68 protein-coding genes and 1 pseudogene (2 of these 69 only partly in view) are annotated in these 53148 nt (G+C 58.9%); 14 read left to right on the top strand and 55 right to left on the bottom strand.

All coding sequences use genetic code 11. From position 1 onward, the window contains the following. Positions 1-292: the beginning of an aldose epimerase family protein gene (locus Q5H89_RS07105; RefSeq protein ID WP_305018590.1), read on the bottom strand. The gene continues 929 nt to the left of window position 1, outside the view; the window shows 292 of its 1221 coding nt (coding positions 1-292); its start codon is at positions 290-292; the stop codon falls past the left edge of the window. Between the two features lie 253 nt (positions 293-545). Here Q5H89_RS07105 and Q5H89_RS07100 point away from each other — a divergent pair, with 253 nt between their 5' ends. The 3 genes from Q5H89_RS07100 to Q5H89_RS07090 all read left to right on the top strand — a co-directional run bounded on the left by Q5H89_RS07100 (position 546) and on the right by Q5H89_RS07090 (position 4023). Further along, positions 546-1580: a LacI family DNA-binding transcriptional regulator gene (locus Q5H89_RS07100; RefSeq protein ID WP_305018589.1), complete on the top strand. Its 1035-nt coding sequence runs from the start codon at positions 546-548 to the stop codon at positions 1578-1580. A 115-nt stretch (positions 1581-1695) separates the two neighbouring features. Continuing rightward, the gene (locus Q5H89_RS07095; RefSeq protein WP_305018588.1) at positions 1696-2871 is read left to right on the top strand and encodes a glycoside hydrolase family 43 protein; all 1176 of its coding nucleotides are present in this window, start codon (positions 1696-1698) and stop codon (positions 2869-2871) included. A gap of 45 nt (positions 2872-2916) precedes the next feature. Continuing rightward, positions 2917-4023, top strand: coding sequence for a 1,4-beta-xylanase (locus Q5H89_RS07090; RefSeq protein ID WP_305018587.1), 1107 nt, complete (start codon positions 2917-2919; stop codon positions 4021-4023). Positions 4024-4092: 69 nt separating this feature from the next. Here Q5H89_RS07090 and Q5H89_RS07085 read toward each other — a convergent pair whose 3' ends face one another. Continuing rightward, positions 4093-5055, bottom strand: coding sequence for a bestrophin family protein (locus Q5H89_RS07085; RefSeq protein WP_305018586.1), 963 nt, complete (start codon positions 5053-5055; stop codon positions 4093-4095). 173 nt (positions 5056-5228) lie between these two features. Here Q5H89_RS07085 and Q5H89_RS07080 point away from each other — a divergent pair, with 173 nt between their 5' ends. Beyond that, entirely contained in the window at positions 5229-6074 is an 846-nt protein-coding gene (locus tag Q5H89_RS07080; protein WP_305018585.1) for an energy transducer TonB, read from the top strand. A gap of 69 nt (positions 6075-6143) precedes the next feature. Further along, positions 6144-7685 carry a DNA integrity scanning protein DisA nucleotide-binding domain protein gene (locus tag Q5H89_RS07075; protein ID WP_305018584.1) on the top strand — a complete coding sequence of 514 codons (1542 nt, stop codon included), beginning with the start codon at positions 6144-6146 and terminating at the stop codon, positions 7683-7685. A gap of 151 nt (positions 7686-7836) precedes the next feature. On the opposite strand, the gene Q5H89_RS07070 is transcribed toward Q5H89_RS07075, so the two are convergent. The 21 genes from Q5H89_RS07070 to rpsH form a co-directional block, all read right to left on the bottom strand. After that, entirely contained in the window at positions 7837-8346 is a 510-nt protein-coding gene (locus Q5H89_RS07070; protein WP_305018583.1) for a DUF4442 domain-containing protein, read from the bottom strand. An 81-nt stretch (positions 8347-8427) separates the two neighbouring features. Further along, entirely contained in the window at positions 8428-8877 is a 450-nt protein-coding gene (locus Q5H89_RS07065) for a PPC domain-containing DNA-binding protein (RefSeq protein ID WP_305018582.1), read from the bottom strand. 203 nt (positions 8878-9080) lie between these two features. Further along, positions 9081-10304, bottom strand: a complete 1224-nt coding sequence (locus Q5H89_RS07060; protein WP_305018581.1) for a hypothetical protein — start codon at positions 10302-10304, stop codon at positions 9081-9083. Next, on the bottom strand, positions 10294-11073 hold the full coding sequence (locus Q5H89_RS07055; RefSeq protein ID WP_305018580.1) for a hypothetical protein: 780 nt from the start codon (positions 11071-11073) through the stop codon (positions 10294-10296). Before Q5H89_RS07055 ends, Q5H89_RS07060 begins: the two co-directional genes overlap by 11 nt. Positions 11074-11195: 122 nt before the next feature. Next, complete coding sequence (locus Q5H89_RS07050; RefSeq protein ID WP_305018579.1) at positions 11196-11771, bottom strand: RNA polymerase sigma factor; 576 nt, start codon at positions 11769-11771, stop codon at positions 11196-11198. Positions 11772-11868: 97 nt separating this feature from the next. After that, a complete protein-coding gene (locus Q5H89_RS07045; RefSeq protein ID WP_305018578.1) occupies positions 11869-14502 on the bottom strand; it encodes an MGH1-like glycoside hydrolase domain-containing protein in 2634 nt (877 codons plus the stop codon). A gap of 227 nt (positions 14503-14729) precedes the next feature. Continuing rightward, entirely contained in the window at positions 14730-15317 is a 588-nt protein-coding gene (gene rplQ / locus Q5H89_RS07040; RefSeq protein WP_305018577.1) for a 50S ribosomal protein L17, read from the bottom strand. Between the two features lie 200 nt (positions 15318-15517). Next, entirely contained in the window at positions 15518-16507 is a 990-nt protein-coding gene (locus Q5H89_RS07035) for a DNA-directed RNA polymerase subunit alpha (protein ID WP_208131288.1), read from the bottom strand. 186 nt (positions 16508-16693) lie between these two features. Then, a complete protein-coding gene (gene rpsD / locus Q5H89_RS07030; protein ID WP_305018576.1) occupies positions 16694-17299 on the bottom strand; it encodes a 30S ribosomal protein S4 in 606 nt (201 codons plus the stop codon). 26 nt (positions 17300-17325) lie between these two features. Next, positions 17326-17718 (bottom strand): 30S ribosomal protein S11, encoded by a 393-nt coding sequence (rpsK, locus tag Q5H89_RS07025; RefSeq protein WP_144846925.1) that lies wholly within the window; start codon positions 17716-17718, stop codon positions 17326-17328. Positions 17719-17862: 144 nt separating this feature from the next. Beyond that, the gene (gene rpsM / locus Q5H89_RS07020) at positions 17863-18240 is read right to left on the bottom strand and encodes a 30S ribosomal protein S13 (protein WP_305018575.1); all 378 of its coding nucleotides are present in this window, start codon (positions 18238-18240) and stop codon (positions 17863-17865) included. Positions 18241-18355: 115 nt separating this feature from the next. After that, positions 18356-18472 (bottom strand): 50S ribosomal protein L36, encoded by a 117-nt coding sequence (gene rpmJ / locus Q5H89_RS07015; RefSeq protein WP_068340511.1) that lies wholly within the window; start codon positions 18470-18472, stop codon positions 18356-18358. Positions 18473-18495: 23 nt separating this feature from the next. After that, positions 18496-18714, bottom strand: a complete 219-nt coding sequence (gene infA, locus Q5H89_RS07010; RefSeq protein ID WP_035567874.1) for a translation initiation factor IF-1 — start codon at positions 18712-18714, stop codon at positions 18496-18498. Positions 18715-18719: 5 nt separating this feature from the next. Further along, a complete protein-coding gene (map, locus tag Q5H89_RS07005; protein ID WP_305018574.1) occupies positions 18720-19502 on the bottom strand; it encodes a type I methionyl aminopeptidase in 783 nt (260 codons plus the stop codon). A 9-nt stretch (positions 19503-19511) separates the two neighbouring features. Beyond that, positions 19512-20828 (bottom strand): preprotein translocase subunit SecY, encoded by a 1317-nt coding sequence (secY, locus tag Q5H89_RS07000; RefSeq protein WP_305018573.1) that lies wholly within the window; start codon positions 20826-20828, stop codon positions 19512-19514. A 23-nt stretch (positions 20829-20851) separates the two neighbouring features. Beyond that, positions 20852-21298 carry a 50S ribosomal protein L15 gene (gene rplO, locus Q5H89_RS06995; RefSeq protein WP_305018572.1) on the bottom strand — a complete coding sequence of 149 codons (447 nt, stop codon included), beginning with the start codon at positions 21296-21298 and terminating at the stop codon, positions 20852-20854. A 15-nt stretch (positions 21299-21313) separates the two neighbouring features. Next, positions 21314-21493: a 50S ribosomal protein L30 gene (gene rpmD / locus Q5H89_RS06990; protein ID WP_173116012.1), complete on the bottom strand. Its 180-nt coding sequence runs from the start codon at positions 21491-21493 to the stop codon at positions 21314-21316. Positions 21494-21500: 7 nt separating this feature from the next. Next, positions 21501-22115, bottom strand: a complete 615-nt coding sequence (rpsE, locus tag Q5H89_RS06985) for a 30S ribosomal protein S5 (protein ID WP_133656913.1) — start codon at positions 22113-22115, stop codon at positions 21501-21503. Between the two features lie 5 nt (positions 22116-22120). Next, positions 22121-22471 carry a 50S ribosomal protein L18 gene (gene rplR / locus Q5H89_RS06980; RefSeq protein ID WP_133656912.1) on the bottom strand — a complete coding sequence of 117 codons (351 nt, stop codon included), beginning with the start codon at positions 22469-22471 and terminating at the stop codon, positions 22121-22123. A 9-nt stretch (positions 22472-22480) separates the two neighbouring features. Continuing rightward, positions 22481-23038, bottom strand: coding sequence for a 50S ribosomal protein L6 (gene rplF, locus Q5H89_RS06975; protein WP_305018571.1), 558 nt, complete (start codon positions 23036-23038; stop codon positions 22481-22483). A gap of 22 nt (positions 23039-23060) precedes the next feature. Further along, positions 23061-23459, bottom strand: a complete 399-nt coding sequence (gene rpsH, locus Q5H89_RS06970; protein WP_144846899.1) for a 30S ribosomal protein S8 — start codon at positions 23457-23459, stop codon at positions 23061-23063. 402 nt (positions 23460-23861) lie between these two features. Here rpsH and Q5H89_RS06965 point away from each other — a divergent pair, with 402 nt between their 5' ends. The 7 genes and pseudogenes from Q5H89_RS06965 to Q5H89_RS06935 all read left to right on the top strand — a co-directional run bounded on the left by Q5H89_RS06965 (position 23862) and on the right by Q5H89_RS06935 (position 26824). Then, positions 23862-24110 (top strand): response regulator transcription factor, encoded by a 249-nt coding sequence (locus tag Q5H89_RS06965; RefSeq protein ID WP_305018930.1) that lies wholly within the window; start codon positions 23862-23864, stop codon positions 24108-24110. A 39-nt stretch (positions 24111-24149) separates the two neighbouring features. Next, positions 24150-24275: pseudogene (locus Q5H89_RS06960) on the top strand (winged helix-turn-helix domain-containing protein); the annotation flags it as partial. A gap of 76 nt (positions 24276-24351) precedes the next feature. Then, on the top strand, positions 24352-24687 hold the full coding sequence (locus Q5H89_RS06955; protein ID WP_305018933.1) for a hypothetical protein: 336 nt from the start codon (positions 24352-24354) through the stop codon (positions 24685-24687). A gap of 18 nt (positions 24688-24705) precedes the next feature. Further along, entirely contained in the window at positions 24706-25392 is a 687-nt protein-coding gene (locus tag Q5H89_RS06950) for an efflux RND transporter permease subunit (protein ID WP_305018570.1), read from the top strand. After that, the gene (locus Q5H89_RS06945) at positions 25292-25669 is read left to right on the top strand and encodes an efflux RND transporter permease subunit (protein ID WP_369810645.1); all 378 of its coding nucleotides are present in this window, start codon (positions 25292-25294) and stop codon (positions 25667-25669) included. Before Q5H89_RS06950 ends, Q5H89_RS06945 begins: the two co-directional genes overlap by 101 nt. A 100-nt stretch (positions 25670-25769) precedes the next feature. Beyond that, complete coding sequence (locus Q5H89_RS06940; RefSeq protein ID WP_305018569.1) at positions 25770-25898, top strand: hypothetical protein; 129 nt, start codon at positions 25770-25772, stop codon at positions 25896-25898. 125 nt (positions 25899-26023) lie between these two features. Beyond that, positions 26024-26824: an efflux RND transporter periplasmic adaptor subunit gene (locus tag Q5H89_RS06935; protein WP_305018928.1), complete on the top strand. Its 801-nt coding sequence runs from the start codon at positions 26024-26026 to the stop codon at positions 26822-26824. A 123-nt stretch (positions 26825-26947) separates the two neighbouring features. On the opposite strand, the gene Q5H89_RS06930 is transcribed toward Q5H89_RS06935, so the two are convergent. From Q5H89_RS06930 to Q5H89_RS06855, 16 genes are all read right to left on the bottom strand, one after another. After that, a complete protein-coding gene (locus tag Q5H89_RS06930; RefSeq protein WP_305018568.1) occupies positions 26948-27319 on the bottom strand; it encodes an Imm51 family immunity protein in 372 nt (123 codons plus the stop codon). A 71-nt stretch (positions 27320-27390) separates the two neighbouring features. Continuing rightward, positions 27391-27660: a 30S ribosomal protein S14 gene (gene rpsN / locus Q5H89_RS06925; protein WP_144846881.1), complete on the bottom strand. Its 270-nt coding sequence runs from the start codon at positions 27658-27660 to the stop codon at positions 27391-27393. Continuing rightward, positions 27660-28217 carry a 50S ribosomal protein L5 gene (gene rplE / locus Q5H89_RS06920; protein WP_305018567.1) on the bottom strand — a complete coding sequence of 186 codons (558 nt, stop codon included), beginning with the start codon at positions 28215-28217 and terminating at the stop codon, positions 27660-27662. Before rplE ends, rpsN begins: the two co-directional genes overlap by 1 nt. A 14-nt stretch (positions 28218-28231) precedes the next feature. Then, positions 28232-28495, bottom strand: a complete 264-nt coding sequence (rplX, locus tag Q5H89_RS06915; protein ID WP_305018566.1) for a 50S ribosomal protein L24 — start codon at positions 28493-28495, stop codon at positions 28232-28234. A gap of 3 nt (positions 28496-28498) precedes the next feature. Then, the gene (gene rplN / locus Q5H89_RS06910) at positions 28499-28867 is read right to left on the bottom strand and encodes a 50S ribosomal protein L14 (protein ID WP_068340463.1); all 369 of its coding nucleotides are present in this window, start codon (positions 28865-28867) and stop codon (positions 28499-28501) included. A 9-nt stretch (positions 28868-28876) separates the two neighbouring features. Further along, positions 28877-29176: a 30S ribosomal protein S17 gene (gene rpsQ / locus Q5H89_RS06905; RefSeq protein WP_151086037.1), complete on the bottom strand. Its 300-nt coding sequence runs from the start codon at positions 29174-29176 to the stop codon at positions 28877-28879. Positions 29177-29178: 2 nt separating this feature from the next. Continuing rightward, positions 29179-29388 (bottom strand): 50S ribosomal protein L29, encoded by a 210-nt coding sequence (gene rpmC / locus Q5H89_RS06900; RefSeq protein WP_151086038.1) that lies wholly within the window; start codon positions 29386-29388, stop codon positions 29179-29181. A gap of 4 nt (positions 29389-29392) precedes the next feature. Further along, on the bottom strand, positions 29393-29821 hold the full coding sequence (gene rplP, locus Q5H89_RS06895; protein ID WP_068340453.1) for a 50S ribosomal protein L16: 429 nt from the start codon (positions 29819-29821) through the stop codon (positions 29393-29395). Between the two features lie 93 nt (positions 29822-29914). Next, positions 29915-30802 (bottom strand): 30S ribosomal protein S3, encoded by an 888-nt coding sequence (gene rpsC / locus Q5H89_RS06890; protein ID WP_173116022.1) that lies wholly within the window; start codon positions 30800-30802, stop codon positions 29915-29917. Between the two features lie 6 nt (positions 30803-30808). Beyond that, positions 30809-31234 (bottom strand): 50S ribosomal protein L22, encoded by a 426-nt coding sequence (rplV, locus tag Q5H89_RS06885; protein WP_305018565.1) that lies wholly within the window; start codon positions 31232-31234, stop codon positions 30809-30811. A 1-nt stretch (position 31235) separates the two neighbouring features. Continuing rightward, entirely contained in the window at positions 31236-31514 is a 279-nt protein-coding gene (gene rpsS / locus Q5H89_RS06880; protein WP_068340444.1) for a 30S ribosomal protein S19, read from the bottom strand. 3 nt (positions 31515-31517) lie between these two features. Beyond that, positions 31518-32345, bottom strand: coding sequence for a 50S ribosomal protein L2 (gene rplB / locus Q5H89_RS06875; RefSeq protein WP_133656901.1), 828 nt, complete (start codon positions 32343-32345; stop codon positions 31518-31520). 33 nt (positions 32346-32378) lie between these two features. Then, on the bottom strand, positions 32379-32666 hold the full coding sequence (rplW, locus tag Q5H89_RS06870; RefSeq protein WP_305018564.1) for a 50S ribosomal protein L23: 288 nt from the start codon (positions 32664-32666) through the stop codon (positions 32379-32381). Next, the gene (gene rplD / locus Q5H89_RS06865; protein WP_157564837.1) at positions 32666-33322 is read right to left on the bottom strand and encodes a 50S ribosomal protein L4; all 657 of its coding nucleotides are present in this window, start codon (positions 33320-33322) and stop codon (positions 32666-32668) included. The genes rplW and rplD overlap by 1 nt, the downstream gene beginning before the upstream one ends. Positions 33323-33341: 19 nt before the next feature. After that, on the bottom strand, positions 33342-33962 hold the full coding sequence (gene rplC, locus Q5H89_RS06860) for a 50S ribosomal protein L3 (RefSeq protein ID WP_305018563.1): 621 nt from the start codon (positions 33960-33962) through the stop codon (positions 33342-33344). A 126-nt stretch (positions 33963-34088) separates the two neighbouring features. After that, positions 34089-35120 (bottom strand): O-antigen ligase family protein, encoded by a 1032-nt coding sequence (locus tag Q5H89_RS06855; protein WP_305018562.1) that lies wholly within the window; start codon positions 35118-35120, stop codon positions 34089-34091. Positions 35121-35553: 433 nt separating this feature from the next. Here Q5H89_RS06855 and Q5H89_RS06850 point away from each other — a divergent pair, with 433 nt between their 5' ends. Continuing rightward, positions 35554-36390 carry a glycosyltransferase gene (locus tag Q5H89_RS06850; RefSeq protein WP_305018561.1) on the top strand — a complete coding sequence of 279 codons (837 nt, stop codon included), beginning with the start codon at positions 35554-35556 and terminating at the stop codon, positions 36388-36390. A 60-nt stretch (positions 36391-36450) separates the two neighbouring features. Here Q5H89_RS06850 and rpsJ read toward each other — a convergent pair whose 3' ends face one another. From rpsJ to Q5H89_RS06780, 14 genes are all read right to left on the bottom strand, one after another. After that, entirely contained in the window at positions 36451-36756 is a 306-nt protein-coding gene (gene rpsJ / locus Q5H89_RS06845) for a 30S ribosomal protein S10 (protein ID WP_068340426.1), read from the bottom strand. 44 nt (positions 36757-36800) lie between these two features. Further along, positions 36801-38939: an elongation factor G gene (gene fusA, locus Q5H89_RS06840; protein ID WP_305018560.1), complete on the bottom strand. Its 2139-nt coding sequence runs from the start codon at positions 38937-38939 to the stop codon at positions 36801-36803. Between the two features lie 110 nt (positions 38940-39049). Continuing rightward, a complete protein-coding gene (rpsG, locus tag Q5H89_RS06835; RefSeq protein WP_133656894.1) occupies positions 39050-39517 on the bottom strand; it encodes a 30S ribosomal protein S7 in 468 nt (155 codons plus the stop codon). A 99-nt stretch (positions 39518-39616) separates the two neighbouring features. Beyond that, positions 39617-40045, bottom strand: coding sequence for a 30S ribosomal protein S12 (rpsL, locus tag Q5H89_RS06830; RefSeq protein WP_173116037.1), 429 nt, complete (start codon positions 40043-40045; stop codon positions 39617-39619). Between the two features lie 120 nt (positions 40046-40165). Further along, positions 40166-40492, bottom strand: a complete 327-nt coding sequence (locus Q5H89_RS06825) for a DUF3467 domain-containing protein (RefSeq protein WP_305018559.1) — start codon at positions 40490-40492, stop codon at positions 40166-40168. Positions 40493-40606: 114 nt separating this feature from the next. Continuing rightward, the gene (locus tag Q5H89_RS06820) at positions 40607-41383 is read right to left on the bottom strand and encodes a 3-keto-disaccharide hydrolase (RefSeq protein ID WP_305018558.1); all 777 of its coding nucleotides are present in this window, start codon (positions 41381-41383) and stop codon (positions 40607-40609) included. A 51-nt stretch (positions 41384-41434) separates the two neighbouring features. Then, on the bottom strand, positions 41435-42325 hold the full coding sequence (locus Q5H89_RS06815; protein WP_305018557.1) for a hydroxypyruvate isomerase family protein: 891 nt from the start codon (positions 42323-42325) through the stop codon (positions 41435-41437). Positions 42326-42342: 17 nt separating this feature from the next. Beyond that, positions 42343-43599 (bottom strand): nucleoside permease, encoded by a 1257-nt coding sequence (locus Q5H89_RS06810; protein ID WP_305018556.1) that lies wholly within the window; start codon positions 43597-43599, stop codon positions 42343-42345. Positions 43600-43641: 42 nt separating this feature from the next. Continuing rightward, entirely contained in the window at positions 43642-44127 is a 486-nt protein-coding gene (locus Q5H89_RS06805; protein WP_305018555.1) for a c-type cytochrome, read from the bottom strand. Between the two features lie 18 nt (positions 44128-44145). Next, positions 44146-45198, bottom strand: coding sequence for a sugar phosphate isomerase/epimerase family protein (locus tag Q5H89_RS06800; protein ID WP_305018554.1), 1053 nt, complete (start codon positions 45196-45198; stop codon positions 44146-44148). A 6-nt stretch (positions 45199-45204) separates the two neighbouring features. Continuing rightward, on the bottom strand, positions 45205-46356 hold the full coding sequence (locus Q5H89_RS06795; protein WP_305018553.1) for a Gfo/Idh/MocA family protein: 1152 nt from the start codon (positions 46354-46356) through the stop codon (positions 45205-45207). A 23-nt stretch (positions 46357-46379) separates the two neighbouring features. Further along, positions 46380-46985 (bottom strand): gluconate 2-dehydrogenase subunit 3 family protein, encoded by a 606-nt coding sequence (locus tag Q5H89_RS06790; protein ID WP_305018552.1) that lies wholly within the window; start codon positions 46983-46985, stop codon positions 46380-46382. Positions 46986-47004: 19 nt separating this feature from the next. After that, positions 47005-48681: a GMC oxidoreductase gene (locus Q5H89_RS06785; protein WP_305018551.1), complete on the bottom strand. Its 1677-nt coding sequence runs from the start codon at positions 48679-48681 to the stop codon at positions 47005-47007. Between the two features lie 48 nt (positions 48682-48729). After that, a complete protein-coding gene (locus Q5H89_RS06780) occupies positions 48730-49614 on the bottom strand; it encodes a sugar phosphate isomerase/epimerase family protein (RefSeq protein ID WP_305018550.1) in 885 nt (294 codons plus the stop codon). A gap of 373 nt (positions 49615-49987) precedes the next feature. Here Q5H89_RS06780 and Q5H89_RS06775 point away from each other — a divergent pair, with 373 nt between their 5' ends. Next, complete coding sequence (locus Q5H89_RS06775) at positions 49988-51307, top strand: gluconate:H+ symporter (protein ID WP_305018549.1); 1320 nt, start codon at positions 49988-49990, stop codon at positions 51305-51307. Positions 51308-51336: 29 nt separating this feature from the next. On the opposite strand, the gene Q5H89_RS06770 is transcribed toward Q5H89_RS06775, so the two are convergent. Together Q5H89_RS06770 and rpoC are read right to left on the bottom strand one after the other, a co-directional pair. After that, positions 51337-51663: a hypothetical protein gene (locus Q5H89_RS06770; RefSeq protein ID WP_305018548.1), complete on the bottom strand. Its 327-nt coding sequence runs from the start codon at positions 51661-51663 to the stop codon at positions 51337-51339. A 262-nt stretch (positions 51664-51925) separates the two neighbouring features. Continuing rightward, positions 51926-53148 carry the end of a DNA-directed RNA polymerase subunit beta' gene (gene rpoC / locus Q5H89_RS06765; RefSeq protein ID WP_305018547.1) on the bottom strand. 3133 nt of this gene lie beyond the right edge of the window, so the window shows 1223 of its 4356 coding nt (coding positions 3134-4356); its start codon lies beyond the right edge, outside the window; it ends in the stop codon at positions 51926-51928.

Below are 53148 nucleotides of genomic sequence, written 5' to 3'. Positions count from 1 at the left end.
CCGCCTTATCGGGCACCAGCAGGCTCGTGAGCGTGCCGCCGTAGTTGGTAATGGTGGCCTTCAGGCCGTGAGCATTCTGGAGGGTGAAGAGCTGTACATTAGCGCCTTCCTTTGTTTTGCCAAACGGCACGGCCGTGGGCGGCGTGGCCGCCGGGGCCTGGGTAGCGTGGGGGGCCATAGCAGGCGCGGTAGTGGTTTCGGAGGCGGCAGGGTGCTGGCTACAGGCAGCGAGGGCTAGCGCCAGGCCGGCCAGGCTGCCCGCCAGCGGCCGCCGACGGAAGGGGTGGGACATGAAGAGAGGACTGAGAGGCGTACCTGGCCGGGCTTACCCGCAGTGTGCTGCGGGCGGCTACCGCCGCGGGGCCAGGGCCGCAAGGTAAGAAAATGGGGCGGATTTATGCAAACGTTTGCACGAACAATATTTTGGGTTCGCCCGTAGTTAAATAGGCTAATTCTGTGCAACCTTTGCGTAGCCCGTTGCGCAGTTTGTTGCAGCAAGCTGCGCGTTTTTCCTCAGCGACAGGGCCTATTCCCTCTTTCATTTCGTGGCCAAAAAACGCGCTTCCATCACGGACCTGGCTCGGCAGCTCAACATTTCCGCCTCCACCGTATCGCGTGCCCTGAGTGGGCACAGCGCCATCAGCGAAGCTACCATCAAGCGCGTGGCGGCCCTGGCCAAAGAGCTGGGCTATCAGCCCAATAGCCTGGCCTCGGGCCTGCGCAAGGGCCGTAGCAACATGCTGGGCGTGGTGGTGCCGCACATCGACGGCAACTTCTTTTCGCAGGTGGTGAAGGGCATTGAGGCGGCCGCCAGCAAGGCCGGCTACCACGTGCTCATCTGCCAGTCGAACGAAGACATGGCCCACGAGCGCGCCAACCTGGAAACGCTGATGAACGCCCAGGTCGAAGGTATTCTGGTGTCGCTTTCGCGCACCACCCGCGAGTTCAAGCACTTCGAGAAAGTGCGCAAGCGCGATATCCCGCTGGTGTTTTTCGACCGCATTCTGGAGGGCTACGACGTAAACGCGGTGGTGCTCGACGACCGCGCTGGCGGCTACCGCGCCACCAAGCACCTGCTGGAGCAGGGCTACCGGCGCATTGCGCACTTCAGCGGGCCGCAGCAGCTCAACATTTACAAGCACCGCCGCCAGGGCTACGAAGACGCGCTGCGCGAGTACCAACTGCCCGTGCGCGAGGAGTTTATCATCATCGGCGAGATGACGATGGAGGCGGGCAAATTGGGGATGCAGCAGCTGCTAGCCCTGCCCGAGCCGCCCGACGCCGTGTTTTCGGGCAGCGATTTTTCGGCGGCCGGCGCGTTGGAAGTCCTGGGGGCGCGCGGCCTGCGCGTGCCCCAGGATGTGGGCCTGGTGGGCTTCAGCAACGAGCTGTTTGCGCGCCTCACCGTGCCCCAGATTACGTCCTTCGACCAGCACTGCGAGCTGATGGGCCGCACCGCTACGCGCCTGCTGCTGCAAGTGATGGAGGAGCGCGAGCCGCATTTTGCCCCGCGCCACGTGGTGCTGCAGCCCGATTTATTTGTGCGGGCCTCATCGCTGCGCGCCGGGCCGGCCACCTAGCTAGTGGGTGCGCCGGGCTGGCCAGCGACGAGAAAACGGCAAAAAGATGCAAACGTTTGCACATGCTTTTGCTACCTTCGCCTCCCGCTTTTCCCACTCGCTCCTCTTCTCACGCATGAATTCCTTGCCCCGCGCTTGCTGGGGGCGGGCCGTAACGGACCTGCTCCGCCGCCCGGCGCCCGCCCAGCCTACTCAACTGCTCAGCCCCCTCGCTTATCGGCAGCTGGCCCCGGGCGCGGGCCGGCCGGCACCCGAACTGCGCGCCTGGCTGCAACGCGTGGTTTTCTGGCCGCTGCTGGCCAGCCTTCTGCTGGGTAGCGCGCCCGGTGCCTGGGCTCAGGCACCGGGCCGCACCTTCACTAACCCTTTGAAAGTGAATGGCCCCGACCCCTGGATTATCCGCCAGAACGGCTATTACTACTACACCAATACGACGGGGAAAAACATTACGCTCTGGAAGTCGAAAACCCTGGCCGGGGTGAAGGACGAGCCCGGCGCGGTGGTGTGGACGCCCCCGGCCGCCGGCCCCAACTCGACCCAAATTTGGGCGCCCGAGCTGCACTTGCTCGGCGGCAAGTGGTACCTCTACTACACGGCTACCGACCGGGCCAACGCGGGCGACAACACGCGCTACGTATTTGTGCTGGAGAACGGCAGCCCCGACCCCACCACTGGCACCTGGGTTGATAAAGGGCGCGTAAATACCAAGTACTCAGGGCTCGACGGCACGGTATTCGAGCACGGCGGGCGGCGCTACTTTGTGTATTCGGCCTACGTGGGGCCGCAGAGCGTGCTGGCTATTGCGCCGATGCAGAACCCCTGGACGCTGGACGCGGCCAGGGAGACGACCATCGCCACCCCTACCCTAGCCTGGGAAAAAGGCGGCGGCCGCCAGATTCTGGAAGGCCCCGAGTTTTTGGCCGGCCGCCAGGGCCAGCTGTTTTTGGTGTACTCGGCCAGCGCGTGCTGGGACGATAACTACTCGCTGGGGATGCTTACGGCCCGGCCCGGCGCCGACCCGCTGCTGGCCGCCTCGTGGGTGAAATCGGCGACGCCGGTTTTTCAGCCTTCGGCCGCAAACGGGGTGTGGGGCACCGGCCACAACGGCTTCACGACCTCGCCCGACGGGCGCGAAAACTGGCTCATCTACCACGCCAAGGCCGCTGCCGATGGCAAGTGCGAGGGCCGCAGCGCCCGCGCCCAGCGCTTTACCTGGCGCCCCGATGGCTCGCCCGACTTTGGCGTGCCGGCGGCCCTGGCCACGCCGCAGCCCGCGCCCTCGGGCGAGTAAGCGGCTCGTCTTCTGCTTTATTTTCCATCCTACTCTTCCCTTCCCATGAAGAAAATTTCGCTGCTCCTGCTGGGTCTGGCGCTGCTTGGCGCGCCGCTGGCCCAGGCCCAGAAAGTCAAGACCAAAGTAAAGGGCACTACCGCTAGCCTGCCCAGTGGCCAGGAACGCCGCTGGAGCGCCGACAAGGCCAATGCCTGGTACAAAGCCCGCCCCTGGATGACGGGCGCCAATTTCATTCCCAGCACCGCCATCAACCAGCTGGAGATGTGGCAAGCCAGCACTTTCGACCCCCAAACCATTGACCGCGAGCTGGGTTGGGCCGAGGACATCGGCTTCAATACCATGCGCGTATTCTTGCACAGCCTGGCCTGGAAGGAAGACCCGGCGGGCTTCAAGAAGCGGGTGAACGACTACCTGGCCCTGGCCGATAAGCACCGCATCGGCACCATTTTCGTGTTTTTCGACGACTGCTGGAACAAGGACCCCAAGGTGGGCACCCAGCCCGCGCCCAAGCTGGGCATCCATAACTCGGGCTGGGCCCAGGACCCCGGCGACCCGGCCTCGCGCGACTCGGCCACCTTTATGCAGCTGCGGCCTTATGTGACGGATGTGCTCACGAGCTTTGCCCACGATAAGCGCATCGTGCTCTGGGACTTATACAACGAGCCGGGCAACAGCAACAAGGGCCTGGCCTCGCTGCCGCTGCTGCGCAACACCTTTGCCTGGGCCGAGGCCGTGCGCCCCGACCAGCCCCTGAGCGCGGGCCTCTGGAACTGGGATTTCACGGCCCTGAATACCTTTCAGGCCACGCACTCCGACGTGATTACCTACCACGACTACGACGAGGCGGCCCCCCACCAACGCGTAATTGAGCTGCTTAAAACCCACGGCCGGCCGCTCATCTGCACCGAGTACATGGCCCGGCCGCGCAACTCGCGCTTTGTCAACATCCTGCCGCTGCTCAAGAAATACAACGTGGCGGCCATCAACTGGGGGCTAGTGGCTGGCAAAACCAACACCAAGTACGCCTGGGACACGCCCCTGGCCGACGGCTCGGAGCCTAGCGAGTGGTTCCACGAGGTGTTTCGCCCCGATGGCACGCCCTACCGCCCGGACGAGACGGATTTCATCAAGAAAACGAACGGCCGCTAGGCCTATTCTACGGCAAAAGCCCGGTTTAGCGCTGCTAAACCGGGCTTTTGCCGTAGAATAGGCCTAGCCTTAGTACAGGATGTCTCCTACCGGCTGCAAGGGCTTGGGCAGGTTGGTTTCGGCCAGCATCTGGCGCAGGTCAATTTCGATGCTGCGGCAGATGGATGACATCGACACGTCGTTTTCGGCGTTCTCGAAGGGATTTTCGCTGTTGTGGCCCACTTTCTCGATGGTGTGAAACACCCAGCTCACGAGCGTGGCAAAGGGCACCATCAGCCACACGTGGTAGGGCCCGAGGGCTACGCGGTGGTCAAATTCCTCGACCAGGCCCAGGGGCAGCAACAGGGCAAATATCATGACGAAGACGTAGCTAAAGAACGCGTACTGCCGCGGAAAAGGCGTGTTTTTGATGCGCTCGCAGGCCCCCTGGTGGTTGTTGAGTTCGCGCAGCGTTTCGGCCATCGACACTTCCCGAAATTCGGTCAGCATGCCATCGAAGCTGAGCTGGCGCAGGTCGTGGCCCTGGCGGATAACCAGCTGGGCGGGCGGGTTATTGGCCTGGCCCAGCGCGTGGTCGGCGGGGTCGAGCAGAAAAGGTACTACTTCGGCTTGCCACAGCTCGGCGGTTTGGCGGCGCAGGTGCAGGCGCAGGGCATTGGCCCAGGCAATGTGGCGGTACACCAGGCGGCGGTGGGCCGCCAGCTCCGCGCTGTCGTAGCCGTAGTTATCGTCGGGCGTGCGCACGAAGTCGAGTGCCCGCCCCGCCCAGGTGCGCGACGAATTAACCACAGCCCCCCAGAGCTGGCGCGCCTCCCAAAAGCGCGAGTACGAGGCGTTGCTCTTAAAGCCGATGTAGAAGGCTACGGCCGTACCCAGCATGGCCACCGGCTGCCACGGAATGTCGAGCCAGTGAATATCGAGCGGCCCGTAGAGCAGGCCCACAAATGCATCGTAGGACGCAAAAAGCAGCAGCGGGCGCCACCCGTACTTTTCCCAGATAAAAGACAGCTTTAAATTACGTTTGATATGCATAACAAGGGTTTTTGCGCAAATATCTGCCGCGCGCGGGCAGGCCCCGGCGTGGGCAAACTACCTGTACGGCAAAAAGGCCGTTGGTGCTGCCGGCCGGGCTAGCCAGCCGGCCCGGCCCTACTACCCCGGCACGGTTGTAGCTTCGCGGCTGGCTTTCTTTATGCACTATTCCTATGAAATCGCACGCGCTTGCCTTGCTCTTGCTGGCCGCCACGCCGGCCCTAGCCCAAAAACCCGCCAAGCTTAAGTACAAGGCCGACGACCCCAAAACGGTGTACGACGCCGTGGAGCAGCCCGCCGTGCCCAAGGGCGGCCCCCAGGCCTACGCCGAGTACCTGGCCAGCCACCAGAAATACCCCACCGCCGCCATGCAGGCCAAGCAAGAGGGCACAGTAATGGTCACTTTCGTAGTGGAGCGTAGCGGCAGCGTGGGCGAAGTGGAGGTAAAGCAGCCGGTAGCGCCGCTGCTCGATGCCGAGGCCATTCGGGTGGTGAAAGCCGGCCCCAAGTGGACGCCCGCCCACAACCACGGCCAGCTGGTGCGCCAGCGCGTGACCCTGCCCGTGAGCTTTGTGCTGGCCGAGGGCTCGGGCGAAACCGTGGAAGTGCCCGCCGCTGGCAGCACCAAGCCCGGCGCGCCGCTGCCGCCCGGCGCGGTGGCCGCCGCGCCCGGCACTACCTCGGTAGTCGGCACCACGGCTAGCGGCACCAACATTATCCGGCCCGAAAAATCGGCGCAGCCGGTGGGCGGCAACGCGGCCTTCTTCTCCTGGATTGCGGCCAACCAGAAATACCCCGACCTGGCCCGCAAGCGCCACATTCAGGCCAAGGTGCCGGTCGAGTTCACGGTGCAGCCCGACGGCTCGCTCACCGATGTGCGGGTGGTGCAAAAGCACGGCTCGGGCCTCGATGAGGAGGCCGTGCGCCTCATTAAGGCCGCGCCCAAGTGGGAGCCTGCCCTCTACCAAGGCAAACCAATAAAGCAAAAGATGGCGTTGCCGGTTATATTTCAGCTGTAGGGCTATGTGCGCGCCGGCACGCAGCCGCACTAGCCCCAGCTTTTACGGTCTATGTCCCTTTTCTGCGCTATGACGCCCACCCTAGCCTCCTCCCAGCCGGCTACGCCGGCTTTGCCTACTCATTACACCTGGCCGCACCAGGGCCGCTACCGCGAAAGCGCCCAGGCCATTGCCCAGGCGCTGTTCGACACCCTCGACGATGACCTGCACCCGCAGGTATCGGTGCTGTGCCTGCCCCTCGACCCGGTGGGTGGCCAGCCGGTGTGCCAGGAGCCGGCCGCCAGCGACCTACCCAACGAAGCCTTTGCCGAGGTAGTAGCCGATGGCCTGGTCTTGGAAGCGGTGGGCCTCGTCTCGCCCGTGATGAAACCAGCCGAGTGGATGAACGACGCGCAGGTGCGCCAGCGGCTCGAAAACCTGGCCATCCGCAAAACCCTGCTGCAGGTGCTGGAGCAGCTTGATGCGGGCGCCACCACCCAGCATTTTGCGGGCTACCCGGTGCGCATAAATGGCTACATCGTCTTCACGCTGCTGCGGGTGCAGCGCAAGCCCCTGCGCTCGTACCCGGCCCTCAAGCCCGACCGCTTTTACACCACCGGCAAGCCGGTGGCCAACTCGCTGCTGGCGGCGGCCATGTACCGCTTCAACGAGGAGTGCTACAAGTCGTTGAATGAGCCGGCCCCCGGAGCGGGATTCCTCTTTCGCCCGCGCGATACCGAGGAGCTGCTGCGCGCCGCCGGCCAGAGCCTGCTCGACACGCCGGCCCTGGCGCTGGGCATCGACCCCGGCCTGGCCCAGCTTTTCACTACCCTCAACACCATTTCGAGCCTGCGCTACGAGGGTGCCGAGGGTATTGGGCGCCTGCTGCTGGTGCCGCGCGGCCACCCCAACGTGGAGGAGGTATTTGCCCTCACCTGCCCTACCGAACTCAGCGACTACCGCGCCGTGCGCAAGCTGCTCGAAATGACGAGCCACGATGTGCACCTGCTGGCCGACGGCGAGAAGGTGTACGCGCTAGGCCGCCAGGTGGGCCACTACGACGCCACCCGCGAGGACTTGTTCGACATTCATTTCGTGACGCACTACGCCTGGGAGTTTGCCCATGCCGGGCAGGTGCTGCTGCGCTCGCGCTACGGCCTGCCCAACCTGCCGCGCCCGCGCCTCAACCGCACCCGCTTCAAGCGCGACCTCAAGCGCACCTTCGACCTGCACCGCACCGATAAGGTGGCCCGCCTCTGGGACGTGGTGCTCGAAGCCAGCAAGCAGCCCAAGGGCACGCTGCTCGTCATCACCACCGAGGCCCTGGCCGAGGCCGACCGCCTCAAGCTGCAATGCACGCTCATCGAGCCGGTGCCGCTTACGCCGCTCATCACCCAGCTTATCACCAGCATCGACGGCGCGGTGCTGCTCGACCCCGAGGGCTACTGCTACTCCATCGGCGTTATCCTCGATGGCAAGGCTAGCGGGCACGGCAACGGCACACGCGGCGCCCGCTTCAACTCGGCCGTGCGCTACGTCGAAAGCTCGCCCTATCCCTGCCTGGTAGTGGTAGTGAGCGAAGACGGCATGGTGGATGTGCTCACGAAGGAGAACCTGGCCGAGAGCCGGTAGTAGCTATTGCCGACCTAGCAAGAGCTACCTCTGAGATAGAAAAAGCTACTTCAGAAGCAGTAAAAGCTACCTCTGAGGTAGAAAAAGCCAGCCCGGCAGCAGCGTTTGCTACTGCCGGGCTGGCTTTTTCTGGGGTAAAGGAAGGTAGCGGCTACTTCCTGGCCCGAAACGACCATGTTATTTTGAAAACCGCCACCACGTCGCCGGCCTCATCCAGGCCAGTGCTGGTGCACAGCACGGTGCGGCCCTCGCCGGTGGCGCGGCTGTCGGCCACGGCCTGGGCGATGGCTAGCCCATCGGGGCAGGTGAAGGCAATGGTGCCCACGGCTTTCTTGCTGAACTCGGCGGTGAGGCCCACGACCAGCATCGACACGGGGCCGCCGCTCTGCACCTGCATCATGGCCTGAATGCCGCTGGCCAGCTCGGCGGCCATGCTCAGGCAGGCAAAGTAGATGCTGCGAAACGGGTTTTGGGTAAGGTACTTGTAGCGAATAGTGACCGTGGCCGCCTCCGGCGTGAGCGCCACCAGGCGCAGGCCGGCCAGCCAGGCCATCGGCAGCTTGCGCAGCATAAAGAGCCGCAGTTTGGCCGGGCTCAGCACCTGGCGGCGAAAGGCCTGGGCAGCCGGCGAATCGGGTGGAGAAGTTGCAGAAGGGCGCATGGGCTGAGGGCTAGGGCACCAAGATACTGGCTAGCCCCCAGCCGACACGCCAGGGTGGCTCCTCACCAGCTGCGCGGGCTGCTAGGGGCGCTTTTTTGGTTTAGGTACCACGGGGGCGGCTGGCTCTACAACCAGCTCTTTATAGCCGAAGGCAGGGTCCGTCTGGCGGGTAAAGCGCAGGGCGGGCAGCGCGCCCAGCACAATTTCGGCGGTGGTGTAGATGCGGCAGCCGTCGAGCAGGTGGCCGCCCAGGGTGCGGCCGGTGCTGTCGGCCACCGCCAGGTGCAGGTGCCCGCCGCCCGTGGCCGAGAGCGTGCCCACGAGCGACACAATCTCGAAGTGCCCGCGGTAGTGGGTGGCCTTTTCCTGGTTGGCCAGGCGCAGGCTTACCTCGGTGAGGCTGCCCACGCAGGTGAGCACGGCGCCCGCTTCGAGGTGGTGCGCCGCCACGAAGGCCATGAGCTGCTGGCGCAAATCGTCGCCGGGCTTCAGGCGCAGGGCATAGGCAGTGAGAGGCGACGAGGACGCCATAACAGTCGGAGTTTGGGCCCGGGCGGGGCTAGCCAGCAACCCCAGCCCAAGCAGGCATGAACTATATTTTATCACGTTGCCAAAGAAACAAACAGAACGTCAGGCTACGTTGGCCGAAGCCTCTTTACCGCACCACTCAGCGATGCAGTAAAGAGGCTTCGGCCAGCTCAGCCTGACGTTCTGTTTTGACTTATGGCTAGATGCTACTTGCTGAAGCGCACCGTGCCGTAGCGCACCTTGATGTTGACGTTGCCGGCCCCGCGCGCGGGCACCCGGCCGCCGTACACACCCATCACATCGGCAATGCCGTCGGCCTTGCCGCCTTCCGAGAGCACGCGCACCTGCTTTTTATCGACCAGCAGCTGGCCTTGCTCGGTGCTTACATCGAAGCGAAAGCTGGGAGTAGCCTCGGCAAAACCCAGCCGAATGGTGCTGTAGCCGCCATCCAGGGTTATCTGGCGAAAGTTGGCGCCCATGTCGCGCACCTCAAAATCGGGGCAGTAGCGCACGGCCATGTCGAGGCCTTCGCTGAGCTTGCCCACGCTGAAATGCGAGTAGCCCGATGAGCCGCGTAGCGTGCGCACCGTGCCGAGGGCCACGTCGCCGTATTTGCTGTGCACCGTCAGGTCGTGCACGGTGCCCATGTCCACATCCGAGTAGTTGGTGCGCAGCTCAATCTGCTCGCCGGCGTCGAGGCGCAGGCGGGCGTACTCGGCCTCCAGGCTGGCCTGCTTGGCAAAGGGCAGGGTGGCATCGCCATTGGCAATGTGCACCACGTTGCCAGCGGCGTTGAGGCGGCCGGTACGCAGGGTGCCGTAGTTCACGGTGAGCTGGGCCGGCCCCTGCCAGTCGCTAGCCACCAGCACCTCGGCAAAGGCGGTAGTCAGGCGCAGGGCCGTGGTACTGGGCAGCCACACCGTGTAGTTGACTTCGTAGCGGCAGCCGCCGCCGCTGCACCGCCCCTTCAGGGCAGGCCCAAATTGCGAACTGACGGCCACGCCGCCCGTGCGGGCATCATAGTCGAGCCACTGCACACCCAAGCCATCGAGCAGTTGCGCGGCGCCGGCCGGTGTTTCGGCGCGGGCAATAAACTCAGCTTCGATTTTCATTTCCGGCTTGTCCCAGGCGCTTACCCGCACGTGGCCGTAGCGGGTGTCGAGGGCAAACGCCTGGCCGGCCTTCGCCACCCGAAAGCTGTGGCTCACGCGCCGCCACTGCTCAATGGGCGGCGTGGTTTGCTCTTGGGTGGGCTGCGCCTGGGCCTGGCCGGCGGGCCCTTCCTGCCCGCCGGCGCCTTGCGGCGCCACGTAGTAGGTCACCTGCGCGCGCTCGGCAGCGTGCTCGGCGGCAGTTTGCGCCCGCGCCGGCTGGGCCAGCGCTGCCAGGCCCAGCCCGGCTGCCAGTAGCAGGCGGTGGCTAGCGTGCATTGCGGCGAACTAAGTTGTCAGCAATACTACGGCTATCGGCCAGCACGTATTCGCCATTGGTGCCACTGGTACCGGCTAGGGCCGGCTGGTCGCCGCCGTGCAGCTCCAGCTGGCGGTCGAGGATGTCGAGGCGAATTTGCAGGTTGCGGTTCATGGCCGTCAGCACCACTTCGGGCTGCGGGTGGCGGGGCAGCTCGCGCTTAAGCTGCTGGTAGCTCGAATCGAGGCCCACTAGCTCGCGGGCCCACTCGGCGGTGGCCGCCGGGGCTAGCTGACTGAGCTGGGTTTTGCGGTCGGTGAGCTGGGCAATGTAGTAGCGCTCCATGCCGTGCACGGCCGTATCGAGGCGGGCATCAACCTCGGCACCGCCCTGGCTGGCGGGCACCACGCTCGCCTCGGAACCCAGATAAAGGGCCGCGTCGGGGGTCGAAGGAAGCACGGTGGTTTCGGTAGCCACGGCCGGGCCGCGGGTGGTTTTCCAGGCTTCGCCCACCCCGGCGGCTACGAGCAGCAGCACGAGGGCCGCCGCCAGGCCATAGCGCTGCCAGCGGTCGCTTTTTTGCACCCGCAGCACGGGCGAGGCCAGCGGCAGCTCGGCCACTGACTGGGGAGCGATAGCCATGCGCGGTGCCTCGGTTTCGGCGGGGCTTTCGCCGTGCAGCTGCTTTTCGAGGGCGGCCCATAGCTCAGGCCTCGGCTCGTGCAGGTCGAAGTCGGCCCGGTGCCGCTCCACGTAATTTTCTAGTGAATGACGATTAATAGGTTCCATAATGAATAAGTACCGCCGCAAAGCGGAGTAGGACTATTACGAGGGACTAATACGAGTGCCCCGGCGCAATGGCCATTAACAAGGGTGGGAAAAGCAGAGGTTCGGTGGCCGGCGGCAGCGGGCTAGCTGAGGCCGCGCTCGCGGGCCAGTTCGCGCAGCCGGGTGCGCGCCCGGCTGTACTGCGACTTGGAGGTTGACTCCGTGATGCCCAGAATACCGGCAATTTCAAGGTGGTCGTAGCCCTCTAGCAGATACAGCGACAGCACCACGCGGTAGCCGTCGGGCAGCTCCTGAATGCAGCGGCGCAGCACGTCGGCGCGGTACTGCTGCTCCTCGGCATCCTCACCGGCGTGGGGCGGGCTAGCCTCGGCCGGGGCGGCTTCGTGATGAAAATCTTCGAGCGGCACCAGCTGCAATCGCCGCTGCCTGAGGCAGTTAATGCTTTTATTAACTACAATGCGCTTTAGCCAGGCGCCGAAAGAAGAGTCGCCCTTGTAGCCGCTCAACTCCCGAAACGCACTCAAAAATGACTCTTGCAGCACGTCCTCAGCCTCGGCATGGTCGCCGGTAATGCGCAGGGCGGCGTTGAACATGGCTTTCGAATAGCGCCGGTACAGCTCGGCTTGCGCCTGCCGGTCATTTACCCGGCACCGCTCTACCAGCGGGGCATTAATGTCGATATACGCAACGGCTTCCATAGGCAAACGCAGCTGGGGTGAGGCGCAAAGGTCGGAGTATCTTCGAACTTATGCGCCACAGACAATGAATGGGGTGGCTAGGTTGCATTTCAGCTTGTTAAGCTTCCGTTTTGGCGCGCTGTTGCAGCAAGCGCACCACCAGGCCCGTCCAGCCAGTTTGGTGGCTAGCCCCGAGGCCGTGCCCATCATCGCCGTGAAAAAACTCATGAAAGAGGAGGTAGTCGCGGAAGTGCGGGTCGTCTTGCAGCGGGCCGGCCGGGCCGAAGGCCGGGCGCTGGCCCTGCTCGTTGCGCAGCAGCAGCTTGGCAAGGCGCTCGGATAAGGCATCGGCCACTTGGCTCAGGTTGTGTAGCTTCCCCGAGCCGGTGGGGTACTCTACCGTAAAGGAGTCGCCGTAGTAGGTATGAAACCGTTGCAACGACTCAATAATGAGGTAATTAACCGGAAACCAGATAGGCCCGCGCCAGTTCGAGTTGCCGCCGAACATATCCGATTCGGCCTCGCCGGCCACGTAGCTCACCGCAAAGCTGTCCTCCTCGGTGTGGAATTCATACGGGTGCTCCAGGTGGTAGCGCGAAAGCGAGCGAATGCCGTAGTCGGAGAGAAACTCCGTCTCGTCGAGCATCCTTGTGAGCACGCTTTTGAGGCGGCTGCGGCGCATGAGGCTCAGCAGGTGGCGGGCGCCCTTGCCGGGCTCCTGCCAGCGGCTTACCAGCTCGGCCAGGTGCGGGCGGTTTTGCACCAGCCACCACGCCCGCGCCGTAAACTCGGGTACGGCTTCCAGCAGCTCATCCTCAATAACCTCCACCGCAAATAACGGAATCAGCCCCACCATCGAACGAATACGCAGGCGCTCGCGCGAGTCGTCGGGCATGTGCAGCACATCGTAGTAAAAGTGGTCCTGCTCGTCCCACAGGTTGAACTCGCCGCCGCCCCCTAGCGTCATGGCGTGGGCGATGTAGAGGAAGTGCTCAAAGAACTTGCTAGCCATTTCCTGGTACAGCGGGTTGGTTTTGGCCAGCTCCAGGGCCATGCGCATGAGGTTGAGGGCAAACATGGCCATCCAGCTGGTACCGTCGCTCTGCTCGATTTTGCCGCCCGTAGGCAGCGGCGCCGAGCGGTCGAACACCCCAATGTTGTCCATGCCCAGAAAGCCGCCCTCGAAAATGTTGCGCTCGTCGCGGTCCTTGCGGTTCACCCACCATGTGAAGGTGAGCACGAGCTTCTGAAACACAGCTTCCAGAAACTGTGTGTCGCCCTGGCCGCCGTTGAGCTTGCGGTCCATCTGGTACACGCGCCAGGTGGCCCAGGCGTGCACCGGGGCATTTACGTCCTCAAACTTCCACTCGTAGGCCGGCATCTGGCCGTTGGGGTGCAGGTAGCCGTTCTGGGTTAGCAGGCGCAGTTGCTCCTTAGCAAAGCTGGCATCAACCATAGCAAGGGGCAGGCAGTGGAAAGCCAGGTCCCAGGCCGCGTACCACGGGTACTCCCACTTGTCGGGCATCGAAATGATGTCGGCGTTGTGCAGGTGGCGCCACGCTGCGTTGCGTCCCTGTTGGCGCGGGCCCTTGGGCGCCGGCCACTTGGGGTCGCCGTCGAGCCACTGGCTCACGTCGTAGTAGTAATACTGCTTGCTCCAGAGCATGCCCGCAAAGGCCTGGCGCTGCACAGCCCGCGCGTCGGGGCTAGCCACGTCTTCCTGCACGCAGTCGTAAAACACATCCGCCTCCTGCTGCCGCTCGGCAAAAAGCTGGTCAAAATCGGCAAACGGCGCCTCGTGCGTCGGCTGGCTCAGGCGCAGGCGCACTTCCTGGCACTGGCCGGGCGCAAGGGTCAGGGTGTAGTGCGCAGCCACCTTGGTGCCCCGCCGCGCCGGGTTCACGGCCTTGCGGCGGCCCTCCACTACGTACTTGTTGATGCCGTCCTTCCAGTACCCTCCCCAGCCCGCGCGGCGCCCTAGCAGCTCGGGGTTGGTTTCATTTTCGCAAAACAGCAGTTCCGGCGCGCCCTCGCAGTATAGCTGATACTGCCCTAGCGCGTGGTGAGTGGCGGCTGCCACTCCGGGGCGCACCAGGCTTATTTCCGGCCGGCGGTCGTCGTAGCCCCAGGCCCAGGTATTGCGAAACCACAGCTGCGGCAGCACGTGCAGCGTCGCCTTCTCGGGCCCCCGGTTGTGCGCCGAAATACGCACCAGCACGTCATCGGGCCCAGCCTTGGCATATTCGATAAAGACATCGCAATAGCGGCTGTTCTCAAAAATACCGGTGTCCAGCAGCTCGTACTCGGGCTCCAGGCGAGTGCGCCGAGCATTCTCCGCTAGCAGGTCCTCATAAGGAAACGCCCGCTGCGGATACTTATACAGCATCTTCATGTACGAGTGCGTGGGCGTGCTATCGAGGTAATAGTACTGCTCCTTCACATCCTCGCCGTGGTTGCCCTGGCCATTGGTCAAGCCAAAAAGACGCTCTTTCAACTGGGTGTCTTCGCCATTCCACAGCCCTAGCCCAAAGCACAGCTGCTGCTGGTCGTCGCTGAGCCCTGCCAGGCCTTCCTCACCCCAGCGGTAAGCGTAAGCCCGCGCCATATCGTGAGAGATAAAATCCCAGGCATTGCCATCGGGGCTGTAATCTTCGCGCACCGTGCCCCACTGCCGCTCGGTGAGGTAAGGGCCAAATTTTTTCCAGGCTACCGTTTTGTTGTTGGCTTCTGCCAAGCGTCGCTGTTCCTGCATAGTACTCAAGTAATTTTCTCTCCGCTGCTTCGCCGGCTTTTCAACTGGCCTAGCGAAACTATATCTAGGCCGCCATCGGCTTCCTAGCTCTTACTGTTTCGCCCCTGCACAGTTGTGCAGGGCGCTGTTTTATCTTAAAAAGGCACTTTCAGCGAAACAGTATGTTATAAAAAAAGGAGGTACACCGCTAGGTGCACCTCCTTTTAGGTACTTGCAGCAAAGGCTAACTACTCAGCCTTCTCAGCTTCCTCACGGGTTTCGCCGTTAGCCAGCGTATCCGTAGCCGTATCAGCCGGAGCCGACTCAGTAGTGCTGGCGGCCGGAGCCTCAGCTACTACGGCAGCCGACGTACCAGCCTCGTTGCCAGCAGCTTCGCCCTTGCCACCACGACGACGCGAACGACGGGTAGTGGTGGTTTTAGCTTCGGCAGCATTCTTCGACTCCAGCAGGGTTTCATTGAAGTCAACCAGCTCAATAATGCACATATCAGCATTGTCACCGGCGCGGGTAGCGCTCAGCTTCAGAATGCGGGTATAGCCACCGGGGCGGGTAGCAATTTTCTCCGCTACCGAGCCAAATAGCTCCTTCATGCTCTCCTTGTTTTGCAGGGTAGCAAACACGGTACGGCGCGAGTGCGTCGTGTCGTCTTTGGCCTTGGTCAGCAGGGGCTCGATATATTGGCGCAAAGCTTTGGCTTTAGCAACCGTAGTAGTCACGCGCTTGTGCAGGATGAGCGACGTTGCCATGTTCGACAGCATCGCGTGGCGGTGGGCGGTAGTACGGCCCAGGTGGTTGATTTTTTTACCGTGTCGCATCGGACAATTTGGTTAAATGCTACGCTTGCGGACCAGGACCACGGCGGGTCGCTAGAACCTCATTAGAACCCCAATCCCTAGGGCGTAGCGGGTGAATAATTTATAAAAACGCCAGAAAAGTCTGACAACTTGTATACAAAAAATTGCTGGCTGCCAATTCCTCGTTGCAAGGATTCAGCAGCCAGCAAGGCAATCTACTTCTAGTCTTCGTCCAGGCGGTACTTGCTCAGGTCCATGCCGAAATGCAGGCCCTTCTCTTCCACCAGGTTTTCCAGCTCGGTGAGGCTCTTCTTACCGAAGTTGCGGAACTTCATCATATCGGCCATGTCGAGCTGCACCAGCTCGCCCAGGGTCTTGATATCAGCCGCCTTCAGGCAGTTGTAAGCCCGCACCGACAGGTCCATCTCGCCGAGCGAAGTCTTGAGGACTTTACGCATGGCGAGGGTTTCCTCGTCGATAGGCTCAGCTGCCACAGGGCGGTTGCCGCTCAGCTGCATCGTGCTGTCCGAGAACAGCATGAAGTGCTGAATGAGGATATTGGCCGCACCTTTCAGGGCCTCCTCGGGATGAATCGAACCGTCGGTCGAGATTTCAATCAGCAAACGCTCGTAGTCAGTTTTCTGCTCTACGCGAGTATTCTCGATGCTGTACTTCACGTTCTTGATAGGCGTGTAGATAGCATCGATGGCAATCTGACCAAAAACCTGGTCGGCGGGCTTATTCTCGTCGGCAGGCACGTAGCCACGGCCACGCGCTACCGTCAACTCAAACTCCAGTTCTTTGGCCGGGTCGAGGTTGCAGATAACCAGCTTAGGGTTCAGAATCTGGAAACCCACGGCAAATTTGCCGATGTCACCAGCCGTGAAGCTGTCTTGCCCGCTCACGCGCACCGTAATCTTGTCCTCAATGGCGTCGCTGATTTTCTTGAAGCGCACCTGCTTGAGGTTCAGGATGATTTCGGACATGTCCTCAATCACTCCCTCAATCGTCGAGAACTCGTGCAGCACCGAAGTCGTGCGCACCGACGTAATGGCGAAGCCCTCCAGCGACGACAGCAGAATGCGCCGCAGCGCGTTTCCAATCGTGACGCCGTAGCCCTTCTCCAGAGGCTTGAATTCAAACGTCCCGGTGAAGTCGTCGGATTTCTCCATTACCACCTTCTCCGGCATTTGAAAAGCTAAGATTGACATATGTGGGGCAGTTAATTAGTGTAATACAGGAAAAGCAAGCCGAAGCTTGCCTCAAATTTGGGTAGCCAACCAAAACCACAACGGGGTTGTTTTCGTGCCCTAGCGCGCTAATAAGCAGCAGCATAGCCGCACCGGCTTAGCACAAATGCGGCCCGAGCTATGCCCGGGCCGCACCAAGTGCCAGTATTACTTCGAATACAGTTCGACGATGAGCTGCTCCGTGATTTTCTCCGGAATCAGGTCACGCGACGGCATGTTGGTGAACTTGCCCACCATGTCTTTGCCGTCCCACTCCAGCCACGAGAACTGACGGGCGTTGCGCACGGTCAGCGAAGTCGTGATGGCTTCGAGCGACTTCGACTTCTCACGCACCCCAACGAGGTCGCCGGGGCGGAGCTTGTACGAAGGAATGTTCACTACCTCACCGTTTACCGTGATGTGCTTGTGCGACACCAACTGGCGAGCAGCACGACGGGTGCTGGCGATGCCAAGACGGTAAACCACGTTGTCGAGACGCGACTCTAGCAGGCCGAGCAGGTTCTCACCCGTGATGCCGGGGAGCACCGCTGCCTTGTGGAAGAGGTTTTCAAAGTATTTCTCCAGTACACCGTACAGGTACTTTACTTTCTGCTTCTCCATCAACTGCACAGCGTATTCCGACTGCTTCTTGCGACGGCCACGGCCGTGCTGGCCGGGGGGGTAGTTCTTTTTATTGAGCGCTTTGCTCGGGCCGAAAATCGGCTCCGAAAAGCGACGGGCGATTTTGGCGGTAGGGCCAGTATAACGTGCCATTTTAAGGAAATATCAGAAATGAAAAATCAAACGCGGCGACGCTTGGGCGGGCGGCAGCCGTTGTGCGGCAGCGGCGTCACGTCGCGGATGGTCGTCACTTCGATACCAATGTTGCCCAAAGCACGGATGGCCGACTCACGGCCAGCACCCGGACCTTTCACGAACACTTCGGCTTTGCGCATGCCCAGGTCGTGGGCTACTTTGCCACAGTCGCTAGCTGCCATCTGGGCAGCGTAAGGCGTGTTTTTCTTTGAGCCACGGAAACCCATTTTACCGGCCGAAGCCCAAGAAATTACTTGGCCGTTCGAGTTAGTTACCGAGATGATGATGTTGTTGAAGGAGGCGCGAATGTGGACTTGGCCCACCTGCTCCACCACGACAAGCCGCTTCTTGGCTTTGTCTTTTCTTTTTTGTGCCATTTGGTTATCGCTATAAACGCGGCAGGTGTTAGCGCCTTCGGCGAGTTATGAATTATGAATTATGAGTTCTGAATTGCCCGAGGACAACTCAGAACTCATAATTCATAATTCATAATTCTCTTTAGAGCTGATTGCCGCTACGGGTTATTTCGTTGCTTTCTTCTTGCCGGCCACGGTCTTACGCTTGCCCTTGCGGGTACGCGAGTTGTTCTTGGTACGCTGACCACGAACTGGCAGACCTTTACGGTGACGGAGGCCACGGTAGCAGCCAATGTCCATCAGACGCTTGATGTTGAGCTGAATCTCCGAGCGCAGTACGCCTTCAGTCTTGTGCTCAGCGGCGATGATGGCGCGAACCTCACCAGCTTCAGCTTCGGTCCAATCCTTCACTTTTTTATTGACATCAATGCCAGCTTTGGTGAGGATTTTAACCGAGTTGCTCCGGCCAATGCCGAAAATGTAAGTCAGGGCGATTTCGCCGCGCTTGTTGTCCGGGATGTCAACCCCTGCGATACGAGCCATATTGGTTGGTTAGATGTTTGCGGACCAGAAAGCCCGGCAGCGGCTTGGAAGGCGACCGGCCGAACAAAAGTTCAAACCAGCCAGTACCCAAGGCTCCGGGTTTCTGAAAATTGATTTAGCCCTGACGCTGCTTGAAGCGGGGGTTCTTCTTGTTGATAACGTAGAGCTTACCGTTGCGACGGATGATTTTGCAATCAACGCTACGTTTCTTCACCGAGGTTTTTACTTTCATGACCTTGAAAAGAACGAAAAAATTTACTTGTAACGATACTTAATGCGGCCCTTCGACAAGTCGTAGGGCGACATCTCTAACTTTACCTTGTCGCCGGGCAGAATCTTGATGTAGTGCATCCGCATCTTACCCGAGATGTGGGCAATCAGCTGGTGGCCATTTTCCAATTCCACGCGAAACATGGCGTTGGAAAGGGCTTCGAGGATGGTACCGTCCTGCTCGATGGAGGCTTGTTTTGCCATAAGGGCTATTGCAGTGCTTTTTCTATGTATTCAAAGGAGGTCAGAATCTCTGCCTTGTCCTTTCTAACAACAACCGTGTGCTCAAAGTGCGCAGCCGGCTTTTTATCGCGGGTCCGGATGGTCCAGCCATCCTTTTCCTGCACCACGTCCTTCTTGCCAAGGGTAATCATCGGCTCGATGGCGAGCGTCATGCCAACTTGCAGCAGCGGCCCCGAGCCCCGTTTGCCGTAGTTCGGCACCTCAGGCTTCTCATGGAGGCTAGCCCCTACCCCGTGGCCGACCAGCTCGCGCACCACGCCATAGCCCTTGGGCGAAACGTAGTTTTGAATGGCGTAGCTGATATCACCAACGCGGTTGCCAGCCACCGCCTGCTCAATACCTTTATACAATGATGCTTTCGTTTCCACCAGCAACTTCTGTACTTCCGGCGCCACTTCCCCGATTGGGTATGTGTAAGCACTGTCTGCGTGGTAGCCGTTGAGGAATACCCCAGCGTCTACTGTCAGAATGTCACCGCTCTTCAGCGGTTCGTCGGTAGCGAATCCGTGGACTACTACTGAGTTTGGGCTCAGGCAAAGGCTATGCGGAAAACCGTATAATCCTTTGAACGAAGGGGTAGCCCCGTGGTCGCGTATGAACTCCTCGGCGCGGTAGTCTAGCTGCCGCGTCGTGACTCCTTCGCGCACCAGCGAAGCTACCTCGCCGTGTGCGCGCGCCAACAGTTGCCCGGCGGCGCGCATTAACTCTATTTCTTCTTCTGTTTTTAACAGAATAACTCCAGTCGCCATTTTGCTACCTTACGAGGCAATGGCTATTGGCTGCGAAGGCCGACCACGCAATTTACCCGATTTCATCATGCCGTCGTAGTGGCGCATCAGCAAGTAGCTTTCTACCTGGTTGAGCGTATCCAGCACCACGCCTACCATGATGATAAGCGAAGTTCCGCCGTAGAACAGTGACAGCGGACGGGTAACCCCGAGCAACAAAGCCAACGTCGGGAAGATGGCAATGAGCGCCAGCGCCACGGCACCCGGCAGGGTTACGCGAGTCAGGATTTCATCGATGAACTCCGACGTGTCGCGGCCCGGTTTCACGCCCGGTACGAAACCACCACTCCGTTTCAGGTCATCCGCAATCTGGTTGGGGTTGACGCTGATGGCAGTGTAGAAGTATGTGAAGATGACAATCAGCAGTGCGAACACCGTATTGTATACCCAGTGCTCGGGCGAGAAATATGCCGCAATAGTAGCCGCCAGGTCACTGTTTTTATCCCAGGCCGAAGCAGCGATGCTCGGTACGAACATTAGCGATTGGGCGAAGATGATGGGCATAACGCCGGCAGCGTTAACCTTCAGCGGGATGAATTGACGCTGAGCGTCGAGTTGCGTAGCACCACCTACCTGCTTGGCATACTGCACCGGAATCCGGCGAACAGCCTGCGTGAGCACGATAACGGCCATTACAACCAAGAACAATACTACCAGTTCGAGCAGGAAAATCAGCGACTTGTTGACGCCCTTAGCAGCAGCTTCGCCGATAAGAGCACCAGGTAAACGCGACACGATACCAATCATGATAATCATGGAGATACCGTTGCCAATGCCTTTATCGGTGATTTTCTCACCTAGCCACATACAAAACAGCGTTCCGGCCGTGATGATGAGCATGGTCGAGATGGTGAAGAACGTGCCAGGGTTCATGATGGCCTCAGCATTAATCGTCGCCAGGAAGCCCACGGACTGCGCCATCACAATCGGGATGGTAAGCACGCGGGTGTATTGGTTTATTTTCTTCCGGCCCGACTCTCCTTCTTTCTGCAGCTTCTGGAAGTACGGCACGGCAATCGTGAGCAGTTGCAATACGATAGAAGCCGAGATATACGGCATGATGCCCAGAGCGAAGATAGAGGCATGGCTAAATGCGCCACCGAGCAACGTATCCAGAATACCGAATACGCCGCCAGTGCCTTGCTTCAGCTGTGTAGGGTCTACACCTGGCAGAACCACATAGCAGCCCAGCCGGTAGATAGCAATGAAAAATAGCGTATTGAGGATTCGCGTACGCAAATCCTCAATAGCGAAAATATTTTTTATCGTTTCGATAAACTTATTCATTGCCAATTGCTAACAATAGAAAGCTACAGCGTAACTACTTTGCCACCGGCTTTTTCGATAGCTTCAACAGCCGATTTCGAGAAAGCATGAGCGTGTACTTCCAGCGCGGCGGTGAGTTCACCACGACCTAGAATTTTGATTTTAGCATTCTTCGACACCAGACCTGCGTTTACGAAGTAAGCCTGGTCCATCGCAGTTACAGCGCCACCTTCGAGCAGGCCTTGGAGCACGTCCAAGTTAATGCCTTTAAACTCAACGCGGTTGATGTTCGTGAAACCGAACTTCGGCACACGACGCTGGAGGGGCATCTGGCCACCTTCGAAGCCCGACTTACGCGAGTAGCCCGAGCGTGACTTAGCACCTTTGTGACCACGGGTTGCGGTACCACCGCCGCCCGAGCCCTCACCACGGCCAAGGCGCTTGTTGTTGCGCGTCGAGCCAGCGGCGGGTTTTAGATTGGAAAGATTCATGACTGGGATAAACGCTTACAGTTCGGTTACTTCCAGCAGGTGCTGAATCGACTTCACCATACCCAGGATGCTGGGGTTGGCTTCGTGCGTAGCAACGCTGTTCATTTTATTGAGACCTAGGGCCTCTACGGTACGCTTCTGGCGCTCGGGGCGGTCAATTGCGCTGCGTACGAGCTTTACTTGAATCTGTGGCATGGTCGTACTAACCGTTAAATACGCGAGCGAGAGAAATGCCGCGCGCCTGAGCGATTTGCATCGGGTCACGCATCTTGGCTAGGGCAGCAAAGGTAGCCTTTACCACGTTGTGGGGGTTCGACGAGCCTTTCGACTTGGCCAGTACATCTTTGATACCAGCCGATTCGAACACAGCGCGCATGGCACCGCCAGCGATTACACCCGTACCAGCCGCAGCGGGCTGCACGAGTACGAAACCTCCACCGTAGCGGCCTTCCATTACGTGGGGAACGGTGTGCTTGTACAGCGGAACTTTCACCACGTTTTTGCGAGCATCGTCAATGCCTTTGGCAATGGCGTCAGTTACCTCGTTGGCTTTGCCCAGGCCATAGCCTACGTTGCCTTTGCCGTCGCCTACCACTACGATAGCCGAGAAGCTGAAGCGACGACCACCTTTCACCACTTTGGCTACGCGGTTGATGGCTACTACTTTCTCTTTGAAATCCGAATCGCCCTGCACCGAGCTATCGTTGCCGCGTCCACCGCGGTCGTTGCCGCGACGGTCGTTGCCACCCCGGTTGTTGCCACCGCGGTCGTTTCCACCAGGAGCACCACCACGGTTGTTGTTGTTATACTCTGCCATGATGCTTAGAAATTGAGGCCGCCTTCGCGGGCTCCTTCAGCTAATGATTTAATACGACCGTGATAGAGGTAGCCCGAACGGTCGAATACCACTTTCGTGATACCGGCCTCTTGCGCCTTAGCGGCGATTTCGCGGCCAACGGCAGCAGCCAGGGCCACGCCGTTACCACCTTCGGCGGTTACCTTCTTAGACGAAGCGGCAGCCAGCGTGCGGCCAGCCGTGTCGTCAATAATCTGGGCGTAGATGCCCGTGTTGGAGCGGAACACCGACAGGCGTGGGCGCTCCGACGTGCCGGACACTTTCGTGCGGATGATGCGCTGAATGCGCTTCCGGCGGGATGCTTTATCGAAAGCCATGATACTAGATTACTTTTTAGCGGCAGTCTTGCCGGCTTTACGACGAACAATCTCACCAACGAAGCGAACGCCTTTGCCTTTGTAAGGCTCCACTTTCCGCAGCGAGCGAATTTTGGCGGCTACCTGACCGATAAGCTGCTTATCGATGCTGGTCAGGGTTACGATGGGGTTTTTACCTTTTTCGGTAACGGCCGTGGCCGATACTTCGGGAGGCATAGCCAAGTACACGTTGTGCGAGTAGCCCAGCGACAGCTCCAGCGACTTGCCAGCTAGGGCAGCCTTGTAGCCTACACCTACTAGCTCAAGCTTGTGCTCGTAGCCGGTGCTCACGCCGGTAATCATGTTGTTGATGAGCGAGCGATACAGGCCGTGCATGGCCTTGTGGCGCTTCTGCTCGGTGGGGCGCGTTACCACTACCTGGCCGTCCTCCATAGCTACCGCGATGTCGCGGTCTACGGCCTGGGTCAAGGTGCCTTTCGGGCCTTTCACCGTTACGGTGTTTTCGTTGTCGACCGATACCTGCACACCGGCGGGCAGGCTAATCGGCAGTTTACCAATGCGGGACATATAAATACTAGTGCTTAGCAGGTTAGTACACGTAGCACAGCACCTCGCCGCCCACGTTCTCGTTTTTGGCCTCCTTCTCGGTCATTACCCCTTTCGAGGTCGACAGGATGGCAACGCCCAAGCCGCTCAACACGCGGGGCAGGTTTTCCACGTGCCGATACTGACGCAGGCCGGGGGTACTTACGCGCTCCAGCTTGGTGATAGCCGGGGCTTTGGTAGTGGGGTTGTACTTGAGGGCGATTTTAATCACGCCTTGTGCCGAGGTATCATCAAAACGGTAGCTCTGAATGTAGCCCTTGTGATAGAGCACTTTCGTGATTTCCTTTTTGATGTTGCTGGCCGGGATTTCCACTACCCGGTGGTTCGCCTTGATGGCGTTGCGCAACCGGGTCAGGTAATCAGCAATCGGGTCAGTATTCATTTGTTTTTAATTGGCCCACGTCTTGGGGCCGCAAAGATAAGAAAATTTCGCAGCAGTAGCTAGCAGCCCTACAGCGAAATTTCAGTTAAGACTACTGGGCTCGGCTTTCGGGGCACGGCCCATGGTTTCTTTCGGCAACCTGCCAAATAGGGTGAGCCAGGCCCACAAGTATTCTGTTTTGGGGTGCAAAGGTACGTCGATGTCTGAGACTTATGCAACCCTGCCGCCGTTAATTTTTGGAGATAGCCTACGCTGCCTCCCGTAAGGCACGTTATTTTACGCCCTGGTATGAAGATTTTACTGGTCGAAGACGAAACGAGCCTGGCATCCTTTATTCAGAAGGGCATTGCGGCGGAAGGGTATGACTTGAAAGTAGCTTTCGATGGCACGATGGGCTAGCGGCTGTTCGACCAGCAGCCGTTTGACGTGGTGGTGCTGGATGTGAACCTGCCGGGCCTGAACGGCTTTGATCTGTGCCGCTACATCGAGCAGCACTCACCGCGCCAAGCGGTGCTGCTGCTCACGGCGCTCAATGGGTTGCAGGATAAGGAGAGCTTTGGGGCGGGGGCCGACGACTACCTCGTGAAGCCGTTTGAGTTTCGGGAGCTGCTGCTGCGCATCCGGGCACTAGCCCGGCGCGGCAGTGCCTAAGCGGGCCAACGCACGGTGCTACGCGCAGCCGACCTGGAAATGGATACCGACACGCGGCTGGTGCACCGGGCGGGCCAGCGCATTGAGCTGACTACCCGCGAGTATGCGCTGCTGGAGTATTTGCTGGTTAATAAGGGCAAGAGCGTGAGCCGTATCGACATTGCGGAGAAAGTCTGGGACCTGCACTTCGACACCAACACCAACGTTATTGACGTGTATATCAATTTTGGCCTTCGTAGGCATGACGCTGAGCAGCTACGGCACCAGCGCGCTCTACATGTTCAACACCGGGCCGCACGAGGCCGACTTGCAGGTAAACCTATCGGAAGACTACGAAGTCAAAAGCCTCGACGCACTCAAAGACCAGATTCGCCAGGCTGTGGCCAGGCAAATGCCTGACGTGCAAATCAGCTTCGAGCCCATCGAGTTGACCGACAAAATCATGAGCCAAGGCGCCCAAACACCTATCGAGGTGATTGTGGGCGGCAAAGAACTCACCGAGGGCCAGGCCTACGCCGAGAAGCTGCTGACCCGCCTGCGTCGGATTCCTTACCTGCGCGACGTTCGCATCAACTAGCCGCTCCGCTACCCTACGGTGCAGGTAGAAGTAGACCGGGAGCGCGCCGCGCAGTTCGGCCTCACGCCCGACCAGATTTCGCGCTCATTGGTAGCAGCCACGTCGAGCAGCCGCTTTACAGCCAAGAACCTCTGGCTCGACCAGAGCAAAGGCTTCTCGTATCAAGTGCAAGTGCAATTGGCGGCCCGCGACATGAACTCCAAGGCCGACATGCTAGATGTGCCGCTCATCCCCGGCCAGCTCCGGCCCACCCTGGGCGACGTGGCCACGCTGCGCTCGACCACTATCCCCGGCGAGTACGACCGCATTGGCCCACGCCGCATCATCACCGTTTCAGCCAACATCGCGGGCCAGGACCTCTGCACTGCCACCCGCGCTGTGCAGCAGGCCATCAGGCAGGCCGGCACGCCGTCCAAAGGCTCGGTGGTAGAAGTACGCGGGCTGGCTCAGCTGCTGCAAGAAACCCTGAGCAGCCTGCAAACCGGCCTAGGGCTAGCCATCGTGGTCATTTTCCTGCTGCTGGCCGCCAATTACCAGTCGTTTAAAGTAGCCGGTGTGGTGCTCGTGACGGTGCCCGCCGTGCTGGCCGGCTCGCTAGCTAGCTATGCTCCTAGCTACGGGCCAGTCGCTCAACCTGCAATCCTACATGGGCCTCATCATGTCGGTCGGCGTGTCGGTGGCCAATGCCGTGTTGGTCATCACTAATGCCGCAACCCTGCGCCTGCGCTACCGCGATGCCGTGGCCGCCGCCCGCGTCGCCGGGGCCGCCCGCCTCCGCCCCATCCTCATGACCAGCACCGCGATGGTGGCCGGCATGCTCCCAATGGCCTCGGCGAGAGCGGCGAGCAAACCGCCTCCCCAGGCTGCGCCGTTATCGGCGGCCTGCTGGCCTCTATGGTGGCCGCGCTGCTTATCCTACCCATTGCCTTTGCCGCCGTGCAGCGAAAACCACTTTCGCCTCGATATCACTCAACCCCGATGACCAAAACAGCCTGGTATACGTCGATGCGCCCGGATTGGTGGCGCACTAACCTAAGCGCTGTTCCTGCCATTTTCCCTCTGCTTCTCTGTTTGCCAACCTTATGCGCGCTCCTTCTCTCTTCTACCTCCTTATCGGCGGGGCTAGCCTTCTAGGTGGCTGCTCATCGGCCGGCTCCTTTAATGCCGCCACTAGCAAGCTTGAAAGCGAGGTACCCGCCGATTGCAGCTAGAAGCCGTGCGCGTGACCGCCACCCAGCCCGCGCAGTCGCTGAGCCTACCAGGCGAGTTAGAGAGTTATTTTCAAACCGACATTTCGCCCCGTGTGAGCGCCTACGTGTAGCGCCTCCACGCCGACATCGGCGACCACGTCCGCCAGGGCCAGGTACTAGCCGACCTAGACGCCCCCGAGCTAACCGCCGCTCTCAACGAAGCCGCCTCTAGGCAAAAAGCCGCTGAAGCGGTACTGCAATCCAGCCGCGGCACCTACCAGCGCCTGCGCCAAACAGCGCGCACCGCCGGCGCCATCGCTCCCCTTCAGCTAGCCCAGGCCCGCACCCAAGTCATCACAGACAGCCTCAACGTAGCCGCCGCCCGCTCGCACTACAACGCCGCCAAACAGATGACGGATTACCTGCACCTCACCGCACCCTTTGCCGGCGTTATTACCGAGCGTAATTTGTCGCCCGGTGCGGCCGTGGGGGCTAGCGGCCCCCATGCTCTACTATTCTTCAAGCTACGGCAGCTCAATCGCCTGCGCCTACGCGTAGCCGTGCCCGAAGCCTACGTGGCCGAGATGCGCCAAGGCAGCCAAGTACAGTTCTCCGTAAAGTCTTATCCCGGCCGCACATTCAAGGGTCGCATCAGCCGCATTGCCGGCAGCGTGCAAGCCGCCACCCGCTCCGAGCAGGTCGAAATTGACATTCCCAACCCCAAAGAAGAGCTAAAGCCTGGTATGTTCGCTTCGGCTAACCTGCCCATTACCTGCTCTCAAAGCAGCATTTTCGTCTTTAAAAGCGCCCTAGTCACCACCGCCGAGCGCACCTACGTCATCCGCGTCGCCAACTGCCACGCCAATCTAGTCGATGTCCAGCAAGGCGACGAAAACCACGACCAAGTCCAGGTTTTGGCAAGTTCAAAGCCGGTGATGGAGTGCTGAATAATGGCACCGAGGACATCGCCGACGGGCAGGCCGTGCATTAAGTTACCCAACTGCTGCCCGTAGCAAATGGCGCCATTTCAAATCTCTCTATAGCAGTCCTTTATCTTTCCTAAGGGACTACTATTCCGAAAAATTGTCCGGGTCTGCTTGCTTCAGATATTTCTTCAGGCTCTTCTTAGTTCCAAATATTGGAAGTACGTGTTTCAAAAATCGGTCAACCGCTACTTGGCTATCCGCATAAACTAAAAAAGTATCTCCTTCTTCATCATACTCAAGATGTTCATCTAGCTCCTCGTCTTTCTCCTCAAGAATGAATCGAATATGCTCGGCCCAGGATGGCCCATTTCCGCCGAACTCATATTCTTCAAATAATTCGTAGTACCCATCCACCTCACCTACCGGCGCTTGGATTCCGAACTGCCGATTTTGCATCTTCAGATGGACATCTTCAATGGGATATACTTCGAAAGGAAAGGTTGATGATTCTGCCATCTTTGGGTCTATTAAAATAAAAAAGCCCTAGCAAATTAATGCTAGGGCTTTCAATATTAATCTAGAGCAGACTACCAGCTCGACTTCGTCACGCCAGGAATCTTACCGGCCAGCGCCATTTCGCGGAAGCGAACGCGGCTGATGCCAAACTTGCGCATGTAGCCACGGGGGCGGCCGTCAATCATATCGCGGTTGTGCAGGCGCACGGGCGACGCGTTGCGGGGCAGCTTGTCGAGGCCAGCGTAATCACCGGCAGCTTTCAGGGCCTTGCGCTTCTCAGCGTAGCGGGCTACCAGGGCAACGCGCTTGCGGGCCCGGGCTTTGATGGATTCTTTAGCCATTATTCAGCTTCCTTTTTAGCGTTAGCGAAGGGCATACCGAACGCGCGGAGCAGTTCGTAGCTCTGCTCATCATTTTCGGCCGTCGTTACGAAGGTGATATCCATACCGGAGATGCCTTTGATTTTATCAATCGAAATCTCGGGGAAAATAATCTGCTCTTTCACGCCTAGGGTATAGTTACCCCGGCCATCGAAGCCCTTGTCGTTGATGCCTTTAAAGTCACGTACACGGGGCAGTGCTACGGTCAGCAAACGGTCCAAGAATTCGTACATCCGCTCGCCGCGCAGCGTTACGCGCGCACCGATGGGCATACCCTCACGGAGTTTGAAGTTAGAAACCGAACGCTTAGCGATAGTAGCTACTGCTTTCTGACCAGTGATAGTCGTCAGCTCTTCTACTCCGTTGTCCACCAGCTTCTTGTCAGCAACAGCGGCACCGATGCCACGGTTGATGCAGATTTTAGTGATGCGCGGTACCTGCATGATGCTCTTGAACTGGAATTTCTCCTGGAGCGCAGGAATTACCTCTTTCTGATATTTATCTTTCAGTCGGGCCATGGTCGTAGTGCGGATTAAGCGGTGGCCGAATCAACCTTCTTCACGTTCGACACGTGAATGGGGCTTTCGATTTTGGTAATGCCGCCCTGGGGGTTCTTCGCACTCGGCTTGTTGTGCTTGGTTACCAGGTTCAGGCCTTCTACGATGACGCGCTGGGTCGAGCGGTTCACCGACTTGATAACGCCACGCTTGCCTTTTTCGTCGCCGGCAATTACGAGTACGTTGTCACCCGTTTTCACGTGCAGCTGAACGGGGGCTGCTTTCAGTTTCGTTGCCATAACTTAAATTACTTCGGGGGCTAACGATACGATTTTCATGAACTGCTTCTCGCGCAGTTCGCGGGCTACTGGCCCGAAAATGCGCGTGCCGCGGGGCTCGTCGTTGTTGTTGAGCAGTACGGCCGCGTTGTCGTCGAAGCGGATGTAAGAACCGTCCTTGCGGCGGATTTCTTTCTTCACGCGTACGATAACAGCCTTGCTAACAGTACCTTTCTTGGCGTTGCCCGAAGGGATAGCCGACTTGATAGCCACCACGATTTTATCACCAACCGTAGCGTATTTCTTGCCCGTGCCACCCAGTACGCGGATGCAGAGCACTTCCTTGGCGCCGCTATTGTCGGCCACCGTGAGGCGGGATTCTTGCTGTATCATCGTTCAGGATTATTTAGCACGTTCAACAATTTCAACCAAGCGCCAGCGCTTAGTCTTGCTCAGGGGGCGGGTGCTCATGATACGCACCAAGTCACCTTCGCCGCACTCGTTTTTCTCGTCGTGGGCGTGGAACTTGGTGGTCTTGCTCACGAACTTGCCGTAAATCGGGTGCTGGTGTTTGGCAACTACCGCCACCGTGATGGACTTATCCATCTTGTTGCTGGTCACCTTACCCACGATTTCTTTCCGCATATTGCGGTCCGAAGCAGCATCGTGAGCCGGCAACAGGTTTTCTTGAGTCGGTTCCATTACTAAGCTTGGTTAGAAGCCTGCTCATTGTTCCGACGCGAAAGCTCCGTTTGCAGGCGAGCAACGGTTTTGCGGTTGGCCTTCAGGCGGCCGGGGTTTTCGAGCGGGCTGATAGCATGCGCAAAGCGCATCTGCTGGCCGTTGGTTTGCTCGGTTTTGATTTGCGTGCGCAGGTCGTCGAGCGACAGGGCGCGGATTTCTTCGTTTTTCATCGAATTAAGCAGCGTTCTCTACGTAGTCGCGACGAACTACAAATGAGGTACGAACCGGCAGCTTCTGAGCCGCCAGACGCAACGACTCTTTTGCGGTTTCGAGGCTCACGCCATCCGATTCAAACATGATTTGGCCAGGCTTAACGCAGGCTACCCAGTACTCGGGCGAACCTTTACCCTTACCCATCCGCACTTCAGCAGGCTTCTTGGTAATTGGCTTATCTGGGAAAATGCGAATCCATACTTGCCCTTCGCGTTTCATGGCACGGGTCATGGCAATACGAGCCGCCTCAATCTGGCGAGCCGTAATCCAAGAGATTTCCAGTGACTTAAGCGCGAACGAACCGAAGTCTATGGAGCTGCCGCGGTAGGCTAGGCCTGTTACGCGACCCTTTTGCATCTTGCGATACTTGGTCCTTTTCGGTTGTAACATTTGAGTAAAAAAAGAAAACTTGAAAAATATTAGCAGTGAACCGTACCCTGAACGAAATGATTCAGGATACGGCTCAGACTAGTTTAATTAACCCTAGCGACGGGGACCGCCACCTTGGCCGCCGCGGTTGCCACCGCCAGCGGGGCCACCACCTTGACCACCACGGTTGCCACCGCCTTGGCCGCCACGGGGGCCGCCAGCAGCGCCGTCACGACGCGGGCCACGGTCGCCATCGCGACGCGGACCACGGTCGTTGCGGTCACCATCGCGGCGCGGGCCACGGTCGCCGCCACGGCCACCACGGTCATCACCACCTTGCTGACCAGCCGGAACCTGGTTGGGCGAGAGGTCGGGCTTGCCGAATACCTCACCACGCATTACCCACACCTTAATGCCAATTTTGCCATACACCGTTTGGGCTTCCGACAGGGCATAGTCGATGTCGGCGCGCAGCGTGTGCAGCGGGGTACGACCTTCTTTGTATTGCTCCGAGCGAGCAATCTCGGCACCACCTAGGCGGCCACCGCACTGAATTTTGATGCCTTCAGCACCAGCCCGCATCGCAGCCTGGATAGACATCTTCATGGCGCGACGGAACGAGATACGAGCAGCCAGCTGCTGAGCGATACTCTCACCTACCAGGCGAGCGTCCAGCTCGGGGCGCTTAATCTCGAAGATGTTGATTTGAACGTCCTTCTTGGTGATTTCCTTGAGTTCGTCCTTAATCTTATCAACCTCCTGGCCGCCTTTACCGATTACCACACCCGGGCGAGCCGTGTTGATGGTGATGGTAATCCGCTTCAAGGTGCGCTCGATAACGATGCGCGAGATACCGCCCTTTTGGATACGGGCGTTGATGTACTTGCGAATTTTCTCGTCTTCAACGAGTTTGTCGGCAAAATCCTTGCCGCCGTACCAGTTTGAGTCCCAGCCTTTAATAACGCCGAGTCGGAAACCAACGGGATTTACTTTCTGTCCCATGATAAATTAAGCGTTGGCGGGGGTTTCAGTGGGGGTAGCAGCTGCAAGGCGAGTCAGAGCATTCAGCTCTTTCTTCGACATCTGCGACTCACGCTGCGGACCAACCGTCAGCGTGATGTGGTTGGAGCGCTTGCGGATGCGGTGGCCACGGCCCTGGGGGGCGGGGCGCAGACGCTTCAGCTGACGTCCTTCGTCTACCGAAATCTCGGTCACGCAAAGGTTAGCGTCTTCGATGCGCTCGTCGGGATTCTTCTGCTGCCAGTTGGCCAGAGCCGACAAGAGCAGTTTCTCCACGCGCTCAGCACCCGAGTTAGCCTCAAAGCGGAGCAGGCCGAGGGCCTGGGTTACGCGCTTGCCGCGTACCAGATTGGCTACCAGGCGCATTTTGCGCGGCGAGGTAGGCACGTTACGGAGTTTGGCTACTGCTTCCATCTTAACGCTTGCCTTTATCTTTTTTGGCGACGTGACCACGGAAGTTGCGCGTGGGCGCAAACTCGCCGAGCTTGTGGCCGACCATGTTTTCAGTTACATAGACCGGGATGAACTTGTTCCCGTTGTGGACTGCGAAGGTGTGACCCACGAAGTCAGGCGAAATCATCGAGCGGCGCGACCAGGTCTTTACCACCGATTTCTTGCCAGCGCTTTCCAGCGCTTCTACCTTTTTCTCGAGCCGGAAGTCAATGTACGGCCCTTTTTTGAGTGAACGTGCCATATATTACTTCTTGCCTTTGCGGCTGACAATCAGGTTCTCAGAATACTTGTTCTTGTTGCGGGTCTTCTGACCCTTAGCGAAGATACCGTTACGGCTACGTGGGTGACCACCCGACGATTTACCTTCACCACCACCCATTGGGTGGTCAACAGGGTTCATGGCTACACCACGAACGCGGGGGCGACGACCAGCCCAACGGTTGCGACCGGCTTTGCCCATCACAACGTTCATGTGGTCACCGTTCGATACCGTACCAACCGTAGCGGTGCAGGTAACGAGTACCATGCGCATCTCGCCGGAGGGCAGCTTCAGGGTAGCGTAACGCTCCTCACGAGCTACGAGCTGGGCATAGGTGCCAGCCGAGCGAGCGATAGCGGCACCCTGACCGGGCTGCAACTCGATGTTGTGTACGATAGTACCGAGGGGCATCTCACGAAGCGGCAAGGCATTGCCAACTTCGGGAGCTACACCGGGACCCGATACGATAACGGTATCTACATTCAGGCCCGCAGGGGCGATGATGTAGCGCTTCTCGCCGTCGGCGTAGTGCAGCAAGGCAATACGAGCGGTACGGTTAGGGTCGTACTCGATGGTCTTCACCGTGGCCGGAACACCAGCTTTGTCACGCTTGAAGTCAACGATACGATACTGGGTCTTGTGTCCACCGCCGATGTAGCGGTTCGACATTTTACCCGAAGAGTTACGACCGCCGCTCTTTTTGAGCGAGGTCAGCAACGACTTCTCCGGCGTCGACGTGGTTAGCTCGTCGAAGGCCGGGGCCACGCGGAAGCGTTGGCCTGGCGTGGTTGGTCTGAGTTTTTTAAGTGCCATTACTAGCTAGTTGGGCTTTTGCGGCGAAGGCAATTAGATATTGCCGTAGAAATCGATGATGTCACCGTCCTTCAGGGTCACGACGGCTTTTTTGCCGTGGGCGCGACGACCCGAAACCTGGCCACCTTTGGTAGCCTTCGACTTGATTTTGCCAATCGTGCGCATCGTATTGATGCTAATCACGCTGACGCCATAAAGCTGCTCGATGTCTTTTTTAATCTGCACCTTGTTGGCCGTGCGTTCCACTTCGAATACGTAGCGGCCGGTTTCGGTGAGGCTAGTAGCCTTCTCGGTGATAATGGGGCGTTTTAGCGTGCTCATTATTCGGCGGAGTTATTAGCGGTCTCGGTATACAGTTGCTCCAGCGAACGCAGGCCATCCTCGCTCAAGAGCAGGGTGTCGGTATTCAGCAGGTCGTGGGTGTTGAGGCCCACAGCGGTCGAAATCTTCACCTTCTGCACGTTGCGGGCGCTGAGGAGCAAGTTTTTGTCGGCAGCTTCGCCGGCCACGTACAAGGTCTTGCGACCGTTGTTGAGCTTCAGGCCATCCAAAACGGCTACGAAGTCTTTCGTGCGGGGCGCGCTGAACGCCAGGTTTTCAACCAAAGCCACTTTGCCCTCACGAGCCAGCACCGAAAGGGCCGACAGACGCGCAACGCGCTTGGTTTTCTTGTTCAGCTTGAAGCTATAGTCACGCGGACGTGGACCGAACATGCGGCCACCACCAACGAACACACCGGACTTCATCGAACCAGCACGGGCACCGCCGGTACCTTTCTGCTTCTTCAGTTTCTTGGTGGTGCGGGCGATTTCGGCGCGCTCCTTCGATTTGTGCGTACCCTGGCGCTGGTTGGCCAGGTACTGCTTCACGTCGAGGTACATGACGTGCTCGTTCGGCTCGTGGCCGAACACGGCGTCGGACAGCGTAACCTTGCGGCCGGTGTCTTCGCCTTTGCTATTGAATACGGACAGTTCCATCTCTAGTAAGCTTAGCAGGTTATTTCTCCAGGTACACGTAGCCATTCTTGGCACCGGGCACTGAGCCGCTTACCAGAATCAGGTTTTTGTCAGCGACAATACGCATCACCTTCAGGTTCTGAATCTTAACGCGGTCGGTACCCATGCGGCCACCCATGCGCATTCCTTTGAATACGCGCGAAGGCCACGAGCACGCACCGATAGAACCGGGGTGACGCAGACGGTTGTGCTGACCGTGGGTTTGGCCACCCACACCTTGGAAGTTGTAGCGCTTTACAACACCCTGGAAACCTTTACCTTTCGAGGTACCAACTACGTCAACGAACTCACCTTCTTCGAACAACGAGGTTTCAACCGTGCTGCCGAGCGAATAGGTGGCGATGTCTTCCGTGCGGAACTCTACCAGACGCTTCTTGGGGGTGGTGCCGGCTTTGGCGAAGTGGCCAGCCAGTGCCTTAGTGGTATTTTTCGCTTTCTTCTCGCCGTAGGCGATTTGAACAGCGTTGTAACCGTCGTTCTCGACAGTCTTAACCTGCGTCACTACGCACGGACCCGCCTCGATGAGCGTGCAAGGAATATTCTTCCCGTCCGGAGTGAAGAGGCTTGTCATACCGATTTTTTTACCGATGATGCCAGGCATTCTGTGTGGATATTAAATGACACAAAAAGAAAAGGCCCGAGTGGCCTTTTCGCTAAGGGAGTGCAAAGGTAGGGATTTTCCGCGAGAAAAACCAAAGCACACAAGAAATAATTTTGAGTCAGGCTGTTAGCTCACTTGTGGTGCTTCAAACGGACCTGTTTTTGGGCTCGGCGCAGCGGCAGCGGCTAGCAGCATAAAAAACAAGCCCACTATCACGCCGATATTACTCTCAAGCGTGTACTCCACCACGAATGATACAGTAATTATCAGGTAAATAAGCAGGAGCAAAATGTTTCGCCGGCGGGCTCCTATCCAAAGGCTGTAGTAGTAACCCACCAAAAACACAGCTAGCCCGAGCACCCCATACGCCGCCAGATTGTAAATAAATTGGTTGTGCGGCAGCACGTAGCGGTCGGGCTCAATCTCTGGAAAACGGTAGCCATACTCTTGTGCCATCGCGTCGGCGAGGCCCACCTTACTTACCCCCAGGAACGGGTGCTTTTTAATGATAGCCCACGCCGCCTGGTAAGAGTAAACCCGGGCCGTCATAGAAAAATTATTGGCCGCCCGCACCGACTCCATCTGCGCAGCGTCGGTGCGGGTATTAGCTACTTTATTTTGGAGAGTAGGAAACAGAAGCAGGCAGCTAGCCCCCAGCCCGATGCCCACCAGCGCGGCGCCCACAGCAGCCTTCCATTCTTTTTGGTACCAACCCAGCCACAACAGCCCGGCCAAACCCGCTGCGTACATCGTCACGATTCCGCTTCTAACCGCCAGCAGATGCTGAAACAGAAACAGCAGCAGCACCGCTACCAGCACGCAAAGCCGCTGCCAGCGCGCTAGCCCCCCGGCGCGCACAAGAGTAGCCCCGGCTATCACGGCAATGCTGATGAGCAGGCTGAACCGAATATGGTCGGGCTCGGTAGGCATTACCTTCGACTGCAAATAGAGCTGCTCAATCTCTTTGTTATGAAGCACATAGTTGCACGTAGCGGCGGCGGCGGCTACTAAACAGGCGCCTAGCAATAACAGCCAGAGGCTTCGCACGTGCCGGGCCTGCCAGTCGGGCAATAAGAGAAAGGCAATGGGCAGCAGCACGAAAGGCAGCTGCAATACTAAGTCTTGCTGCAACGGCTTGCTAGCCAGGCTACTGTGCATGAAACCAGTAACCACGTGTACGGCATACACCAGCAAGAAGCTAAGCAGCTCGGGCCAGCGCGCACGCTGCGCGATGGTACGCTGATTCAGCGCGTAGCCCACCCCGGTCAAAAACAAGCCCGCTATTCCGATACTAGGCCATACCCTGACCCAGGCCGATACAAAAAGCCCCACAAGAATGAAGGCGCTCCAGAAAACGCTCAGTTGCCGCACTCTTGCTACGGAAAAAAAACTCCACATTCAGGAAACGGTGCTTGGGTGTGTTGCAAGCTTTGGCTCGCTTACGATGGAAACTCCAAGCTTATGCACGCCAGGCAAAGGTAGGGCCAAGTGAAGTGCCCTCTCCTATATTTAACATCACTCCTCAACACCCTAGCCGGGCTTGGCCGCGGCCCGGCTGCCTCGGGTGCTTGGGCAGCAGCTACTTTTGTTTATGCAATCTCCCAAAGCATCCCTTATTATTTCTGTATATAATCGGTTCGACTTTCTGCAGCTAGTGCTGGCGGGGCTTGAAACGCAAACCGAGCCTGACTTTGAAGTTATCATCTCTGATGATGGCTCCAACGCCGCTTTCGTCAGCCATCTGGCCGCTTTGATTGCCCGTTCGCCGCTGCGCATTCGCCACAACTGGCACGCCGATGCCGGCTTTCGCAAAAACCAAATTCTTAACGTATCCATTCGGTCGGCGCTGGGGGCGCAGCTCATCTTCCTGGATGGCGATTGCATTCCACACCCGGCTTTTGTGGCCGAGCACCTGGCACATGGGGGTCTTGGCCGGTGCCTGGCCGGGCGGCGCATTGATATATCGGACCGGCTTACTCGCCAGCTCACGCCCGAGCGGGTGCGCCAGGGCATATTGCAAAATCCGGCTACCATGCTAGGTCAGCTCGTGGATTTTCTAGCCCGCCGGACTTTTCATTTTATGAATGGCTTCTACGTCGTTCATCCGGCGCTGCGGCGCTATTTCAACCGCAAGGAGCGCGGCCTGCTAGGGGCCAACTTCTCGGCCATGAAGGCTGACCTCGAAGCTATCAATGGCTTCGACGAGCGCTACACTGCGCCTACGTTTGGCGAAGATTCGGACATCGAGTTTCGCCTGCGGTTGCTAGGGGTTAAAATTATTCCTTTGCTCAATATTGCGGTCACTTACCATTGCCACCACAAGCTATTACCGCGGCCCGAAGTCAGCAAAGCCTTGTACGAGCAGGTGCTACGCGACAAAGTAGCTTTCACGCCGTATGGCTTAGTGAAAAAAGTAATTCCTTCATAAGCAAACAAAAAGCCCCGTTGGACAATGCCAACGGGGCTTTTATTCGCTTACATACTAGGCTCAGACTTTGATTTCAACGTCGACGCCGCTGGGCAGTTCGAGCTTCATCAGGGCATCTACCGTCTTGCTGCTGGTCGAGAAGATGTCAACCAAGCGCTTGTACGTGCAAAGCTGGAATTGCTCCCGGCTCTTCTTGTTCACGTGGGGCGAGCGCAGTACGGTGTACTTCTCCTTTTCCGTGGGCAACGGAATCGGGCCGCTTACGATAGCGCCGGTAGCTTTAACCGCTTTCACGATTTTCTCGGCAGATTTGTCGACCAGGTTGTGGTCGTAGCTTTTCAGCTTGATTCTGATTTTCTGATTCATTGTTGAGAGAGGCCGATTACCTCAGGGATGACAAGCTAAAAAAACTATTTGCCGCCTTTGATTTTGGCGACGATGGCATCTGCCATGTTTTGCGGTACTACCTCGTAGTGCGAGAAAGTCAGCGAAGCCGAGGCACGGCCCGACGACAGCGTGCGCAGGTCGGTTACGTAGCCAAACAGCTCAGAGAGGGGTACATCGGCTTTGATAATCTGCGCACCGCCTTTAGTGTCCATGCCTTTCATCAGGCCACGGCGGCGGTTCAGGTCACCCGTTACCGGGCCGGTGTACTCGTCGGGGCAAACCACTTCCACGGCCATGATGGGCTCGAGCAGTTTCGGACCAGCCTTGCGGGCTGCTTCGCGGAAACCACCCCGGGCGGCGAGTTCGAACGACAGGGCGTCCGAGTCAACGTCGTGGAACGAGCCGTGGTACAGGCGCACCTTCATGCCTTCGATGGGGAAGCCGGCTAGCGGGCCCTGCTTCATAGCCTCTTCAAAGCCTTTTTGAATCGGGGCAATGAATTCGCGGGGGATAACACCGCCCACGATAGCATTGTCAAATTCGAAGCCGGGCTTCTCGGGCTCTGTCTCTTTCGGGCCAAGCTCAAACACGATGTCGCCGAACTTACCGCGGCCACCAGTTTGCTTCTTGTACGTTTCGCGGTGGTCAACCTTCTTGGTCAGGATTTCTTTGTAGGCAACCTGGGGAGCACCTTGGTTGATTTCTACTTTGAATTCGCGACGCATACGGTCGATGATGATTTCCAAGTGGAGTTCGCCCATGCCGCGCAGTACGGTCTGGCCAGTCTCTTCGTCGGTGTTCACGCGCAGGGTCGGGTCTTCTTCGATGAGCTTGGCGATAGCCATACCCATTTTGTCAACGTCGGCCTGCGTCTTCGGCTCGATTGCGTAGCCGATTACCGGCTCCGGGAACGACATCGACTCCAGAACCAGCGGGTTCTTCTCGTCGGTGAGCGTATCACCAGTTTTGATGTCTTTGAAGCCTACGCCAGCCGCAATGTCACCCGCCTGAATTTTCTCAATCGGATTCTGCTTGTTGGAGTGCATCTGCATAAGGCGCGAGATACGCTCTTTCTTGCCGGTGCGGTTGTTTAGTACGTACGAACCACCATCAAGCTGGCCCGAGTAGCAGCGGAAGAAGCACAGACGGCCAACATACGGGTCGGTAGCAATCTTGAACGCTAGGGCCGTGAAGGGCTCCGAGTTGTCGGGGTGGCGCTCAACTTCAGCCCCGGTGTCGGGGTTGGTGCCCAGAATGGCGGGCATGTCGAGCGGCGACGGCAGGTAAGCCATAACGGCATCCAGCATGGTCTGCACACCCTTGTTTTTGAAGGCCGAGCCGCACAGTACGGGCGAGAACTTCATGTCGATAACCGCTTTGCGGATAACAACCATCATTTCGTCGCGGGTAATGCTTTCCGGGTCCTCGAAGAATTTCTCCATCAAGGTGTCGTCGTACTCAGCTACGCTCTCAATGAGCTTCTCGCGCCACTCGGCCACGGTGTCCACGAGGTCTTCGGGAACCGGGATTTCGTTGTACGATTTGCCTTCGGTAGCGTCGTCCCACACGATGGCTTTGCCAGTCAGCAGGTCAACTACCCCTTTGAAGGTGTCTTCGGCACCAATCGGGATTTGCAGCGGCACGGGGTTAGCGCCGAGCTTATCCTTGATTTCGCTTACTGCCTTGAAGAAGTCGGCACCCGCACGGTCCATCTTGTTTACGAAGCAGATACGGGGCACGCTGTACTTGTCAGCCTGGCGCCATACCGTTTCCGACTGGGGCTCTACGCCCGATACGGCGCAGAACAGGGCTACTGCCCCGTCGAGCACGCGCAACGAGCGCTCTACCTCTACCGTAAAGTCAACGTGACCGGGGGTATCTATGAGGTTAATCTTGTACTGGTGCGTATCCGGCACCGTGTTGCCCTGGGCATCGGTGGGGTAGTTCCAGAAGGTGGTCGTAGCAGCCGAGGTGATGGTGATACCACGCTCCTGCTCCTGCTCCATCCAGTCCATCGTAGCGGCTCCGTCGTGCACCTCCCCAATTTTGTGGGTTTTGCCGGTGTAGTACAGAATGCGCTCCGAAGTGGTCGTCTTGCCCGCGTCAATGTGGGCCATGATGCCAATATTGCGCAGATATTGTAGCTCTTTGTTGACTGCCATTACGGTAGGTTAATTAGCGCGTTAGCGGATTGATGAGTCTAGCGGTGAAGACAACCAAAGCTGGTTAAACATTCAATCTAAACTCAACAACCCGCTAAACGCCCGATAGATTAGAAACGGAAGTGCGAGAACGCCTTGTTGGCTTCGGCCATGCGGTGGGTGTCGTCCTTTTTCTTAACGGCAGCACCTTCCCCTTTGGCAGCGGCAATGATTTCACCAGCCAGCTTGTCCTTCATGGTTTTCTCCCCACGGCGACGCGCGTACTGAATCAGCCACTTCGAGCCTACCGCGATGCGGCGGTCGGCGCGCACTTCAATCGGCACCTGGAAGGTAGCACCACCTACGCGGCGGCTCTTTACCTCTACGGTCGGCATCACGTTGTTCAACGCTTTGCGCCACATTTCGAGGCCGCTTTCCTTGGTGCGGGTCTCCACCTGTTCTACGGCATCGTAGAAAATGGTGTAGGCCAGGTTCTTTTTCCCGTCATACATCATGTAGTTGACGAAGCGGGTTACGAGCGTCTCCTTGAACTTGGGGTCCGGCAGGAGAATGCGCTTTTTCGGTTTTGACTTACGCATGGTTTATATAGTTGTCAGTTGGTAGTTGTTAGTTGTCAGCCGCTTAAAGCGGGCTTTGCAGCCCTAGCGGCTGACAACTAACAACTGGCAACTAATAAATTACTTCTTCTTGCCGGGTGCCGGCTTACCACCTTTACCAGCGGCTGCAACCTGGCCCGGCTTCGGGCGCTTGGCGCCGTACTTCGAGCGACGCTGCAAGCGGCCGCTTACACCTGCCGTGTCGAGGGCACCACGGATGATGTGGTAACGAACACCTGGCAAGTCTTTTACCCGGCCTCCGCGGATGAGCACAATGCTGTGCTCCTGGAGGTTGTGGCCTTCACCGGGAATGTATGCGTTTACTTCCTTACCGTTGGTAAGGCGCACACGGGCCACTTTGCGCATAGCCGAGTTCGGCTTCTTAGGCGTGGTGGTATACACGCGAGTGCATACGCCCCGACGCTGCGGGCACGAATCAAGGGCGGGCGACTTTGACTTGGTAGTCAGAGCCTCGCGACCTTTCCGTACTAGTTGGTTGATGGTTGGCATTTAGCGATTGGTTGAACGAGAGCCGTTTGCTCCCAAATTTTCAGGCCTGCAAAGGTAAGAAAATAGTTTGGCAATAGCAAACTCGCTGAAAAAGTTAATTTTCCGTACCGGCGAGCCCTTCTAGGCCTCCCCTACCGCGCCCCCAAAATTCATGGGGTAGGTAACTGCTTCCTGGTGCAGCTTGATGGGCCCGTAGCTCTGCTCGAAGCGCTGTACGTTTTCCTCAAGGGCAGCGAGCAGGCGCTTGGCGTGCTCGGGGGTGAGAATGATGCGGGCCTTGACTTTGGCTTTGGGCGCGCCGGGCATCATGCGGATAAAGTCGACCACGAACTCGCTGGTGCTGTGGGCGATAAGGGCCAAGTTGGCGTATTCGCCTTCGGCGATGGCTTCGGTTAGCTCAATGTTGAGTGCGTTGGGGTCAGGGTTTGCGGGTTGGTTGGGCTGCATGGGCTAAAAGATAGGGTAGATACGCGCTAACGACTTTCGAAACGAAAGAGCCGACCAGCATATACTGGTCGGCTCTTTCGGCACAAAGCTACGGCTAGCTGCGGCAGGGCTTACTTATAGCTCGCGCACCCAGATGTTGCGGAAGCTGTCGGGCTCGCTCTTATCGCCGTGGGCTTGCAGCTTGATGGGCGCGGGGCCGGCCTTCTGGCCCTCGTAGCTAGGGGGGCCGATGTAGCGGGTGGGACCGGCCAGCTCCACGTTGTTTTGCACCAGCACGCCGTTGAAGAAGACCGTGACGCGGGCGGGCGTTTGCACCGAGCCGTCGGCCTTGAAGGTGGGCGCCATCCAGACTACGTCATACGACTGCCACTCGCCGGGCTTGCGGGCGGGGTTGGCCAGGGGCACGCGCTGCTTGTAGATGCTGCCGGCCATGCCATTGACGTAGGTTTTGTTCTGGTACGAGTCAACGATTTGCAGCTCGTAGCCCAGGTCACCCTTACCCAGCGAGGCCAGAAACACGCCGCTGTTGCCGCGCGCCTGCCCCGTGCCGCTAATGTTAGCCGGAATGCGCCACTCCAGGTGCAATTGGTAGTTGGTGAAGGCCTTTTTGGTTTCGATATTGCCAGTGGTTTTATCGACGGTGAACATCCCGCCAGAGACTTTCCACTTGGCCGGTGCATTGCGGTCGTCGGCCATTACCCACTGGCTCAGGTCTTTGCCATCAAACAAAACGAGGGCATCGGAGGGCGGCGTGGCCAGGTTGGGGCTGGCCGTCACGACTTTCGGCACGGGCTCGTACACTTCGGTGTCTTCGGGCTTACCGGCCTGCTGCGCCTGGGCTAGGACAGCCGTGCTCAACAGGAGCGCACCAGTGAGAAGGGAAATCTTCATAGAGCGAGGAAAGAAAAGGGTGGGCGGAAAGAATGGGTGGGCTAGCAGCTGCTACACGTCGCAGAGGCGCACAGCCTGGCGTAACGAAGCCAGCTTGTCGGGCTTGGTCGGAATGAACTCCTGGGCCACGTAGCCCTGGAAGCCGGTGGCCTTGATAGCCCGCATAATGGCCGGGTAATTCAGCTCCTGGGTGTCGTCGAGTTCGTGGCGGCCGGGCACACCGGCGGTGTGGTAATGCGCAATGTAGGCGTGGTTGTCTTTAATAGTGCGGATGACATCGCCCTCGTCAATCTGCATGTGGTAGATGTCGTAGAGCAGCTTGAAGTGCTCAGTGCCCAGCTTTTTGGCTAGGGCCACGCCCCAGCTTGTGTGGTCGCACTGGTAGTCGTGGTGGTCTATTTTGCTGTTGAGCAGCTCCATTACCAGCACTACTTTGTGCTTTTCGGCCAGGGCCACCAGCGGCTGCAAGCCGCGCACGCAATTGGCCAGGCCCACCTCGTCGGTCATGCCCCGGCGGCTGCCGCTAAAGCAGATGAGGTTGGTGTAGCCGGCTTGGCCCACGCGCGGAATCATTTCGCTGTACTGCTTTTGCAGCTGCGCGTGAAAGCGGGGGTCGTTGAAGCCATCGGTGAGGTTAAGCTCGGCGCCGTTGCACATGGGCGAGTCGAGGCCGTGCTTCTTAAGCGTGGGCCAGTCATTCGGCCCCACTAGGTCGATGCCTTTAATGCCCATTTCCTTGGCCGCTACGCAAAGCTGCTCTAAGGGCATATCCTGAAAGCACCAGCGACACACCGACTGCCTGATGTTGTTGAGCAGCGGCGCAGGGGCAACGGCTTGGGGTTCCTCCATGGGGTGGGCAGCGCTGGCCACACCCAGGGTGCTCACGGTAGCCGTGGTAGCTAGTAGCCCCTTAAGCGCAGCGCGACGATTCAAATTAGACATAGGCAGTGATAATGGGGCTAGCCCGGTGCTACCGCCGAGGCTTCGCCGTAGGCTACCGGCGCATCCTGGCCGGCCGCTACAGTGGCTCGCTCGCGGAAGAACAACAGGAAAGCCAGTAGAACCACGGCAGCGATGGCGGCCGGAATCAGCCAAATCATGCGCCAGTCGTGGCCGCCACCGGCCAGGGTATGCCTATCGAAAATTTCGCCCGACAGCAGGGTGCCGATGAGCATCCCTACGCCGTAGGTAGCCAGCGTGATAAAGCCCTGGGCCGAGCTTTTGAAGCGTTCGCCAGCCAAGTTATCGGTATAAATCTGGCCCGTTACGAAGAAGAAGTCGTAGCACACGCCGTGCAGCACAATGCCCGCAATCAGCATCCAATGATTGCTAGCCCCACCATAGGCGAAAAATAGGTAGCGCAGTACCCAAGCCGCCATACCAATCGCCAGCATCTTCTTCACGCCCAGTTTACGAAAGAGCAGTGGAATGGCCAGCATAAACAATAACTCGGATGCTTGTCCAAGTACTTGCACGCCGGCGGCATCCTTCACCCCCACTTCGTTGAGGAAAGGATTTGTAAAGCCGTAGTAGAAGGCTAATGGAATACAGATAGCGATGGATGCCAAGAAGAAAATCAGGTACGAGCGGTTTTTAAGTAAGCCAATGGCATCGAGCCCTAGCAGGTCGCCGATGGAGCTGGATTGGCCGCTCTTTACGGGCGGCGTGGCAGGCAGCGTGAAGCTGAAAAGCCCTAGCAACGCGGCTGCGCCAGCTGCCATCAGAAACGTGATTTGCAGGCTTTCCTTGATTTCCAGGTGTAGAACAGGGCCAATGATGACGCCCGCTACTATCCAACCCAGCGTGCCCAGCACCCGGATGGGCCCAAACTCTTTCTGCGGGTCTTTCATCTGCCGGAAGGCGATGGAGTTAACCAGCGCCAGCGTGGGCATGTACAACACCATGTACGTGAGCACATTGGGATAAAAGCTATTGAAGTCGGGCGCCGAGGAGGCGCGCCACAGCAGTAGCGCGCCCGCCAGGTGCAACACGCCCAAAATCTTCTGGGCCGAGAAAAAGCGGTCGGCAATGAGCCCGATGATGAACGGCGCCACGATGGCCCCGATGGACTGCGTAAGAAACGCTACGCCTACCTGCGTGCCGGTGGCGTGCAGGTTGTGCAGCAGGTAGGTGCCGAGCGTCACAAACCACGCGCCCCAGATAAAAAACTCCAGGAACATCATGATGGACAGCTTAATCCGGATGGCGGCAGACATAGGCAGGGCAGGTGGGATAAGAGAAGGAAAACGAAGACGGTCTTATTTGAGGCTCAGGATATAGCGCACCATTTCCTGGGCATCGGTCTGGGAGAGCGCGGGGTGCGGCGTCATCGCAATGTCGCCCCAGTGCCCGCTGCCGCCCTTGATAATTTTGGTGGCCAGCATGTTCACGTTGGCAGGAGTAGCGGGGTATTTCTGGGCCACGGCCGTGTAGGCGGGGCCTAGCAGTTTGTCGCGCTCTCGGTGGCAGCTGGCGCAGTCGGCCGAGGCCATCAGCTTGGCCCCCTTGTCGTGGGGCGAGCCCGTGGCGCCGGTACCAATTTTGGTGCTGCCGGTGTCGACTTGCATCTGGTTGGTCACGGCGGCTACGTTGGTGCCGGCGGTGCTGTCGGTATTCAGCTCGTCCGTTTTTTCGGTACCGGCTTGCTTAGAAGCACTCATTTGGTCGGGGCCGTCTTGCTTGTAGCCCGAGTCACAGGCTGCGAGCAGCACGCCCGCGCTCAGAAGGAGAAAAGCCTTTTTCATGGGAAATCCTGGGGAAGTTTAGAGTCCTAATATAGTCTTGTTAAGTGCCTGGTCGATGCCCGACGCCGCAAAATCATCGAAGGTGCGGTCGGTAACGCGGATAATGTGGTCCTTGATGAACTGCGCGCCTTCGCGGGCACCATCCTCGGGGTGCTTGAGGGCACACTCCCACTCCAGCACGGCCCAGCCGGGGTAGTTGTACTGCGCCATCTTGCTGAAAATGGCTTTGAAATCAACCTGCCCGTCGCCCAATGAGCGGAAGCGCCCGGCGCGCTCCAGCCACGACTGGTAGCCGCCGTACACCCCCTGCCGCCCGCTAGGGTTAAACTCGGCGTCCTTGACGTGGAAGGCCCGGATGCGCTCGTGGTAGATGTCGATGTACTCCAGATAGTCAAGGCATTGCAGCACGAAGTGCGAGGGGTCGTAGAGCAGGCAGGCGCGCGGGTGGTCGTTGACCTCCGTCAGGAATCGCTCGTAGCTGATGCCGTCGTGCAGGTCTTCACCGGCGTGAATCTCATAGCACAGGTCTACTCCTTCGGCATCGAACTCATCCAGAATGGGCAGCCAGCGCCGGCCCAGCTCCGCAAAGCCTTCCTCTACCAGCCCGGCCGGCCGCTGGGGCCAGGGGTACATATAAGGCCAGAGCAGCGCGCCGCTAAAGGTGGCGTGCGCCTGCAGGCCCAGCCGCCGCGAGGCCTTGGCGGCGTACACGAGCTGCTGCACCGCCCACTGCTGGCGGGCGTGCGGGTTGCCGCGCACGGCCTCGGGCGCAAAGCCGTCAAACAGCGCATCGTACACCGGGTTTACGGCCACCAGCTGGCCCTGCAAATGGGTCGACAGCTCGGTGATTGCCAGCCCAGCTGCCTGCACCTTTCCTTTTAGCTCATCGGCGTAAGTCTGGCTTTCGGCCGCTAGCCTCAGGTCGATGAAGCGCGTGTCGGTTGTCGGCAGCTGCACGCCTTTATACCCCAGGCCAGCGGCCCAGGCGCAGATGTCTTCCAGCGAGTTAAAGGGCGCTTGGTCGCCAATAAATTGGGCCAGAAAAATGCCAGGACCTTTGATGGTTTTCATGCGCAGCTACACGGTAAAATTGGTCCACTTCTGGTCAGAATGGCCCGAGGCAATAACGTTTTCGATGAAAGCCATGCCACGCACGCCGTCCGCAATGCTCGGGTAGTCCTGCGCTTCGGGCGGGGCTGGCTGGCCGGCTTGCGCGGCCTGCAGGGTAAGGGCGAAGTTGCGATACAGGTTGGCGAAGGCTTCGAGGTAGCCCTCGGGGTGGCCGGCGGGGGTGCGGGTGTTGTGGCTGGCGTAGGCGCCCACATAGGACCCGCCCGTGCGCCAGATTTCGGTGGGCCGGTCGAGCCACTTCACCAGCAAGGTGTTGGCATCGGCCTGCATCCAGTCGACGCCGCCTTTCTCGCCATATACCCGGATGCGGACGTTGTTTTCTTCACCTGCGGCCACCTGGGTGGCTACCAGCACGCCGCTAGCCCCGCCGCTCAGGCGCAACAGCACGGCACCGTCGTCGTCGAGGCGCCGGCCTTCTACCACTGTGTTGATGTCGGCGCAGAGCTTTTCTACTTGCAGGCCGCTCACGTATTCGAGCAGGTTGAAGGCGTGGGTGCCAATGTCGCCCATTGCGCCGGCTACGCCACTTTTGGTCGGGTCGGTGCGCCAGGCAGCCTGCTTGTTTTCGCCGCCTTCCTCAAACTTGCTCAGCCAGCCCTGCGGGTATTCCACATATACCTTGCGGATGCGGCCTAGCGTGCCGGCCGCCACCAGCTGGCGGGCCTGCTTCACCATCGGGTAGCCGGTGTAAGTGTGCGTGAGGCAGAGGTGGCGGCCGGTAGCCTGCACCACAGCCGCTAGTTCCTTGGCTTCGGCCAAGGAGAAAGTCATGGGCTTGTCGAGCACCACATCAAAGCCGCTCTCCAGCGCCAGCTTGGCCGGGGCAAAGTGCAGGTGGTTGGGCGTCACGATGCTGATAACCTGCACGCGCTCGGCCGCTGGCCGGGCCTTCTCCTGCTCGATTAATTCCTGATAAGAATCATACACACGCTCAGGTGCCAGCCCCAATAGCTCGCCGCTTGCCCGCGAGGTTGCGGGGTTGCTGCTAAAAGCGCCGGCCACCAACTCATACTGGCCATCGAGAGCAGCGGCCAGGCGGTGCACGCCGCCGATAAAAGCGCCCTGCCCGCCGCCAATCATGCCCAATCGTAGTTTCATGCGTTCTAACTAAAGTGAGTAGCCTAGCTGGTAGCCCAGGCGCGGTCACCCTTTTTGTAGGGGTAGTTGCCGTCGTACTTGCCCGGCACGGGCAGGTAGCGCAGCGCCTGCGTAGCACCGGGCTCCGAGGTGAAGAACCCGAGCAGCGTTAGCTCCTTCACCATGCGGAAGTAGTGATTGGGCTGCTCAGGCGTTTTGGTTTTGGAGTAGTTTTTCTGCTCGGCGTCGAGCGCCGTGAGCAGGGCCGTGCGCTGCGCGGGCGTGCTTTCCAGGAAGCCTTTGCCATTCATTTTCTGGCTGGCCTCCTCAAGCTGGGTGAGGCCTTTGGTAAAAATCTCTTGGTCGGCGGGCGTGTAACAGTCGCGCACCATCACGGCCATAAAATTGCCAACGTGGGCAGCCTTGGCACCGGGCGACTTAGTAGCGGGCAAAATGGTTTCGCCCACTTCGTCGAGGTAGGCCTGCTGCTTGGCGTCCAGCACCTCCTTGGGCGGGCCGCCGGCTTTGGCCTGCGCCTTGTCTTTGTCGGAGCTGGCAGGGCTGCACCCAGTCAGGAAATAATCGGCCCCAATCACGGCCCCGCCCATCAGCAGGGCTACCCGGGCCAGGGCATCTCTTCTATTCATCATAACTCAGAAAGCGAAGGGGTTACATGTTCATTTTCTTCAACTCACCCACGGCATGGTCTACCGCGCGGGCCGTCATGGCCAGGTAGGTGAGCGAGGGGTTCTGGCAGGCAGCCGAGGTCATGGCGGCCCCATCGGTCACGTACACATTGGGGGCATCCCACACTTGGTTGAAGCCGTTGAGCACCGACGTTTTGGGGTCGCGGCCCATGCGGGCGGTACCCATTTCATGAATGCCGCCGCCCATAGCGTAGCCGTTGTTATAGGTCTTCACGTTTTTGAGACCGGCTTTTTCCAGCATTTCCTGGGCATCGGCCATCATGTCTACGCGCATCTTCTGCTCATTGTCGCGGATAACGGCATCCATTGCTAGTACCGGCAGGCCCCACTTATCCTTTTTGGTCGGGTCGAGGGTAATCTTGTTGTCGTGGTACGGCAGCGTTTCGCCGAAGCCCGTGATGCCCATCGTCCAGCCGCCCGGCTCGCTGAGCGCGTCCTTAAACTCGCCGCCAATGCTCATCTCCGGGATTTCGCGGCTCCAGCCCTCGCGGCCAGCGCTGCCCTGGTAGCCAAACCCGCGGATGTAGTCGCGCTTGTCGCCAAACAGGTTGCGGTAGCGCGGAATGTAGATGCCGTTAGCGCGGCGGCCATACACATACTTATCCTCGTAGCCCGGCATTTCGCCGTGTGCGCCGGCCCGGAAGTGGTGGTCCATCACGTTGTGCCCTAGCTCGCCGCTGCTACTGCCCAGGCCGCCCGGCCAGATATCGGTGGCCGAGTTCATCAGTACCCAGGCCGAGTTCAGCGCCGATGCATTGAGGAAGATGACTTTAGCGTAGTACTCGTAGGTTTTGTTCGTTTCGGCGTCCAGCACTTCCACGCCCTTCGCCCGCTTGGTATCCTTGTCGTAAAGAATTTTGGTAACGATGGAAAACGGCCGGAGCGTGAGGTTGCCCGTAGCTACGGCGGCCGGCAGCGTGGCCGACTGCGTGCTGAAATACGCTCCAAACGGGCAGCCTAGCCAGCACTTGTTGCGGTACTGGCAGTTCACGCGGTTGTTGTGGGGCCGCGTGATGTTGGCCGTGCGGCCAATTACCATGTGGCGGTCCTTATAATGCTTTTTGATGCGGGCGGCCACGTCCTTTTCCACCACGTTCATTTCCATGGGGGGCATAAAGTCGCCATCGGGCAGCTGCGGCAGGCCGTCGCGGTTGCCGCTGATACCGGCAAACTTCTCGGCGTGGCTGTACCACGGCGCCAGGTCCTTGTAGCGAATGGGCCAGTCCACGGCAATACCGTCCTTGGCGTTGGCTTCAAAGTCGTAGTCGCTCCAGCGGTAGCTCTGGCGGCCCCACATCAGCGAGCGGCCGCCTACCTGGTAGCCCCGGAACCAGTCGAAAGGCTTTACCTCCACGTAGGGGCTATCCTTCTCATTTACCCAGAAGTTGAGGTTGCTTTCGTTAAGCGTATAGTCGCGCTTGAGTACCGGGTGGTCCTCAATCATCTGCTGGGTTTTGCCGCCGCGGTGGGGCAATTCCCAGGGCGCCTTGTTGGCATTCACGTAGTCTTTGATATGCTCTACGTTGCGGCCACGCTCCAGCATAATGGTTTTCAAGCCTTTCTCGGTCAGCTCTTTAGCGGCCATGCCGCCCGAGATGCCGGAGCCAATGACGATGGCGTCATAGGTGTTCTTTTCCATAAAGAATTGGGTGGGGATAGAAAATGCGGAGAAGCAGCGGCCAGGCCCTTACACCAGCGTGCGCTTGAGATAAGTGATGCTTTGCTGAATGCTGTCGAAGGGCGAGCCGGGCGTCTTGTCCTGCTCTACAAAGAAGTATTGCATACCCGCCAGCTTGGCCTGAGCGAAGATGCGCTTGAAGTCGATGCTGCCATTGCCCACTTCCGTGAAGTTGCGCTCGGCCGTTTTGTCCATGTCCTTCACGTGCCAGAGCGGGAAGCGGCCGGGATGCTTCTGAAACAGGGCCACCGGGTCTTGCCCGGCCTTGGTAGCCCAGTACAGGTCTAGCTCCATCTTAACCAGGTTCTTATCGGTCATGCTCAGCAGGGTATCGTAGGGCAGCTTGCCGTCCTGAGCCTGAAACTCAAAGTCGTGGTTATGGTAGCAAAGCTGAATACCGGCTTTTTTGCAGCGCTCCCCAGCCTTGTTGAGATGCTCAGCAATCTGCTTATAGTGGTCGAGGTTACCCCGCTCGCTGTCAAAAAGATAGGCGCATACCATGTATTTTACGCCCACCTGGGCCGCGTCGTCCACGGCCTTGTCCCAGCCGTGCAGAATGGTACCCTGGGTAGGCTGGCCATTGTTCATGGCCTCGCCCAGCACATAGTGGCTGCTCGGCATAATGAGGCCCGTTTGCTTCAATAGCTTGGCAAAAGCCGCCGGCTCCATCCCGTAAAATTTCTGGCTGCCCGTATAGGTAGCCCCTTCCACCGAATTGTAGCCTAGCTTGGCTACTCTGGCCAGGGTGCCGGCCGGGTCTTGCTGCATGGCGTCGCGCACGGTGTACAGCTGCAAGCCAATATATTTAGGGGCAGCTGCAAACAGCTTGGGGCTTACCAATACTCCGGCTGATAGCAGGCTGGCAGATTTCAGGAAAGAGCGACGGGAATTCATGCGGGCGAGAGAGAAGAAAGGAGAAGTCAGATTGTATAGCCACCCGGATAATCCTGCTAAAAGCGTTTTTTGCGCTAGCATTGAGTAACTACTTACTTAGCGTGAGCAAGGTAGTAAAAAGACAAGAAAGAAAGTACTTATGCCTGGGCTATTTACTGCTAAGGTATCCGCTATTGGGAGGGTAATAAATGCCCCCAGCGGCATGGCTCACACGGCGGGACACGTATTTTTTGAGCGGCATTACGCTTACAGCACACTACCTAGGCCAGCAGAGCTTTCTACTAAGCGCTAGCTGACCTGAACCGCCCCCTTGGCAAGTAGCTAAAAAACAACCTTCAATTCCACATTTTTTCGGCCTTTGCTTGCATCAGCTATGGTTTCTTTTGTTATTCTGCTAGCTGTACTCGGGCTGATTGGGCTTATTAGCTTCGCCAAGGTTAATGCATTTTTAGCGTTTCTGACCGTGGCTCTCTGCGTGGGGCTGGCGCTGGGGCTGGCCCCGAAGCTGCTGCTGGCGGCGGTGGCCCAGGGCCTGGGCGACACGCTAGGCTCTGTCACCAGCATTATTGTGCTCGGGGCCATGCTCGGCAAGCTGGTGGCCGATAGCGGCGCCGCCCAGCAGATTACTACCGTGCTAACGGGCTCTATGGGGCCAAAATTCATTCCGTGGGCACTGATGATAGCCGGGCTGCTCATTGGTATTCCCCTGTTCTATAACGTGGGGTTTATCCTGATTATTCCCCTTGTATTTTCGGTGGCTTATCGCCATCAGCTACCCGCAGTATATGTGGGGCTGCCGATGCTGGCGTCGCTATCGGTGCTGCACGGCTTTTTGCCGCCGCACCCGGCGCCCACGGCGCTGGTCGGGCAATTTCACGCCAGCCTGGGGCGCACGTTTGGGTATGGGCTGCTGGTAGCCGTGCCAGCTATTATAGTAGCGGGGCCTTTGTATGCGCGCACGCTGCGAGGCATTGCCTCGGTGCCGCTGGCGGGGTTTATCACCGAGCCACTGCCTAGCCAGGCGCTGCCGGGCCGCCTCAACAGCTTCGTTTCTTCGCTGCTGCCAGTACTTATTTTGAGTGGCGCGCTAGGGCTGCAAGCCGTATTACCCGGCACTAGCCCCCTTGCCCCAGCCCTAGCGCTACTGGCCGAACCACTGGTTGCGCTGTTGCTGTCGGTAGCCATTGCTACCTACACGCTAGGAGTAGCCCGCGGCCGCACCATGCCCGCAGTAATGGATGCCTACCAGGCAGCCGTGAAGGATGTCGCCCCCATCCTGCTCATTATCGGGGGAGCCGGCGTGCTTAAGCAGGTATTGGTAGCCAGCGGAGCCAGCCAGGAAATCGGGGCTAGCCTGCAAGGCATTGGCTTGCCGCCGCTGGTGCTGGGCTGGCTGCTGGCCGCGCTTATCCGGGTGTGCTTGGGCTCGGCTACTATCGCGGGGCTCACGGCGGCGGGTATTATGCTGCCTACGCTCAGCCATTCCCATGTTAACCCCAACCTGCTGGTGCTCGCCATTGGCGCGGGCAGCCTGGCTTTTTCCCACCTCAACGACGCGGGCTTTTGGCTGTTTAAAGAATATTTCAACCTTTCTATCAGCGATACGCTCCGCTCCTGGACCGCCATGGAAACCATCGTTTCAGTGGTAGGCCTGGCGGGCGTGCTGGTGCTCAATTGGCTGCTGCCCTTTTAGCCAATAGTAAGCTTGCCCCGCTACGCTGCTTAAGTTAGCAACCGGGCCTGGTGCGCTACGCTGATGAGAGCCGGCGCGTGCCGGAGCGTTGCCAGCGCTACTTCTTTGGCAGCCTGCTTCAGCTCATCCGGGCTGATGTCGCGGGTTTCCTCCTTCACCAGCTCGGCCAAAGTGTGGAAGGTATGCCTCAGGGCCTGGCGGCGGGGCCGCTCGGCCTGCAGCTCGGCGTAGGCAATGGCCAGGTGCACTTGAATTTTGCAGCGCCGCGTGTGAAATACCGACTCCTTATTCACCTGCGACTGCACCGCATCCAGCACAGCTAGCAGCGGCAAAAGCTTGGTAGCAGTTACTGCCATAGCGCTGGCCAGGTGCCGCTGGTGGCCGGCCGCGAGTGCGCCCCTAAGCCGGCGGCCGGGCCGCGGCTGCTTTATGATAGGCTTCTCCCCTGGCGGGTCGTTCTGAACAGGTTGCATGTCGTAGTGCCGACCACTAATACGGCGGGCCAATGTAGTTCTGAAAAGCCTAGCCGCGAAAATAACCCCGCACGAATGCCTTAAAAACAGAAGAGCCGGCCAGTGAAAACTGGCCGGCTCTTCCTTTACAACCCTACGTCAATCGTTATTCCTGCACCGTAGTCTCGCGCTTGGCGCGCGACGGGCGCTTGGCAGGAGCAGCCGTTTGCTCGGCAGCCTGGGTAGCCAGCTTGGTAGCCTGCTCGTCTTTCGAAGACACCTCAATGCCCTGATACTCGCGCAAGCCAGTACCGGCCGGGATGAGGTGGCCTACGATTACGTTCTCCTTCAGGCCGAGCAGCTCGTCGGCTTTGCCACGGATAGCCGCCTCGCTCAGCACCTTGGTCGTTTCCTGGAAGGAAGCGGCCGAGATAAACGAAGCCGTACCCAGTGAAGCCTGCGTGATGCCTTGCAGCGTGGGCCGCGAAACGGCAGGCTGGGCATCGCGCACTTCTACCAGCTTGAGGTCGCGGCGGCGGAGCGACGAGTTTTCGTCGCGCAGCTTGCGGCTCGTCACAATCTGGCCAGGGCGCAGCTCGGTCGAATCGCCCGAATCGGTCACGACTTTCATGTCGATTACGATGTCGTTTTCTTCCATCAGCAGCACCTTGTCCACGAGCTGGTTTTCGAGGAAGCTCGTGTCGCCGGCGTCCATCACCAGCACTTTCTGCATCATCTGGCGGACGATAACTTCAATGTGCTTGTCGTTGATTTTCACGCCCTGCAAGCGGTATACTTCCTGAATCTCGTTCACGAGGTATTCCTGCACCGAGCCGGGACCCTGAATGTTCAGGATGTCGCTAGGGGTGATGGCCCCGTCGGAGAGCGGCGCACCGGCCCGCACGAAGTCGTTGTCCTGCACTAGGATAAACTTCGACAGCGGCACCATGTACTTCCGCTTCACGCCGTCTTTCGACTCCACGAAGATTTCGCGGTTGCCACGCTTCACCGAGCCGTAGGTCACTACCCCGTCAATTTCCGACACTACGGCCGGGTTCGACGGATTGCGGGCCTCGAACAGCTCTACTACGCGGGGCAGACCACCCGTAATGTCGCGGGTCTTGCCCACGGCACGCGGAATCTTTGCCAGAATAAAGCCAGCTTTCACTTTGGTGCCGTTTTCGACGTTCAAGTGCGCGCCTACCGGCATGCTGTACGCTTTGTTCGAGTCAGCATCCGCACCCTTAGCGGGGATAAGGATGACCGACGGGTTTTGCGCCTTGTCCTTCGATTCCACGATTACCTTCTCGCGGAAGCCCGTCTGTTCGTCGGTTTCTTCACGATAGGTAATGCCTTCGGTCAGCGCGTCGTACTGGATAGTACCGTCGA

The sequence above is a fragment of the Hymenobacter cheonanensis genome (assembly GCF_030581075.1).
Lineage (GTDB): Bacteria > Bacteroidota > Bacteroidia > Cytophagales > Hymenobacteraceae > Hymenobacter.
This window is presented reverse-complemented; position numbering and strand designations above follow the sequence as displayed.

Excerpts from the sequence above, each read along its gene's own strand:
- Q5H89_RS06825 (WP_305018559.1), bottom strand. The coding sequence starts at position 40,492 with ATGCAGCCCAACCAACCCGCAAACCCTGACCCCAACGCACTCAACATT.
- rpsE (WP_133656913.1), bottom strand. The coding sequence starts at position 22,115 with ATGGCAGAGTATAACAACAACAACCGTGGTGGTGCTCCTGGTGGAAAC.
- rplD (WP_157564837.1), bottom strand. The coding sequence starts at position 33,322 with ATGGAACTGTCCGTATTCAATAGCAAAGGCGAAGACACCGGCCGCAAG.
- Q5H89_RS06820 (WP_305018558.1), bottom strand. The coding sequence starts at position 41,383 with ATGAAGATTTCCCTTCTCACTGGTGCGCTCCTGTTGAGCACGGCTGTC.
- rpsC (WP_173116022.1), bottom strand. The coding sequence starts at position 30,802 with ATGGGACAGAAAGTAAATCCCGTTGGTTTCCGACTCGGCGTTATTAAA.
- rpmJ (WP_068340511.1), bottom strand. The coding sequence starts at position 18,472 with ATGAAAGTAAAAACCTCGGTGAAGAAACGTAGCGTTGATTGCAAAATC.
- Q5H89_RS07070 (WP_305018583.1), bottom strand. The coding sequence starts at position 8,346 with ATGCGCCCTTCTGCAACTTCTCCACCCGATTCGCCGGCTGCCCAGGCC.
- Q5H89_RS06930 (WP_305018568.1), bottom strand. The coding sequence starts at position 27,319 with ATGGCAGAATCATCAACCTTTCCTTTCGAAGTATATCCCATTGAAGAT.
- Q5H89_RS07095 (WP_305018588.1), top strand. The coding sequence starts at position 1,696 with ATGAATTCCTTGCCCCGCGCTTGCTGGGGGCGGGCCGTAACGGACCTG.
- Q5H89_RS06810 (WP_305018556.1), bottom strand. The coding sequence starts at position 43,599 with ATGTCTGCCGCCATCCGGATTAAGCTGTCCATCATGATGTTCCTGGAG.
- Q5H89_RS06940 (WP_305018569.1), top strand. The coding sequence starts at position 25,770 with ATGCGCGCTCCTTCTCTCTTCTACCTCCTTATCGGCGGGGCTAGCCTT.
- rpsK (WP_144846925.1), bottom strand. The coding sequence starts at position 17,718 with ATGGCACAAAAAAGAAAAGACAAAGCCAAGAAGCGGCTTGTCGTGGTG.
- rpsD (WP_305018576.1), bottom strand. The coding sequence starts at position 17,299 with ATGGCACGTTATACTGGCCCTACCGCCAAAATCGCCCGTCGCTTTTCG.
- Q5H89_RS06945 (WP_369810645.1), top strand. The coding sequence starts at position 25,292 with ATGCTCCTAGCTACGGGCCAGTCGCTCAACCTGCAATCCTACATGGGC.
- Q5H89_RS07090 (WP_305018587.1), top strand. The coding sequence starts at position 2,917 with ATGAAGAAAATTTCGCTGCTCCTGCTGGGTCTGGCGCTGCTTGGCGCG.
- Q5H89_RS07050 (WP_305018579.1), bottom strand. The coding sequence starts at position 11,771 with ATGGAAGCCGTTGCGTATATCGACATTAATGCCCCGCTGGTAGAGCGG.
- Q5H89_RS06955 (WP_305018933.1), top strand. The coding sequence starts at position 24,352 with ATGACGCTGAGCAGCTACGGCACCAGCGCGCTCTACATGTTCAACACC.
- Q5H89_RS06775 (WP_305018549.1), top strand. The coding sequence starts at position 49,988 with ATGGTTTCTTTTGTTATTCTGCTAGCTGTACTCGGGCTGATTGGGCTT.
- rplW (WP_305018564.1), bottom strand. The coding sequence starts at position 32,666 with ATGAGCACGCTAAAACGCCCCATTATCACCGAGAAGGCTACTAGCCTC.
- rplR (WP_133656912.1), bottom strand. The coding sequence starts at position 22,471 with ATGGCTTTCGATAAAGCATCCCGCCGGAAGCGCATTCAGCGCATCATC.
- Q5H89_RS06815 (WP_305018557.1), bottom strand. The coding sequence starts at position 42,325 with ATGTCTAATTTGAATCGTCGCGCTGCGCTTAAGGGGCTACTAGCTACC.
- rplF (WP_305018571.1), bottom strand. The coding sequence starts at position 23,038 with ATGTCCCGCATTGGTAAACTGCCGATTAGCCTGCCCGCCGGTGTGCAG.
- rplN (WP_068340463.1), bottom strand. The coding sequence starts at position 28,867 with ATGATACAGCAAGAATCCCGCCTCACGGTGGCCGACAATAGCGGCGCC.
- Q5H89_RS07080 (WP_305018585.1), top strand. The coding sequence starts at position 5,229 with ATGAAATCGCACGCGCTTGCCTTGCTCTTGCTGGCCGCCACGCCGGCC.
- rplX (WP_305018566.1), bottom strand. The coding sequence starts at position 28,495 with ATGGCAACGAAACTGAAAGCAGCCCCCGTTCAGCTGCACGTGAAAACG.
- Q5H89_RS06770 (WP_305018548.1), bottom strand. The coding sequence starts at position 51,663 with ATGGCAGTAACTGCTACCAAGCTTTTGCCGCTGCTAGCTGTGCTGGAT.
- Q5H89_RS06855 (WP_305018562.1), bottom strand. The coding sequence starts at position 35,120 with ATGCACAGTAGCCTGGCTAGCAAGCCGTTGCAGCAAGACTTAGTATTG.
- Q5H89_RS06785 (WP_305018551.1), bottom strand. The coding sequence starts at position 48,681 with ATGGAAAAGAACACCTATGACGCCATCGTCATTGGCTCCGGCATCTCG.
- Q5H89_RS06780 (WP_305018550.1), bottom strand. The coding sequence starts at position 49,614 with ATGAATTCCCGTCGCTCTTTCCTGAAATCTGCCAGCCTGCTATCAGCC.
- Q5H89_RS06850 (WP_305018561.1), top strand. The coding sequence starts at position 35,554 with ATGCAATCTCCCAAAGCATCCCTTATTATTTCTGTATATAATCGGTTC.
- rplP (WP_068340453.1), bottom strand. The coding sequence starts at position 29,821 with ATGTTACAACCGAAAAGGACCAAGTATCGCAAGATGCAAAAGGGTCGC.
- Q5H89_RS07035 (WP_208131288.1), bottom strand. The coding sequence starts at position 16,507 with ATGTCAATCTTAGCTTTTCAAATGCCGGAGAAGGTGGTAATGGAGAAA.
- Q5H89_RS06805 (WP_305018555.1), bottom strand. The coding sequence starts at position 44,127 with ATGAAAAAGGCTTTTCTCCTTCTGAGCGCGGGCGTGCTGCTCGCAGCC.
- rplV (WP_305018565.1), bottom strand. The coding sequence starts at position 31,234 with ATGGAAGCAGTAGCCAAACTCCGTAACGTGCCTACCTCGCCGCGCAAA.
- rpsS (WP_068340444.1), bottom strand. The coding sequence starts at position 31,514 with ATGGCACGTTCACTCAAAAAAGGGCCGTACATTGACTTCCGGCTCGAG.
- rpsG (WP_133656894.1), bottom strand. The coding sequence starts at position 39,517 with ATGCGTAAGTCAAAACCGAAAAAGCGCATTCTCCTGCCGGACCCCAAG.
- fusA (WP_305018560.1), bottom strand. The coding sequence starts at position 38,939 with ATGGCAGTCAACAAAGAGCTACAATATCTGCGCAATATTGGCATCATG.
- Q5H89_RS07060 (WP_305018581.1), bottom strand. The coding sequence starts at position 10,304 with ATGCACGCTAGCCACCGCCTGCTACTGGCAGCCGGGCTGGGCCTGGCA.
- rpsM (WP_305018575.1), bottom strand. The coding sequence starts at position 18,240 with ATGGCTCGTATCGCAGGGGTTGACATCCCGGACAACAAGCGCGGCGAA.
- Q5H89_RS07075 (WP_305018584.1), top strand. The coding sequence starts at position 6,144 with ATGACGCCCACCCTAGCCTCCTCCCAGCCGGCTACGCCGGCTTTGCCT.
- rpsH (WP_144846899.1), bottom strand. The coding sequence starts at position 23,459 with ATGAATACTGACCCGATTGCTGATTACCTGACCCGGTTGCGCAACGCC.
- map (WP_305018574.1), bottom strand. The coding sequence starts at position 19,502 with ATGGCGACTGGAGTTATTCTGTTAAAAACAGAAGAAGAAATAGAGTTA.
- Q5H89_RS07055 (WP_305018580.1), bottom strand. The coding sequence starts at position 11,073 with ATGGAACCTATTAATCGTCATTCACTAGAAAATTACGTGGAGCGGCAC.
- Q5H89_RS07085 (WP_305018586.1), bottom strand. The coding sequence starts at position 5,055 with ATGCATATCAAACGTAATTTAAAGCTGTCTTTTATCTGGGAAAAGTAC.
- rpsQ (WP_151086037.1), bottom strand. The coding sequence starts at position 29,176 with ATGGAACCGACTCAAGAAAACCTGTTGCCGGCTCACGATGCTGCTTCG.
- Q5H89_RS07065 (WP_305018582.1), bottom strand. The coding sequence starts at position 8,877 with ATGGCGTCCTCGTCGCCTCTCACTGCCTATGCCCTGCGCCTGAAGCCC.
- rplE (WP_305018567.1), bottom strand. The coding sequence starts at position 28,217 with ATGGCCCGACTGAAAGATAAATATCAGAAAGAGGTAATTCCTGCGCTC.
- Q5H89_RS07045 (WP_305018578.1), bottom strand. The coding sequence starts at position 14,502 with ATGCAGGAACAGCGACGCTTGGCAGAAGCCAACAACAAAACGGTAGCC.
- rplB (WP_133656901.1), bottom strand. The coding sequence starts at position 32,345 with ATGGCACTTAAAAAACTCAGACCAACCACGCCAGGCCAACGCTTCCGC.
- rpmD (WP_173116012.1), bottom strand. The coding sequence starts at position 21,493 with ATGCCACAGATTCAAGTAAAGCTCGTACGCAGCGCAATTGACCGCCCC.
- rpsJ (WP_068340426.1), bottom strand. The coding sequence starts at position 36,756 with ATGAATCAGAAAATCAGAATCAAGCTGAAAAGCTACGACCACAACCTG.
- Q5H89_RS06790 (WP_305018552.1), bottom strand. The coding sequence starts at position 46,985 with ATGATGAATAGAAGAGATGCCCTGGCCCGGGTAGCCCTGCTGATGGGC.
- rpmC (WP_151086038.1), bottom strand. The coding sequence starts at position 29,388 with ATGAAAAACGAAGAAATCCGCGCCCTGTCGCTCGACGACCTGCGCACG.
- rplO (WP_305018572.1), bottom strand. The coding sequence starts at position 21,298 with ATGAATCTTTCCAATCTAAAACCCGCCGCTGGCTCGACGCGCAACAAC.
- rpsL (WP_173116037.1), bottom strand. The coding sequence starts at position 40,045 with ATGCCAACCATCAACCAACTAGTACGGAAAGGTCGCGAGGCTCTGACT.
- rpsN (WP_144846881.1), bottom strand. The coding sequence starts at position 27,660 with ATGGCTAAAGAATCCATCAAAGCCCGGGCCCGCAAGCGCGTTGCCCTG.
- Q5H89_RS06800 (WP_305018554.1), bottom strand. The coding sequence starts at position 45,198 with ATGAAAACCATCAAAGGTCCTGGCATTTTTCTGGCCCAATTTATTGGC.
- rplQ (WP_305018577.1), bottom strand. The coding sequence starts at position 15,317 with ATGCGACACGGTAAAAAAATCAACCACCTGGGCCGTACTACCGCCCAC.
- secY (WP_305018573.1), bottom strand. The coding sequence starts at position 20,828 with ATGAATAAGTTTATCGAAACGATAAAAAATATTTTCGCTATTGAGGAT.
- infA (WP_035567874.1), bottom strand. The coding sequence starts at position 18,714 with ATGGCAAAACAAGCCTCCATCGAGCAGGACGGTACCATCCTCGAAGCC.
- Q5H89_RS06795 (WP_305018553.1), bottom strand. The coding sequence starts at position 46,356 with ATGAAACTACGATTGGGCATGATTGGCGGCGGGCAGGGCGCTTTTATC.
- rplC (WP_305018563.1), bottom strand. The coding sequence starts at position 33,962 with ATGCCTGGCATCATCGGTAAAAAAATCGGTATGACAAGCCTCTTCACT.